Origin of the sequence: Brenneria sp. g21c3 (genome assembly GCF_040240345.1) — a bacterium.
Classification (GTDB): Bacteria; Pseudomonadota; Gammaproteobacteria; order Enterobacterales; family Enterobacteriaceae; genus Brenneria.
Window position 1 is genome coordinate 115344 of the sequence record NZ_JBEIAB010000009.1, and the last position, 57671, is coordinate 173014.

At 47.5% G+C, this 57671-nt stretch carries 56 protein-coding genes and 1 pseudogene (1 of these 57 only partly in view); 33 read left to right on the top strand and 24 right to left on the bottom strand.

Annotated features, from left to right (window positions below; all coding sequences use genetic code 11):
• Nucleotides 1–25 precede the first annotated feature (25 nt).
• The 15 genes from ABRZ28_RS14875 to ABRZ28_RS14945 all read left to right on the top strand — a co-directional run bounded on the left by ABRZ28_RS14875 (nt 26) and on the right by ABRZ28_RS14945 (nt 9228).
• A complete protein-coding gene (locus ABRZ28_RS14875) occupies nt 26–352 on the top strand; it encodes an HMA2 domain-containing protein (RefSeq protein ID WP_330520690.1) in 327 nt (108 codons plus the stop codon).
• A 17-nt stretch (nt 353–369) separates the two neighbouring features.
• Nucleotides 370–1056, top strand: a complete 687-nt coding sequence (locus ABRZ28_RS14880) for a YtxH domain-containing protein (RefSeq protein ID WP_330520691.1) — start codon at nt 370–372, stop codon at nt 1054–1056.
• Nucleotides 1040–1354, top strand: coding sequence for a magnetosome protein MamC family protein (locus ABRZ28_RS14885; RefSeq protein ID WP_319605340.1), 315 nt, complete (start codon nt 1040–1042; stop codon nt 1352–1354). The genes ABRZ28_RS14880 and ABRZ28_RS14885 overlap by 17 nt, the downstream gene beginning before the upstream one ends.
• Nucleotides 1341–1676 (top strand): YtxH domain-containing protein, encoded by a 336-nt coding sequence (locus ABRZ28_RS14890; RefSeq protein ID WP_319605341.1) that lies wholly within the window; start codon nt 1341–1343, stop codon nt 1674–1676. Before ABRZ28_RS14885 ends, ABRZ28_RS14890 begins: the two co-directional genes overlap by 14 nt.
• Nucleotides 1673–3754 (top strand): heavy metal translocating P-type ATPase, encoded by a 2082-nt coding sequence (locus ABRZ28_RS14895; RefSeq protein WP_319605342.1) that lies wholly within the window; start codon nt 1673–1675, stop codon nt 3752–3754. Before ABRZ28_RS14890 ends, ABRZ28_RS14895 begins: the two co-directional genes overlap by 4 nt.
• A 96-nt stretch (nt 3755–3850) precedes the next feature.
• Entirely contained in the window at nt 3851–4414 is a 564-nt protein-coding gene (locus tag ABRZ28_RS14900; protein ID WP_330520693.1) for a GNAT family N-acetyltransferase, read from the top strand.
• Between the two features lie 537 nt (nt 4415–4951).
• On the top strand, nt 4952–5830 hold the full coding sequence (locus ABRZ28_RS14905; RefSeq protein WP_330520694.1) for a DUF6387 family protein: 879 nt from the start codon (nt 4952–4954) through the stop codon (nt 5828–5830).
• A 193-nt stretch (nt 5831–6023) separates the two neighbouring features.
• Entirely contained in the window at nt 6024–6275 is a 252-nt protein-coding gene (locus ABRZ28_RS14910; protein ID WP_330520695.1) for a helix-turn-helix transcriptional regulator, read from the top strand.
• Nucleotides 6276–6306: 31 nt separating this feature from the next.
• On the top strand, nt 6307–6621 hold the full coding sequence (locus ABRZ28_RS14915; RefSeq protein WP_330520696.1) for a hypothetical protein: 315 nt from the start codon (nt 6307–6309) through the stop codon (nt 6619–6621).
• Nucleotides 6622–6701: 80 nt separating this feature from the next.
• Nucleotides 6702–6998: a hypothetical protein gene (locus ABRZ28_RS14920; RefSeq protein WP_330520697.1), complete on the top strand. Its 297-nt coding sequence runs from the start codon at nt 6702–6704 to the stop codon at nt 6996–6998.
• 79 nt (nt 6999–7077) lie between these two features.
• Complete coding sequence (locus ABRZ28_RS14925; RefSeq protein ID WP_275070997.1) at nt 7078–7314, top strand: hypothetical protein; 237 nt, start codon at nt 7078–7080, stop codon at nt 7312–7314.
• A gap of 39 nt (nt 7315–7353) precedes the next feature.
• A complete protein-coding gene (locus ABRZ28_RS14930) occupies nt 7354–7704 on the top strand; it encodes a hypothetical protein (protein ID WP_330520698.1) in 351 nt (116 codons plus the stop codon).
• Between the two features lie 60 nt (nt 7705–7764).
• Nucleotides 7765–7998, top strand: a complete 234-nt coding sequence (locus tag ABRZ28_RS14935; RefSeq protein ID WP_330520699.1) for an H-NS family histone-like protein — start codon at nt 7765–7767, stop codon at nt 7996–7998.
• 101 nt (nt 7999–8099) lie between these two features.
• Nucleotides 8100–8849 (top strand): EcsC family protein, encoded by a 750-nt coding sequence (locus ABRZ28_RS14940; protein ID WP_330520700.1) that lies wholly within the window; start codon nt 8100–8102, stop codon nt 8847–8849.
• Nucleotides 8850–8907: 58 nt separating this feature from the next.
• Nucleotides 8908–9228, top strand: coding sequence for a hypothetical protein (locus ABRZ28_RS14945; protein WP_330520701.1), 321 nt, complete (start codon nt 8908–8910; stop codon nt 9226–9228).
• Between the two features lie 78 nt (nt 9229–9306).
• Here ABRZ28_RS14945 and ABRZ28_RS14950 read toward each other — a convergent pair whose 3' ends face one another.
• The 3 genes from ABRZ28_RS14950 to ABRZ28_RS14960 all read right to left on the bottom strand — a co-directional run bounded on the left by ABRZ28_RS14950 (nt 9307) and on the right by ABRZ28_RS14960 (nt 11486).
• Nucleotides 9307–9789, bottom strand: coding sequence for a DUF4756 family protein (locus ABRZ28_RS14950; RefSeq protein ID WP_330520702.1), 483 nt, complete (start codon nt 9787–9789; stop codon nt 9307–9309).
• A gap of 137 nt (nt 9790–9926) precedes the next feature.
• Nucleotides 9927–10727 carry a hypothetical protein gene (locus tag ABRZ28_RS14955; RefSeq protein ID WP_330520703.1) on the bottom strand — a complete coding sequence of 267 codons (801 nt, stop codon included), beginning with the start codon at nt 10725–10727 and terminating at the stop codon, nt 9927–9929.
• Between the two features lie 24 nt (nt 10728–10751).
• Nucleotides 10752–11486 carry an SEN1990 family winged helix-turn-helix DNA-binding protein gene (locus tag ABRZ28_RS14960; protein WP_330520705.1) on the bottom strand — a complete coding sequence of 245 codons (735 nt, stop codon included), beginning with the start codon at nt 11484–11486 and terminating at the stop codon, nt 10752–10754.
• A gap of 933 nt (nt 11487–12419) precedes the next feature.
• Between ABRZ28_RS14960 and ABRZ28_RS14965 the strand changes: the two genes are divergently transcribed.
• Both ABRZ28_RS14965 and ABRZ28_RS14970 read left to right on the top strand, forming a co-directional pair.
• Nucleotides 12420–13106 (top strand): hypothetical protein, encoded by a 687-nt coding sequence (locus tag ABRZ28_RS14965; RefSeq protein ID WP_330520706.1) that lies wholly within the window; start codon nt 12420–12422, stop codon nt 13104–13106.
• A 112-nt stretch (nt 13107–13218) separates the two neighbouring features.
• Nucleotides 13219–13893, top strand: a complete 675-nt coding sequence (locus ABRZ28_RS14970) for a hypothetical protein (RefSeq protein WP_330520707.1) — start codon at nt 13219–13221, stop codon at nt 13891–13893.
• 82 nt (nt 13894–13975) lie between these two features.
• On the opposite strand, the gene ABRZ28_RS14975 is transcribed toward ABRZ28_RS14970, so the two are convergent.
• Nucleotides 13976–14353 carry an SEN1984 family lipoprotein gene (locus tag ABRZ28_RS14975; RefSeq protein WP_330520709.1) on the bottom strand — a complete coding sequence of 126 codons (378 nt, stop codon included), beginning with the start codon at nt 14351–14353 and terminating at the stop codon, nt 13976–13978.
• Nucleotides 14354–14985: 632 nt separating this feature from the next.
• Here ABRZ28_RS14975 and ABRZ28_RS14980 point away from each other — a divergent pair.
• The 3 genes from ABRZ28_RS14980 to ABRZ28_RS14990 all read left to right on the top strand — a co-directional run bounded on the left by ABRZ28_RS14980 (nt 14986) and on the right by ABRZ28_RS14990 (nt 17820).
• Entirely contained in the window at nt 14986–15543 is a 558-nt protein-coding gene (locus tag ABRZ28_RS14980) for a membrane lipoprotein lipid attachment site-containing protein (protein ID WP_330520711.1), read from the top strand.
• 17 nt (nt 15544–15560) lie between these two features.
• The gene (locus ABRZ28_RS14985) at nt 15561–16220 is read left to right on the top strand and encodes a hypothetical protein (RefSeq protein ID WP_330520712.1); all 660 of its coding nucleotides are present in this window, start codon (nt 15561–15563) and stop codon (nt 16218–16220) included.
• Nucleotides 16221–16581: 361 nt separating this feature from the next.
• Nucleotides 16582–17820, top strand: a complete 1239-nt coding sequence (locus tag ABRZ28_RS14990; protein ID WP_330520713.1) for a hypothetical protein — start codon at nt 16582–16584, stop codon at nt 17818–17820.
• A gap of 359 nt (nt 17821–18179) precedes the next feature.
• Here the strand turns inward: ABRZ28_RS14990 and mobQ are convergent, their stop codons facing one another.
• Both mobQ and ABRZ28_RS15000 read right to left on the bottom strand, forming a co-directional pair.
• Nucleotides 18180–19604 (bottom strand): MobQ family relaxase, encoded by a 1425-nt coding sequence (gene mobQ / locus ABRZ28_RS14995; RefSeq protein WP_330520715.1) that lies wholly within the window; start codon nt 19602–19604, stop codon nt 18180–18182.
• A gap of 952 nt (nt 19605–20556) precedes the next feature.
• A complete protein-coding gene (locus ABRZ28_RS15000) occupies nt 20557–21078 on the bottom strand; it encodes a DUF2778 domain-containing protein (protein WP_330520716.1) in 522 nt (173 codons plus the stop codon).
• A 498-nt stretch (nt 21079–21576) separates the two neighbouring features.
• Between ABRZ28_RS15000 and ABRZ28_RS15005 the strand changes: the two genes are divergently transcribed.
• The gene (locus ABRZ28_RS15005) at nt 21577–21870 is read left to right on the top strand and encodes a hypothetical protein (RefSeq protein ID WP_330520717.1); all 294 of its coding nucleotides are present in this window, start codon (nt 21577–21579) and stop codon (nt 21868–21870) included.
• A gap of 28 nt (nt 21871–21898) precedes the next feature.
• Nucleotides 21899–22183, top strand: a complete 285-nt coding sequence (locus ABRZ28_RS15010) for a conjugal transfer protein TraD (protein ID WP_330520718.1) — start codon at nt 21899–21901, stop codon at nt 22181–22183.
• Between the two features lie 122 nt (nt 22184–22305).
• Here ABRZ28_RS15010 and ABRZ28_RS15015 read toward each other — a convergent pair whose 3' ends face one another.
• A complete protein-coding gene (locus ABRZ28_RS15015) occupies nt 22306–23244 on the bottom strand; it encodes an HNH endonuclease (protein ID WP_330520719.1) in 939 nt (312 codons plus the stop codon).
• Nucleotides 23245–23294: 50 nt separating this feature from the next.
• Complete coding sequence (locus ABRZ28_RS15020) at nt 23295–23702, bottom strand: H-NS family histone-like protein (RefSeq protein ID WP_330520720.1); 408 nt, start codon at nt 23700–23702, stop codon at nt 23295–23297.
• 103 nt (nt 23703–23805) lie between these two features.
• On the opposite strand from ABRZ28_RS15020, the gene ABRZ28_RS15025 reads away from it, so the two are divergent.
• From ABRZ28_RS15025 to ABRZ28_RS15045, 5 genes are all read left to right on the top strand, one after another.
• Nucleotides 23806–23988, top strand: coding sequence for a hypothetical protein (locus tag ABRZ28_RS15025; RefSeq protein WP_330520721.1), 183 nt, complete (start codon nt 23806–23808; stop codon nt 23986–23988).
• Between the two features lie 249 nt (nt 23989–24237).
• On the top strand, nt 24238–24804 hold the full coding sequence (locus ABRZ28_RS15030) for a type 4 pilus major pilin (protein ID WP_150433892.1): 567 nt from the start codon (nt 24238–24240) through the stop codon (nt 24802–24804).
• Nucleotides 24805–24912: 108 nt separating this feature from the next.
• A complete protein-coding gene (gene pilV, locus ABRZ28_RS15035; protein ID WP_330520723.1) occupies nt 24913–26325 on the top strand; it encodes a shufflon system plasmid conjugative transfer pilus tip adhesin PilV in 1413 nt (470 codons plus the stop codon).
• Nucleotides 26326–26441: 116 nt separating this feature from the next.
• Nucleotides 26442–26963: a hypothetical protein gene (locus tag ABRZ28_RS15040; protein WP_330520724.1), complete on the top strand. Its 522-nt coding sequence runs from the start codon at nt 26442–26444 to the stop codon at nt 26961–26963.
• 12 nt (nt 26964–26975) lie between these two features.
• A complete protein-coding gene (locus tag ABRZ28_RS15045; protein WP_330520725.1) occupies nt 26976–28190 on the top strand; it encodes a hypothetical protein in 1215 nt (404 codons plus the stop codon).
• Between the two features lie 831 nt (nt 28191–29021).
• On the opposite strand, the gene ABRZ28_RS15050 is transcribed toward ABRZ28_RS15045, so the two are convergent.
• The 4 genes and pseudogenes from ABRZ28_RS15050 to ABRZ28_RS15065 form a co-directional block, all read right to left on the bottom strand.
• The gene (locus tag ABRZ28_RS15050; RefSeq protein WP_102118743.1) at nt 29022–29930 is read right to left on the bottom strand and encodes an HNH endonuclease; all 909 of its coding nucleotides are present in this window, start codon (nt 29928–29930) and stop codon (nt 29022–29024) included.
• Nucleotides 29931–29948: 18 nt separating this feature from the next.
• Complete coding sequence (locus ABRZ28_RS15055) at nt 29949–31172, bottom strand: ComEC/Rec2 family competence protein (RefSeq protein ID WP_330520729.1); 1224 nt, start codon at nt 31170–31172, stop codon at nt 29949–29951.
• 92 nt (nt 31173–31264) lie between these two features.
• A pseudogene (locus ABRZ28_RS15060) lies at nt 31265–31564 on the bottom strand (tyrosine-type recombinase/integrase); the annotation flags it as partial.
• On the bottom strand, nt 31561–32799 hold the full coding sequence (locus ABRZ28_RS15065) for a tyrosine-type recombinase/integrase (protein WP_419721089.1): 1239 nt from the start codon (nt 32797–32799) through the stop codon (nt 31561–31563). The pseudogene ABRZ28_RS15060 and the gene ABRZ28_RS15065, both read right to left, overlap by 4 nt.
• A gap of 227 nt (nt 32800–33026) precedes the next feature.
• Here ABRZ28_RS15065 and thiM point away from each other — a divergent pair, with 227 nt between their 5' ends.
• Both thiM and thiD read left to right on the top strand, forming a co-directional pair.
• On the top strand, nt 33027–33821 hold the full coding sequence (gene thiM, locus ABRZ28_RS15070) for a hydroxyethylthiazole kinase (RefSeq protein ID WP_330520762.1): 795 nt from the start codon (nt 33027–33029) through the stop codon (nt 33819–33821).
• Complete coding sequence (gene thiD, locus ABRZ28_RS15075; protein ID WP_319605344.1) at nt 33818–34624, top strand: bifunctional hydroxymethylpyrimidine kinase/phosphomethylpyrimidine kinase; 807 nt, start codon at nt 33818–33820, stop codon at nt 34622–34624. Before thiM ends, thiD begins: the two co-directional genes overlap by 4 nt.
• A gap of 73 nt (nt 34625–34697) precedes the next feature.
• Here the strand turns inward: thiD and fbaB are convergent, their stop codons facing one another.
• Nucleotides 34698–35747, bottom strand: coding sequence for a class I fructose-bisphosphate aldolase (fbaB, locus tag ABRZ28_RS15080; RefSeq protein ID WP_319605345.1), 1050 nt, complete (start codon nt 35745–35747; stop codon nt 34698–34700).
• 442 nt (nt 35748–36189) lie between these two features.
• Here fbaB and psiE point away from each other — a divergent pair, with 442 nt between their 5' ends.
• The gene (psiE, locus tag ABRZ28_RS15085; RefSeq protein ID WP_319605346.1) at nt 36190–36597 is read left to right on the top strand and encodes a phosphate-starvation-inducible protein PsiE; all 408 of its coding nucleotides are present in this window, start codon (nt 36190–36192) and stop codon (nt 36595–36597) included.
• A 464-nt stretch (nt 36598–37061) separates the two neighbouring features.
• Here the strand turns inward: psiE and yegS are convergent, their stop codons facing one another.
• The 10 genes from yegS to ABRZ28_RS15135 form a co-directional block, all read right to left on the bottom strand.
• On the bottom strand, nt 37062–37961 hold the full coding sequence (gene yegS / locus ABRZ28_RS15090; RefSeq protein WP_330520731.1) for a lipid kinase YegS: 900 nt from the start codon (nt 37959–37961) through the stop codon (nt 37062–37064).
• A 465-nt stretch (nt 37962–38426) separates the two neighbouring features.
• A complete protein-coding gene (trhP, locus tag ABRZ28_RS15095; RefSeq protein WP_319605348.1) occupies nt 38427–39788 on the bottom strand; it encodes a prephenate-dependent tRNA uridine(34) hydroxylase TrhP in 1362 nt (453 codons plus the stop codon).
• Nucleotides 39789–39934: 146 nt separating this feature from the next.
• A complete protein-coding gene (locus ABRZ28_RS15100) occupies nt 39935–40897 on the bottom strand; it encodes a glutathione S-transferase family protein (RefSeq protein ID WP_319605349.1) in 963 nt (320 codons plus the stop codon).
• Between the two features lie 114 nt (nt 40898–41011).
• Nucleotides 41012–41734 carry an envelope stress response regulator BaeR gene (gene baeR / locus ABRZ28_RS15105; protein ID WP_442878706.1) on the bottom strand — a complete coding sequence of 241 codons (723 nt, stop codon included), beginning with the start codon at nt 41732–41734 and terminating at the stop codon, nt 41012–41014.
• Nucleotides 41735–41757: 23 nt separating this feature from the next.
• Nucleotides 41758–43134 carry an envelope stress sensor histidine kinase BaeS gene (baeS, locus tag ABRZ28_RS15110; RefSeq protein WP_330520733.1) on the bottom strand — a complete coding sequence of 459 codons (1377 nt, stop codon included), beginning with the start codon at nt 43132–43134 and terminating at the stop codon, nt 41758–41760.
• A 7-nt stretch (nt 43135–43141) separates the two neighbouring features.
• Complete coding sequence (locus ABRZ28_RS15115) at nt 43142–44545, bottom strand: MFS transporter (RefSeq protein ID WP_330520735.1); 1404 nt, start codon at nt 44543–44545, stop codon at nt 43142–43144.
• Between the two features lie 59 nt (nt 44546–44604).
• Nucleotides 44605–47685: a multidrug efflux RND transporter permease subunit MdtC gene (gene mdtC, locus ABRZ28_RS15120; RefSeq protein ID WP_330520736.1), complete on the bottom strand. Its 3081-nt coding sequence runs from the start codon at nt 47683–47685 to the stop codon at nt 44605–44607.
• A complete protein-coding gene (locus tag ABRZ28_RS15125) occupies nt 47682–50801 on the bottom strand; it encodes an MdtB/MuxB family multidrug efflux RND transporter permease subunit (protein WP_330520738.1) in 3120 nt (1039 codons plus the stop codon). Before ABRZ28_RS15125 ends, mdtC begins: the two co-directional genes overlap by 4 nt.
• Nucleotides 50801–52024: an MdtA/MuxA family multidrug efflux RND transporter periplasmic adaptor subunit gene (locus tag ABRZ28_RS15130; RefSeq protein ID WP_330520741.1), complete on the bottom strand. Its 1224-nt coding sequence runs from the start codon at nt 52022–52024 to the stop codon at nt 50801–50803. The genes ABRZ28_RS15125 and ABRZ28_RS15130 overlap by 1 nt, the downstream gene beginning before the upstream one ends.
• Nucleotides 52025–52243: 219 nt before the next feature.
• Nucleotides 52244–53434, bottom strand: coding sequence for a NupC/NupG family nucleoside CNT transporter (locus ABRZ28_RS15135; protein ID WP_319605367.1), 1191 nt, complete (start codon nt 53432–53434; stop codon nt 52244–52246).
• 424 nt (nt 53435–53858) lie between these two features.
• Here ABRZ28_RS15135 and dsdA point away from each other — a divergent pair, with 424 nt between their 5' ends.
• Entirely contained in the window at nt 53859–55193 is a 1335-nt protein-coding gene (gene dsdA, locus ABRZ28_RS15140) for a D-serine ammonia-lyase (RefSeq protein WP_330520744.1), read from the top strand.
• Between the two features lie 58 nt (nt 55194–55251).
• Here the strand turns inward: dsdA and galR are convergent, their stop codons facing one another.
• On the bottom strand, nt 55252–56262 hold the full coding sequence (gene galR, locus ABRZ28_RS15145; protein WP_330520747.1) for an HTH-type transcriptional regulator GalR: 1011 nt from the start codon (nt 56260–56262) through the stop codon (nt 55252–55254).
• Nucleotides 56263–56578: 316 nt separating this feature from the next.
• On the opposite strand from galR, the gene galT reads away from it, so the two are divergent.
• Both galT and galK read left to right on the top strand, forming a co-directional pair.
• Nucleotides 56579–57619 carry a galactose-1-phosphate uridylyltransferase gene (galT, locus tag ABRZ28_RS15150; protein WP_330520749.1) on the top strand — a complete coding sequence of 347 codons (1041 nt, stop codon included), beginning with the start codon at nt 56579–56581 and terminating at the stop codon, nt 57617–57619.
• Nucleotides 57620–57628: 9 nt separating this feature from the next.
• A protein-coding gene (gene galK / locus ABRZ28_RS15155) for a galactokinase (RefSeq protein WP_319605358.1) crosses the window boundary here: on the top strand, nt 57629–57671 show its 5' end (the start). It continues 1121 nt past the right edge of the window; 43 of the gene's 1164 nt are visible here — the first part of the coding sequence; its start codon is at nt 57629–57631; its stop codon lies off the right edge, out of view.

The window sequence follows — 57671 nt, forward strand, 5'->3', positions numbered from 1 at the left end:
CACGTTCGCAGATGTAGGAAGCAGTATGGAGTCAGAAGAGTTAAGCGGGCTGATGATGTTACGGCGTTTTGTGACGGTGGAGCATCATATACCGGGACGTATACGTTTGCGTTTCACTAACCGGCTGATTCCCAGTCTTGGTAAGGGAAAGCTGGAAAAACTAGAGGCATTATGCCACCCCGATAGCGTGCTGCGTAGCTATAACCTCAATACGCATACCGGAAGTTTGCTGCTGGAATATGACGCCGGACAAATCAATCCGGCGCTGTTGACGCAGGTTTTCGGCGCGGATGATATCGCGGCCCAGCAAGCGCTGGAACAGTTGATTCAGTCGCTCTCGCCGTCATCCTAATCATTAAGGAATCGAATATGAGCAATGACAATAGCAATCCTGCCAATCAGGGGGGCGCTTATTACCCGCCGTTTGGTTACCCTTACTATCCGCCGACCGCCCCGGCTCCGGAAGCCGCCACGCCGCCGCCACAGCCGGCGATGTACTGGCCGCAGCCCGTGTGGTATCCGCCGCACATGATGCCGGGGTATCCGCCGGCGGGATATCCGCTGCCGCCTCAACCCGGCGTGCCGCCGCAGGCTATGACGCCGCCGCACCATTCCCATCATCATCATGCGCAGTCGGCTTTTGACTGGAACAATCAGGCTCAGAGCATGGTGGAAAACATGATGGGTGAACAAGCCGGGATACTTAAAAGCATTATCGGCACCATCGGTATGGACGATAAGGAATTCTGGAAAGGGGCGATGATCGGCGCGGCGGCTACGCTGTTGTTGACCAATGAAAGCGTGCGCAACTTGCTGCTGCAAACCGTCGCCAGCACCGGCGATTTACTCAAAACCAGCGGCGCAAAAGTAAAAGACGGCGTGAAAAGCGGCGCGGAAACCCTGAAAGAAACCGCTACCACCAGTTCAACGATTTTTCGCGATACGCTGAAAGCGGGGAAAGAGGGCTTCAATGAGTCGGTAGAGCGTCATCGTCAGCAAGCGCAACCTGCAAACGAGCCGGCAAGCGAGGAACCTCAGAATGAGCAACAACCGTGACAGTCTGAGCCCGGTAAGCCGGGCCGTTATCGCCGGGGCATTGGTCGGCACTACGGCGTCCTGCGTCGAGCAGTGGCGACACTATCAAAATGGCGAGAAAACCCTGCATCAGACGGCGGCGACCGTCGTGTGCAATGCGGCGAAAGGCGGACTCGTGGGGGGCGCCGTGATGGCGGTTGCGGATGCGACCGCCGGTCGGCCGGTGTTGACGTTGCTGACATTACTGAGCGCCGGCGCCGCCGGTATTTATCTGATGGATGCGATCGCTAAAAAGGACGTAGATAATGAAACAGCCTGATTATCCTTATGCGTACTACCCGTATTACACGCCATATCCTCCCGTACAACCGTTGTCGCAGACGCCGTATCCTCCGGCGCAGCCGTTGCCGCAAACGCCTTATCGTCAGGCCAACGGCAGAGCGCACCTGATTACCGGCGTGGTTGCCGGGGCCGCAATCGCTTACCTGCTGAGTAATCGTGAAGTTCAACAAGGCATCACGACAACGGCCAGCAAAGCATGGGGTACGGTTCGTGGCGAAGTGGAGGAGTTAAAAGAGCGGTTAGCCGATTTACAGGCTGAACTTGAGTATTATCGTAACCGTGAGCAGGATGCCGAGTGATTGCTAATTTGCCTGACGTCATCACGCTGGTGCATCAGTTACCGGGACGGGTGCGCTTGCGTATTCCGCAGATGCGCCGTTACCCGGAAAGTCTGGTCTGGTTGAAACGGCAGTTGCTGTCTTTCAGCGGCGTGAATGGGGTTCGTTTGCGTCCTGAAGCCTGCTCCGCGGTCATCACCTACGATCGCGAGCAGACCAACGGCAAAACGCTGTTGCGCAAGGCGCTGGCGCTGGACTGGCAGACGAGCGTTGCGGGCGATTATGAGGCTGAATACAGCAATAGCGATAATCTGCTCAATTTTGGCGGCATTGTCCTGACCCAAATGCTGCCGCGCCGCTGGGCCGCGCTGCCCGCTTTACTGCTCACCGCGCCCACGCTGGCCGAAGGCGCGGAAAGCCTCGCTCACGGCCAACTGAAAGTGGAAGCGCTGGACGCCATGGCGCTGGGGCTATCAATGGCGCGGGGCGACCACCGTACCGCGATGATCACGCAGTCGCTGTTGACGCTGGGCGAGTATCTGGAGCAGGAAACCAGCCGCCACTCCGACGCGTTGCTGGCCGACCTGATGCAACCGAGAGAACACCCGGTTTGGGTTGAGCGGCAAGGCGTGCGCGAAGAAATTCAAAGCGGTGAGTTGGTCAACGGCGATTTGATGCTATTGGGGCCGGGAGACAATATCCCCGCCGATGGTTCGGTGCTGCGCGGCGTGGGGCTGATTAACCAGTCCTCGATGACCGGTGAAGGCGTGCCGGTGCGCCGGGAGCGCGGCGCCTGGGTCTACGCCGGCACGCAGGTGCAGGATGGCAATATCGTGGTCCGCGCCGAACGGGTCGGCGATGAGTCTTCCACGGCCAATATCCGACGTTTTATCAGCGAGTCTTTGAGTCAGCGCAGTGAAACGCAACGCGTGACGCAACAAATGGCCGACCGGCGGGTCGCGATCACCATGGGCGTCGGCGCGGCGGTATTCGCCCTAACCCGCGACTGGCAGCGTCTGGCCGCCGTATTCCTGGTGGATTACTCATGCGCGCTGAAGCTGAGTACGCCAATCGCCTTTAAGTCGATCATGAGCCGCGCGGCCCGTCAGGGGCTGTTGCTGAAAGGCGGCAGGGCGATTGAGCGACTGGCCGCCGTCGATACCGTGGTGTTCGATAAAACCGGCACCCTGACGCATGGCGATATGCTGGTAACCGATGTCGTCAGTTTCGATCCGCAAAAGGCCTGGGCCGAGCGTTTGCTGGCCATCGCCGCCTCGGTTGAAGAACACAGCAATCATCCGCTGGCGAAAGCGGTGGTTGCGGCGGCGGCGCACCATGAGCTGCCGCATATCAATCATGGCGAAGTGGAGTATGTCATTGCCCACGGTTTGCAGTCCGAGATGGACGATCACCGCATGGTGGTAGGCAGTCGTCATTTCCTGAGTTGCCATTATGATATTGATTTTTCAGCATTTGAAAATGAAATCGACCGGCTGGAGTCGCAGGGCCGTCACCTGTTGTTCATCGGTCTGGATGAGCGTCTGGTCGGCATGATCGGCCTTCAGGATAACGTGCGCGAAGAGGCGGTCGACGTGATCCGGCGGTTGCGCGAGCTGGGGGTGAAAAACGTCGTCCTGCTGACGGGGGATAAAGCCGAAAAGGCGCAGCAACTGGCGCAGGAATTATCCATCGATCGCTTCTTTGCCCAGGCGACGCCGGAAAGCAAAGTCGATGTCGTGCGCGATTTGCAACAGCAAGGGCATCGCGTGTTATTTATCGGCGACGGCATCAATGATGCGCCGGTGCTGACTCAGGCCGATGTCGGCATGGCGATGAACCAAAGTACCGAGTTGGCGCAGCAGGCCGCCGATGCCGTCCTGTTGCAGGATAATCTGGAGGGCGTGGTGACTGCCTGTGAAATGGCTCAGGAAGCCATGCGCCTGGTTAACAGCAATATCAAACTGACGGAGTGGGTGAACAGCTCGATTATGCTGGCGGCCGCCATGGGCTGGCTGAAACCGACGGCCAGCGCGCTATTGCATAACGGCACCACGCTGGGCGTATTATTGCGCTCGCTGGCGGCCAGGAATCGCAGATAAAAAGTCAGCGCGAAAAGCACATACAGACGGTAACGTGATTTGCATTGCGTTCCCGCCTGTTTCCGCTTTCTTGCGCATAGGAATAGAGGATCGTCGGTGATTATTCGTAATAAGGCGCTCCAGGTAAACGGGCTGATCTATACCATCAGGTCGGCCATCGAAACCGATGCCGAAGAGTTAGTCCAATTGAGGCCGCAGATCGACGGCGAGACGGAAAATCTGGATCGGGAACGCGGTGAAGCCTTTATTGATGTCGCCGGATTTGAGCGGTTAATCAGGTCGGATTCGCACAGTCCGGTAAACTTATTTCTGCTGGCTGTCGTCAATCGACGTATTGTCGGTTTTTCGCGCTGTGAGGGTTCTCATCTCAAGCGGCTGGCGCATACAGTCGAATTTGGCGTGTGCGTGCTGAAAGACTTTTGGGGATATGGTATCGGGAAACATCTGCTAACTGCGTCTATCGCTTGGGCTGACGCCAACGGCATCAAAAAGATGGCGCTGAGCGCCCTGGAAACCAACGTAAGAGCGATTAACTTGTATCAACGTTTTGGTTTTGAAATTGAAGGGATATTAAAAAACGATAAAATCCTTTGCGACGGAAAATACTACAACACGGTGGTAATGGGGCGATGGCATGACGATGAAAATACACACTGTTGAGAATCGGCGGCGCGAATAATCGGGCGCAGACCGCTATGGCGACTGTTCGGCAAAAGGTTCGGCGCCGGATACTAAATCAAGGACAGCGCAGCGTAGGCGGATGATACAAGGGAAGGCGCGAAGCGGGATACCCTGTGAATAAGGGATACCGGGCGGGCGAACTTGCTTTAGCCTGCCACTTCCCCTAAGCTGGCAAAAAGTAAAGAGAAACAATCTCAATGACTCGGGGTGCCCTTCGTGGTGAAGGCTGAGAGATACCCGTTGACCTGATCTGGATAATATAATTATATTATTTATCATGGTGTTATGAATTGTTTTCCCTATTCACTTCCCTAACCATTCCCAATCTTAGGGAAGTGAGGTGGTACCTATCTCGCTCAATCCCCTGAAATACTCTGCAACAAAAAACCAGAAACTGTGCTTTTCGTTTCCTGTCTTCCATCTGTGAGATAGCGTTGTTGCTATTGCTTGGCATAAGATAACGCTCAGATAAATCGGGCATAAAAAATCGTTCGGTATCAGAACAGGATAATAAGAATGAAGTCAGGTGAGGTTATCAAAGCTGCGAAGCAATGGTTCAGGCTGAGCAACTATGATGTTTTACAGGAAATCACGTTAAACGACCTAAGTGACGAGCTGAGTCGCCGGGCAGTTTTGTTCCGTTATGATTCCACCAATGAACAAAGTCCACGCTATCAGCGCTATCTAGAAGAAGAAGCCAAGATACTGGCTGGCACTCCGCTATTAATCAGCTCAACCAAAACTATTCCCCCATCATCCAAAAAGAAAAACCCTCTGGCTGATGCCACATTACATGTTCAGCATATCACCGTTGGGGATATTAGCCGCTATGAGGCAGACTTACGGAAACTCAATTTACTCCAACGTAGCGATGTTTCGCCTGATGCACCATCAGTACCAGTATCAAGAGAACAGGGTAAACAGCGATTAACGGACATCGATCGTCTGAATGATGATCACCCCTTGTATCTGTGGCTAAACATCAAACGTCTGACTGATGATGAAGTTATCGAACATATCAAAATCATGCTCCCACAATGGCGTAAGGAGTATGGCATAACGGAACCAGAGATCGGTTTATTTCGCTTTGGTCTGAGCACGATTAAGAAAGTGATCTCCCTGAGAACTATCCCTATGCTGGATCTGATGTTATGGGCTAATCATCGAGGGGTAAAAATCTCTAATGAGCAAATGTCACGTTTACTCTATCCGAATGATTCAGAGGTGATTAGAGGAGGGGCGCAAATTAAGGATACCGATAAACCTTTTGCGGAAAAAGCACGGACCCGTGAGTTTGCGCGTTTGTTTAACCTCTATCTGAGCAAAGACAGCTACATGATGGATGTCAGAGTGGCTGATGCCATGAAGATGAACGAAAAAGAAGAAGAAAACTAACCTTTCCCACTATCTCCGGGAGCCTGCCATCAAGACAGGTTCCCTTATGCAAAACTAGCGACATTCGCACATTTTCATTTTCCCCAAAATCATATCCCTTCATTGTCTCGAAAGATGTTGTTTACCAACGTCTGCATCTTGTCATTGCCACTTTCCCTAGAATTACTCCTGTCGAAACAAACAGGAGAAGACAATGAAAAATAACAATAAAAATCAACAACGAACAGCGCTCTATGAGCAAAACGAAGTCACACCAAGAAGGCTTATCCGCCTCCCGGAAGTGCTCAAAAGGGTAGGGTTAAGTAGGGCAAGAATGTACGGACTGATCAATGCTGGTCTCTTTCCTAAACAGGTCAGGATTGGTCTGAGATCGGTTGCCTTTATCGAAAGTGAGATAGAAGCGTGGATGGATAGTGTTATTGCTGCCCGTAATGAATCTCACTAATAATATTTTAATAACAACAAGAGGAAATAAAATGAATAATCAAGAAATGAAAAGTATCAAAGAGTCATCTACCAATATTTTTACTGCTATGGCGAAAAATCTTTATATCACAGGAATACGTATATATAAAGAACAAGAAGAACTTGAGGTGTTAGCAGCCATTATGTTGGATAGCGACAGAACCGAATCGTATCTTTCGCATGTTAAAGAGTATCTGGCAAAACGCTTTGATGAGCATATGGAAGAAGTGGGTAAAAGAGAAAGACTGATTTATGTTGATATGGATAAAGTTATGTCTGAAATGAGATATGTACATACTCAAGCATTACTTTTTAGTATGAGCTAACAATACAGTATTTGGCCCCGAAAAGGGGCTAATAAAAAACATAATGAATTAAATAAGCATTTAACTATGAGGATATAAATATGTCTAAAGAGAAGATAGGTGTTAATAAATCAACTGAACTGTTCTATGACCTTGCCTGTAGATCATTTTTCGCAAGCTGGAATATGTTCATGAAAGTCAATGGTGATGGTGACGCCAATGATTATTTAGATGACCCGGATTTTATGAGTCCATTTATTATCCATGTGATTAATCATATTCAGAACAACTTTGAAAGATTCACTGCCCAAGAAGGAAATCACAGTGATATTAATCAGGTTAACTTTGAACTGGTCGCTGCCATGTTAGTAGGGTATTCAGAAAGCTTTAGAAAGTAAGAACTAATCTTGCCCCGTAAGGGGCTAACAATAGTAATAAAGGAAAATATAAATGGTAAACAACAACGAACAAAGTTCTATGACAAATAAAATATCTGTAGTAGTAAGCATGTTGTGTGACGGAACTCCAGAAGTAATGAATACCATTCAAGAAAGCTTTGATGTGTTTGTTGCCCTTAGTGGGTATTCAGTAGAAGAAATGATAGAGAATAAGGGTTTGATTGATGCCTTAAATCGACATATCAATAACGATTTAGTTGATGAGTTAGATCTGGAATATGGCTCTGTTATCATCAATATCGTTTATAACAACTAATTATTTTTACTAACTACTAACATAATAAAAGGATTAAAGATGAAAGAGATTACATTAAAGAAAAGTGAAAAAGAACTAAACGAACTTATTGCCAACATCTTACAAGAATACTGTGATGAAATATATGCCATTTATGAAAAACATCCTGAAACAGCAATCGATATTTTGAATGATGGGTTCCTTTCAAGCATCACATATGATGTTTTGATAACTCGTGAGATGAAGAAATACTCTATCAAAAATGATGTATCTGATATCAATAGAAGAGATTTAAAAGCCACAATCTTGTATTGGCATCAAGAACACATCATTGAACTGGTTTCGAAAAATATAAATAAGAATGAAAATGGAGATCCTGTTTATTGGAAGTTAAAAATAACACTTATTTAATATTCAGATGTAATGATTATTCCCTCGAAAGAGGGAAATAATAAAACTAAGAGGTTTAAGATGATTGATGAATTCCACGTAATGTATATGTATAGAAAAAACCAAGCAGAAGCGGCTACTACCGACATCAAAACACTGGAACAGTTTTTGAAGAAGTTCCGCCAAGTTGTTGCGGAGCGTCGTGAGGAGTATTATCAGGAGATTGGCGAGAAGAAGGCGCGTAAGCTGAGGATGAAGAGGCTCCTCAAGTTGGTGGGGCGGGATAGGGTATCACCAGAGGATCTTATAGGTTAATAATAATTAGCAAGATTAGTGTTATTTTATTTATTAATACTAAAGTTTTAGCTTAGATTACCGATAAAGAATAAGATATTTATATCTCTTCTGAGGTCATTATGGATTCTGACGATAATAAATCAAATAAATTTTCAGGTGCAACGGCTGCTTTTGGGGCATTAGGCAACTTTGGTAAGAAAGTTCTTTCTAAGAAAGATTCTGCCCAAAGTGAGGGGAGCGAAATCACTGAATCGAAAGTTATGCAGGTTCTTGACTGGGCTTATGATAAAGCCTGTAATGGTGTTGTCGGCTTGGATTCTGCACAAGAACTTGCTGAACCATATTTGAATGGTGAGGGAGAGCTTGTTGATAAGGTTAATGCGCTAATACGGTGGCAAAATACAAAAGCGGGAACATCTGGGTTTATAACAGGCCTTGGTGGAATAATTACTCTTCCGGTTGCTATCCCAGCTAACATATCTAGCGTCATATTTATACAAGTTCGCATGATCGCAGCAATTGCTCATATGGGAGGATACGATTTAAAAGATGATCGCGTTAAAACACTTGTATATACCTGTTTAACAGGAAACGCTGCAAAAGATATAGTTAAAAATATAGGTATTACAATTAGTACAAAAATGACTAATACCTTAATAAAAAACATTTCTGGTGAAACAATAAAAGCTATAAATAAAGCAGTAGGATTTAGACTTATAACTAAATTCGGACAGAAAGGTGCTATTAACCTTGGTAAAGCAATACCGCTAGTTGGTGGTGTTGTTGGTGCTACATTTGATAGCGTGTCAACAAATACTATTGGGAACATATCTCGTAATATCTTCATTGAAGAAAAAATCCCTGAATGATTTTTTGTGATAATAATCCCTAATTCTAAATTTTTACTATTTACAAACAGGCCGTAAAATGAAATCTTTAGACCGCGATTTAGCAAGGAAATTAATAAGAGCTGTTGGTGAGGAATATGAATATCAGGTGTCTGGTAATCCTCAAGATGCAGTTTTTGATGTTTACTTTGCAAGAGAAAAACATGGCATCGCTTTTCAAGTCAGACATTCAACGCATCCATCAGCACAAGACGGAGGATGGCTGCAAGTCCATCACTATGAAGGTGAACCTGCTGATTGGGGGCCTGCCCTACACTCACTCAGAACAATTGGTGATGTTGTCGCATTTTGCCAAACGTTGATAACGTTTTCTCAAATTAAATCCAAAAGACAAGCCTAAATAAATTACTCCGATCTTTATCTGGCATATATTGAGTTAATACTTGGTAAGTGCCAGATTAATCCTGAGCTAATGCATTCAAACGGCCATTTTCCTACGTTTTGTATTCGATATTCCAAAATCTGATGAAATAACAGAAAGCTGTTCAAGACTCTCCTCAACAGAACGTTGAAACTCAAGTGCTGCTTCAGTTCGTTGTTTTACCACTAGAGCAACTATTTCTTCATCACCTTTTTCTACAATCGCTTTTCCATAAAGTCTACGTTCATAAAACTTATCAAGATTCCCTGATGATTTTGCAGATGTGTTAGCTGTTGAAAAACTTATTGGATTGAGTTCACCGATGAAACTGTCCATAAGAGATTTTCTCTTTCTATCCAACCTGCGTAGTTCCGTATGGGCTGAGTAATATTCTTTTAGTTTATATTGTGGCTCAGAGTCATCTTCACGCAGTCTGAAATACTCTTCTCGATATTCCTGTATTGATGGTTGTTCTTTAAGTTTTTCAATAGTATCAAAATATGCTAATAAATCGCTGTTATCAACTTTTACTTTTCTCATAAATACCTCGTCAATAATATTTGTTATATTTATATGCTAAGGTATATAGAGAAAGTGTCAAATTCGGCTAAGAATTAAATTAATGTATTTTTATCTTTTGTGCTCTTGGTGAAAAACATTAAAAACTGATTTTTATTTTAAACAAGCAGAAGTGTTTTATATTGCTCGAAAATCAGTTCACCAGAATCAGTATAAATCTCAACCTTGCCGACTTTTCCGTCAGATCTTTTGATTGAATAGCGAATCAATCTAACATTGTAATATTTATCTAACAGGTCTTGGCGATCAGCAAAGTATTTTGACTTTGTTGTATGATCTATTAGATAGTTATAGCTTGAACAAATATGTTTTTTGAAGTCCCTTTCAGACAAGCCACTTTCTCTAATTTTTGTGTTAATAAAATATTTTAGTGGTCGCTCATATACTTCTTTCTCTCTGGCTTTACGGACCTGTTCTTCCTTTTTACGTTGTTGTTCGATGAGATAAAGCCTATCTTTCTCTGCCTGTTGGCGATTTTTTTCATTTTGAATGATCCTATTAACCTGCGAAGCTGTAATAATCTGAATGTCCTTAGACCAGTATCGGTAAGGATTATTCGCCTGAATATTTTCAACTGTAGTGAGTATTTTATCTGCATCAAGTTTTTTATCAAAAGAAATGATACGGTTATTACCATCTTTTGAGATTAATTTAGCTGTATTCTCTAAATTATCCTGACTTCTTAAATTAAATGAGCCTATAACAGTATTTCGACCTTTGTGATATAAAGCTTGTTTTTGATTTTCACGATAACATTCAAGATAAGAATAGAGTTTGAACTCTTCAATGCCAAATGTTTCCTCAAGCATAGTCATTTGTTCTGCTAAGATATTCAGGATATCATTTTTGGATAGTTTTTCATGAAGTTTTATTTCAAGTGAACCGGGTAGTTTTTTCATTTTTACTCCTTATTATTATGTTTTTCAGGATACTGCTTTCAAATGGTTGGCGATATCGGCTAGGTCTTTTCTTTCTGCTTCATTTTCCTTTGTTCGTCTGTATACTTTTCGCGGTTTATCGATCTGGATACTGTTTTTAGCATTAGGAACAGCGTTATTCTTTTTCTTCTTACTAAAAACAAAGGCATCGGTATAGATCTCTTTAGTTTCAGTTTCTAAAGCTAAGCTTCGTCTTTCTTGTTTTGAGTAATCGGTATAGTTTTCTGGATATTGTTCAATCTCAGCATTAAGGCTTCTGGCATTACTTAAATGCTCTTTACGTTTCTCATCAAGTTGGTGACTCATACCCTTGGCGAAAATATTCGAGTTAATATACAGGTGTCCATGATGCTCAACGAGGATGCCTTTCTTTTTTAGTTTTTTGAATATGTTTGACATATTTCCTGATGCAATATTCAGCGCCTTACAGAGTGATGACTGAGAAAGGTTTATAAGGTTTCCGAACTCCATGTATTCTAAGATGTAAGTTAATACACGGAATTCATTCTTAGATATATCCAGATCAGAAAAAACACGAAAGTTAGATGTAAAAGCAAAAACATAGGGCTGTGCAAATGATATTGCTTTATCTTCTTCTGTTGCAATAACGGTAGTTGATTTTATATCTTTGTTTTGCAACAAGTGTCTTGCGATATCAATCTTTTGTTCAGTAGTTAATGTTTCAAATAAACGAAGTAGTTCAGTGTCATTAGTATTCATATTATTCTCTCTTATAGTTTTTATTCTGTTATTTTTAATACTATGCAGAAAAATAAAAGTCAATAGTTAAACTATAAATAAAATAGTACTTTTATTATTATGATATTGCTATATGTTAAAAAACCTATGTTCGAACATAGATCTTGCTATGTTCGAACATAGGACGGATCTATGTGCGCACATAGGTATCTGCTATGTTTGAACATAGCAAAAAAAGGTGTGAAGCCTTGATTCTATTGGGCTGGGACAGTGCTTATAATTAAATAATTAGTAAGAAGTTAAGAGAGTAAAGTTTTCCTTTTGTTTTATGCTGGTGCGGTTTTACTGAGGTACATGTGCTTTTCTTAATATTTATTTTCAGCGAAGTGATTGTTTCATACAATCACAAAGCGCTGCTTTCTGTGACTAAATTTATAGCCATAGTATTGCTATAGGGGAGGAGATTTTCTCTTAACTTTATTAGCGGCTATCGCCGCAATTCTCTATGGATAAATCCATCATTAACAGGGGCAAGCCCTGTTTCAGCAATGTGATTGTTTTGGACAATCACTAAGTGCTGCTTCTTTGAATATAGTTTTCCTATACGTTTAAGAGCAAATGCTATATGTTATCGCGGTAATGCTATGTTCAAAAATAGGATCAATTTTTTATTTTATGATGGAATGATCTGGAAAAGATCTTTCCTCTTTTTATTATCAATATTGAAAAGTTACCTCATCAAGATGAAAATACATATTTCAGAGTTAGGGCGTAGCCATGCTCATGAAAACAGGTTCATCGTTTTCGACAGCACATGAGCGTTAGCTCATAAGATAAATATCTTTTCAAAAGAAGATTAAAACATTACGGAAAACGTTATTATCCAAAAGTTAAATTTGATTTTCCTGAAATAAATATGGTATTAAAAAATAAAACAAAAAGGAAAATAAAAGAATGAAAAATATTAAGATTATTACACTCTTTCACGCCCATGAAAAAATTCCATTTCTGACCTGCATAGTAAAAGACATGGAAGAAAATGAACAAGGAATAAATCTTTCCCTTGAAAACGGTAATAACATTTATGTGAAAGATTACGATTCTTACTTCTTATCAGAATCTGCAAACGCCTGTGATAGTGAGCGAATGGTAAATGTTTATGGGAGATTAATTTCTGAACTCAGCCAAGTCAGCGAAGAAACAATAAGATCGCTGATGTCAGAAACTGAAACCTATAACAGCCAGCATCCCAACACGCCCGTTAGCAAACTGGATGATTATTATTACTGTGGCAGAATGAAAGCTAATGGCCCGGATGAACCCAAACTGATGAACGTGCTCGGCTTGCAGGATCTGCGTGAAGCCCTACACCAAGACAGCTTCTTGTCCGAGCTGGAAGCCGAAGGTGATATCGTTATCCACGACGACATGAGCTATCCAGTGGCTGAGTATTTACATTCTGGCATCAGCATTGGCATAGAGCCTGTAAACCCCATCCGCCAGCGAGATCTGACAGGCGGCTATGTGGTGGTGTTCAGGAACGGTGAGTTCACGAATGAGATTGAGGGCGATCTCTATGAGGCGCTATCACAGGCTGTTGATAGGCTTAAGAGCGCTGTTGTGTTGTGTAAAAATAATTAGTATTATATTTAGAATATCTGTATGTCATCTATCTATTTTAAGTAACTATTAAATTACATAAAATAATTTTTTGTGAACAGCTATATATGAAATTTTTTATTAAGGGTATGTCATGAAGAAAATACTTATTGCTATATCTGTGTTAACGTCTTTAACTGGTTGTGCTGTGAATAGCAATATTCCTAAAATATCATCGGAAGAGTATGTAAACCCATCTATAGGCTCAGCAAACACTGCATATATGGGAGACCCAATAATAAGGTCAGCGACTGGATATAAAACTGAGCTGTTAAAATTGGGTAGTGCAACAGGAGCTATGTCAAATATTAAGGAGGGAACATATTGTCATGTTGGTAATAATGTGTATTCTAATCCAAAAGATAAATCATCAGTTGAATTAAAAAATTTGTATGGACAGGTTGTTAGCTCTGTTAATTATGTGACATATGACAAGAAATCAAATGCGGTGTCACCTCCTAATGGAACATCTTATGAGCCAAATGAAATTTCCATCCAGTATATACCTGAAGGTCTGTGCCTTGTAAGTAACTCCTTAGTGAAGACGATAGAATATAATGGTAAGTCAGCAAGTGTATTAAAATTTACATATAGAGAATTCTCTAATGATATGGCAAGAGCTGCTTATACCACGGATTTTACAGCTGATTTAACTGATGTAAGCAATGTTGTTGCATATAAGGGCGCTAAATTTAAAGTCACGAAAGCAGATAACGCATCCATTTCATATACAATCATTAGTGGCTTTGATAAGGTAAATTCCTTTTAAATAAAATGCTAAATATAGTGGCTTGATTATTATTCTCGCCGTCATAGTATATGACGGCACACTAATATATTAGATATTATGTTTAATCCAACAATCCACGCGAAACCTTACTCACCGTCTGACTGAAATTATATCGGTCAACAACATTCCCTTTGAACCAAATATCCAATGATTTCATATGGGCTGTGCTGCTGTTCTTCAGTAGAGCCAGACCGGGAATGTAGTTAGATATCTGGTTCTCACCTGACATGCTGGAATAGGACCACATCTCTTGGCCGTCATTGGTTGCCCGCGTTTGTGGCTCACCGAAAGCATTAATAATATCCTGCTGGGTAGTTTTTCCTTTAACTATCTTAGTTTTTACTGTTTGCTGGGTTTCATCTTTCAGGGATTTGTTGCCATAGGTAGTGCAAGCGGTAAGAGGCAGGATCACCAAAGCAGCGATAAACAGTTTTTTCATGTTAACTCCATATAAACAGTAAACGTAAAATCAGGCATAAAGAAGCCGGGGCCAGCGTTGTACCGCATCTGGCTATTCAAAAATTTGTGTTAATCAATGACGTAAAAAGCCGCATCAGAAGCCTATGAGTCTTTTTATCTAATCAGCTAGCGGCATCCTTCACTGCTGTTTTCCCTGATGTTGCATTAATAAAAGCTACGCTAAGGTCGTAAAACAGTGCTGGCTGTTGGTCATAGGGTTTGACGTTCTATCCCTATGAACCAAAGCGTAAATGCTCCTGTAGTTCTTCTGCTCACTTTATCCAGTAACGATTCATCTAGCAAGAAAATGATCGGTATAACAGATCGATAATTATATATTGATAGGTAATGACGATTAAAAATCGTTTATCGATCGGTGTTTTAATTAGTTTAATCGATCGAATAACTAGTTATGATAGATGATATCTATCATTATTTTGTTTTTGATCGTTATAAACGATATGACGACAGGGAAAAATAATTAAATTATATCAATTGGTTAAACAGGTTGTTTTGTTGGACTATGCCTTTCAAAGCTTGATGATGTCTCTACTGGCGTAGGCAAAACACCTAAGAACACGCATTGGTAATCATTCAGAAAGGGATGGAAAGATGAAGAAGATTTTACTCGTTGCTGGCACAGCTCTGGTTTTGGCGGGATGTGGTGAGAAAGGCGACTTTGAAAAAGCGATTAATGAGCAAATCAGCAAAGATGCTGTTTGCTATGGTTTTAGTTCAAAAGAAAGTAATAACAGCGCTTTTGAAAGATTTAATAATAAAGCCGTAGTAAGAGTAAATATCCGTAGCGGGGGAGAAGATCCGATCTTAACTGGTCTTAAAAATACTGGTCTATTAGATATTTCATACGAACAGGAGATGTTTAAACAAGTAGCAGTTTTATCTGCTACAGAGAAAGGACGTAAAGCGAAGTTTTGGGATAGTGGTAATGGTGCCTGTGTTGGTCATCGGGCTGTTGCAGAGGTTAAAAGCTGGACTGAACCCAGTGAGGGTAATGGCGTTAAAATGACGCAAGTGACCTATACGTGGAAACTAGACGGTATTCCGGGATGGGTTGATAAAGATGCCTTCTCAGGTGTGAAAGGTATGACTGAACCAGAAGAGGCCAAAATCGTTCTGGTGAAAACCAATAACGGCTGGGCCGCTCGGTAATTACAGGAAAAGATGCTATGAACACTATCTATTGGGCGTTTTTCATTGGGCTGCTGATGAACATACCATCATTGGCACCCGTGCTGTTTCTACATAAGATATCAAAGAAGGTTAAGGTATCGATGGCATTGAGGCTTTTTCTACTTAACGCCTTCTTGGTGCTATCGCTGGTGACGTTATCTCAGAATACCACGCAAAAATACGGGCTGTTCCCTGTATGGCTGGTCGTTGTTGCTATTGGGCTGTTTGTGGTCATGCTAATTCCAACCGTAAAATTTACTCGTAAGCATTTAACCGTCGGTAAAAGCCGGGTTGTTATACTTTCATCCTTTCTGATTGTCTACGCTATTAGATTTCATGGCGTGTTTTTAGATGTGAATGGCAGTGGATACACGCTTAATGGATACAATATGGTATGGACATTTTTCTTCTTGTTTGCCTGTCTGCTGGCTTATCTCGGTTGTGCTGGGGATAAAAATTACTCTGGTTCTTCTGCTCCATCATCGGATATACAACCAGATTATTTTAAACCGACCAAAGAGTACGAGACACAATCACAAATCGATTATGATATTGCTGTGAAGGGGCGAAGTGTTCTATCTGATCCAAATTTGAATATTGTTGAGCAACAGCGTTATCGGGAATTTATTGAAAAGCGAAATAATGATAACTGGTAATGCGACCTTCTCTGACAATTTTTTGTTCAGGCGAAGGATGTAACCATCATCCTCAGATACATACAAACCACATTCTAATGTACAGATGTGGTTTTTTTATAATCGGCAAGGGAATGATTTTATTATATAGTATTGTGATAATGTTGATATGTAGAAGGAGTTTAATATCTAGGTGGTTGTTGTAATGGAATCAGGCCGCATGAGGATTTTATCTTTATAGAATAAATACAACAAAAGTAATTACTATACTTGACTAAATGATTTTTGTTAATTACATATGTAATTATTAAATTAAATGTGATAAGATTTTCCCATTACTATATTAAGGCGCATTTATTCGTAAATATATAAGAGGTATTGTGTGAACATTTTTCATGTTTCTAAAGACAAACCACAGCATAAAAAATTCTTGATGTTGAAAGATGAAATTTACTATTCTAATGCCAAAGAAAAATTTAAATCACTTGCCGATGGTTTTTATGATAGAGATAAAAAATTCCAGATCGAATTTCAAACAACATTTCACTCATCCTTTTGGGAGGTTTTTATTCATGCTTTATTAAAAGAGCAAGGATTTACGATTAAAGAAAAATATGCAAGACCAGATTTTATTGTGGAGTCACCAGAAGAGATATACATAGAGGCTGTAGTCTCTAATATAAAAAATGATGGTGAAAAAGAGGATGGGAGAACTTTAAATGATGTTTTTAATAATTTAAAACGTTTTGAAAGTGATGATGAATTTTCAAAATTTATAGATGAATCAATTATCCGAAATTCTAATGCGATAGATATAAAGCTTAATAAATATAAAAACGAATATATAAAATGTGATTGGGTAGATGAAGATGTACCTTTTGTTATAGCACTATCGTCATATAATCAAATTAATTATGGTAAAGAATCTATTTTTTCGATGTTTGCTTTGTTATATGGATTTTATTTTTCTCCAGAAAACGATATCTATGTTATCAAAAAATCTATCATCAAAAAGAAAAGTAATGGTGAGGAAGTCGATATCCCATTAGGGATTTTTAATAATGAGAAGTTTTCTGATATTTCAGCCATTATATTTTCTCCGACAACAACACTCGGTAAATTGTCTGCTTTAAGCAAGTCCGATGGTTATGATCCTGCTTTTGTTATGAATGTTAGATATAATCACGAAGGAAAATACCTAATCCACAATGTATCGCCTGAGCATCCGGAATCCATTTATGATGGAATATATATATTTCATAATCCGTTAGCAAAAAATAAAATTAAAAATCAAAATATATTTAATGAAAAAATAATACAATTTAATCTAAATAAAAATAATCCTCGCGATCTTTTTCAAAACAACACATTAAATCTTCCTATAATGGCAAGGTTTTGTTATCCAGAGTGTCTTCTTACAGAAAATGATAAAGCATATCTCAATATGAGTGCAGCCGCAAGCTATAATAGGGTTGAGTTATCAGAGGTAATGGATATTCGAGATGTTGAAACAAATAATACAGATTCTAATCTTAGTAATAAAGTGGCAAAGAATAAAAAGAAAAGAAGGAAACTCACCAAAAAAGAAGCTAGAAATAGATTGAAAAATAAGAAAAAATAACCAAGATAAAAAGTGAAGGTGGGCTAGCTCTTTGGGGCTGGTTCATTTTACATGTATAAATCATTATCAAAGATACGCCATTTTTTCAAAGACGCTTCATTAGCTTCGGTTGCTACTCAAGCCAAGAAGTGTGATTTTTATATTTCAGAGAAAACATCTGATGTAATTATTCATTACAGATGGTATGATCTTACAACTAAGGAAAAACCAATAATACTATCTTTTGGTCTGAAATGCCGTAGATTCCCAAAACCAGACAATCACTCAATTATTTAATTTCTCGTGGTGGGCTTATCTGCTTTAACAAACTGATCAAATCCACCACAAATAAGTAGTATTATAATTTTTCAGTTATACTACTATGAATCTCTACCTCGAAATCCCGGCGGCACCAACCTTGAATAGTTGCTATTTCTCACCTGCTCGCGTGGAATAGATGGGGCGAGAATCTGATTCTTATCTGCTTCAGGTTTTTCCTGTTTAAGACGACTTGGAAAGCGTCTGACCTCATTAGGTGTTGGACTATAAGTGTCACTATTAAATCTGGCACGCCTTTCGTACTCAATTCGTGGCACATAGATCCCTTTGACCTCATCAAACACATAGTTTTCGGCAATACGTTTATCGTGGTCAGCATCAACGGAAACAGGAGCGGGTTTCTTCTTGGCCCAGACGAATTTCTCTTTTATATATTCCACCACCAGTAAAGTGAAACGTTTAAAGATACCATCCTGACGCGGTCTAACCTTTTTTACAGGAGCGCGTTTAACCATACTGGCAGTTGAAGATAATGGGGTTTTCAATTTGGTGCGTGTATGAGGCGCAGGGGCAACCAGAACAGGCTTTTGATCTTCTGATGATGCTGACTGTGAACCTGTCTCAGAGAACTCTGTTCGAGGTTGTATTTCAGGTAAGACGATTTCAACAGGTTCAGGAAGCTGCGACACGGTAAAGCTTCTGAGGTCAACAACGATCTGAAGATCCAAATCTTTGAAGACACTATATGTGGCCTGAGCTTCCTGTTTCATCTCATCGCGTACAGCCTGTTCAGCAGCACGTTTTTCCTGAACGCTTCGACTGTTCCATTTGGCACGATGAACACGTTGCATTGCCGGGCGGCTGGTTGCTGTTGCCTTGGCAAGCCATAGCGCCTTTTCTTCTGCATCCATTGTAATAGCAGCGTTTTCCAGTGCTTCACTGTGTTGGACTTCAATAGAACGGTGATCGATACGCTCATTGCTGCCAGCAGCAGTAAGATAGCGATTGGCAATCACTGACCATGATTCACGCCAGAGGATAACGTTTTTCTTGTCATTCCAGCTTCTTTCTTTTTTACCGAAGCCATCACCGGTTATCGGTTTTAATGTCAACATTACATGTGCATGGGGATTTCCACCATTGAGATCATGAAAAGCGATATCGGCAATCATCCCCTTATCAACGAAATTCTTCTGGCAGTATTCAACAACCAGTTTTATCTTGTCTTCATTGTTCAGTTCGCAAGGAATAGCAACATCAAAATAACGGGCTGTTTGACCGTCTTTCTGACGCTCAACCCTTTCAACTTCATTCCATAGGGTTGTTGAGCTTTCAATAATATGTGCAGGTGCGGAAGCTGGCGCTAATATCTGATGATGGAATAAATCTGTTCTGTGGCTGAAATCGTAGGTATTGCCTGTGCGATCATCTGTTATTCTGCAACGTGCATGGTAGGCAGCCTTCCTACAGGAAGACATACCCTCAGAACGTTTAACAATTTTAAACTCCAGATGAAAAATCGCCATATAACAAATACCCTCAAATATAACTATGCTGCTGTTAGTTTTTCGCCCGAAAAACTTTGGGTTGACCTTGATTTTGTTTTCCGTAGGAAAACGGTTTTGGTTTTAGCCTGCGGCAGGCAACCCCCGGTAGGGCCCACACGCTCACGAAGTGAGTGTATAAGTGGGCATTGTTTTTTTGAACAATGTAAAACCCTCTACTTAATTAATACGAAATATATTAATGACTGTAAAACAAAACGCCGAATTAAGCGGCGCAATCTGGATGAAAGGGCGAAGTATTCCGCGATATTACCCTGATGGGTTTTAGATAGCGTCCGAAGGACAAGAGAAGTGTTAATTTATCCCGCCGTAAGGCGGGAAAGACCTAAAACAAGAAAATAGTTGTCATAGCCGATAATTTTCCCTGTTGCACAATTCACAGATTAAAATAAAAAATCAGAATAAAATTTAACAGGTGAAAACAAAAGCACTAATTAACAAAAATAAGTAACGGGGAGAGGTCGGGGTTTTTAGCACCGTGTGATTTTTCATACTCTGTTTGTAAGTTTTATTTTTCATTCATCCTTGTCAGTTTTTTAATATCTGGTCTGATCTGTTTTTCGTAAGTGAGCCTAGTAAAATATATAACTCGGGAATTTTTTCATTATTTGTTCATTGATGTTATTGATATAAGCCATCCTTGGCATTCCTTATCGTTAATAAGATAACGTTAAAATTTATTTATTATGTATTCTAAGCCCACTTCTGATGCAGTAGATTAATATAAAAGAAACAATAGCTGAGATCCCTACTTTAATGAGAAAAACAATAGACTCAAAATTATTCATGGCTTGCTCACCATCGCCACTAATATTAATTTTGTTAATGATAAAATCACTGATGAACTTATCAGGAAGGATAAGTGTGATAGTAATCATCAGTACGATGAATAATAGAATATTGAATATTGTTTTCATTTCACATCACACTTACTGAAATCAGGGATACCCCTTACGTCAATTCTGCCGTAAGCCATTAATCCTTTTCCACCCGGAACTCGTACTTTCTTACGAGCAAGAAGCGATTTGCGTAGGATTTGAAAATCTGATGAGCGGTAAAGAGTGACGCATCCCCACGATACGCCTGTTCCGTCCGTGTTGAGTGGATGAAGCCGGAAACTACCGCGCCGCATACCATTGACAAAAACGTGATCACTCATTGTCTGAGAACTGAACAGCCCAAACCATTCTGAATGGTCACTCTTATAAAAATTAGACAGATCTATTATCTCAGCCCTGATGCGATTTAGTCGACTACCAGCAGGACGATCCACTATCCAATAGGTTCCCGGAGGGATAGCGGCTTTCTCAATATCAGAACAGTTTGGATTGTTGATGTAGTGCTCCACGCCGGACAACACATCAAAAACGCCAACTCCATAGCAGTTTAGTTTAACAACCTTCCCATTATGCGACAGGTTGTTATAGTCCATCATACAGATTTGCATTTGCCAATTATCCCTTTGTTCCCTAATGGGTGAGTCACATAGCTGCTAACAATCTTATGCTATTATAAGATTATGACTTACGCTTTAGGCCAATCAGTATAATCCGAAAATTATCTATGCGTGGCTTTTACCACGATTCATTTGTTCGTGTCTATTCTGATACTGATAAATTAACCATTGGAACAAAGTTTTCACATCAGGCTATACCCCATAACAATCACGAAGTATTTCCTAATTACGATAATTTGCCATTTCAATAAAAATAAAGTAGAGAATAACAGACGTGAAATAAAAGGAGAATAATATGAGGCTTGGTGAGTTGGATGAGACAGTATTAATTTTAATGACAATAAATGCTGTGGTTTGGGGGATAAATATTGGGTTGCTGAGTATGTGGATCATCAGATAAAAATATAATGTTCTATCCTGTTGAAAAATATTCAAAATGTGTTAATTAAATTGCACTGAATATTACAAGGAGAGGATATGCATAAAAATCACGATGAGGCCATTGATTGGGTAGCAAGACGATTAATTGAGGATGGTATCTACACCAATATTGAACAGGCATATGCTAAGGCAACGGATATCATCAACCAAAAGAGAGAAGAAGTTAGAAATAAACAGGAGCGGGATTATTTTCGTTTTCGCATTAGATCTATAAAGAAAAGAATAGCATCTGGATACGAATACGCAAATATTCCATACAAGCCGAAAAAACCGATAGTTAAGAATAAAAATTCAGATTCATTTTGGGATTGGGATACTGATGATAAATAAAACCATAAAAATATAAAGGAGAAAAATTATGACAACAAAAACAATCAAACAACAAATTGCTTCCGCGCAGGAACGCCTATATTTCTTGGAAGCTAAAAAGAAACAACAAACTAAAAAAGAGAATACTCGCCAGAAAATTATTTTCGGCGCAGAGGTTGCCAAAGTTTTAGGATGTGATATTGGTTATGTAGATAAAGAGTTAGTCTTTGGTGTTTTACTTAACATATCTAATCTTCATGAGAGTGATATTGAGGCATACAGAGCACAAGGGCAAGCTTATATCGAAAGTATTTTAAATAAATCCAAGCAGTAAATTTTCTCTTTTCACGTCCGAACGGTGAACCGACTTAAAAACAAGTTTTAAGTCGGTGAACTGTTTATGAATAAATATTTTTCTTCCGTATTATAAGGTATGATTTTTATTTATTCATCTGATTAATCATGCCAGCTTTCCCATCTTTTACGTAAATATTCAACAGATGGTTTTTTGCCATCGCTTCTTTTACGTAATTTTTTACCATTTAGATTCCAATATTCGGTGTTTTTAAGAGAGTCATCTAAAATTATTTTAAAGTTTTCAGGATCTATTTTTAATAGATTTCGGTCAAAAAGAATATGAATGTCTGCTCTTAGTAAAAGAGCATTTTCAGAATGGTTAATTCCGGATTCTGCATGACTAATGATATGTGCCGCTTCTAATACTTCTATGGTCTCGCATCCAGTAATAGAGCAGGATGCGCCGTAGACTTCAAGAAGTTTTCTTTTTAATAAAAGTTGACCTTTCCTCGTGCGCCTACGCTGAATTTCATATTCATTATTATCATTATCAGCTTCTTCACTATAAGAATAGTTATTATTAATTTCTAGGCCAAAAAAATCATGACCTTCAAATACTAAAGAAACTAAATTTAATAATTGTTTGGTTAGAATATCCCATGAAACATTAGATAAAAAGTAGAAACCGTTCTTCGGAGTGTTTATTCCTGATGAAAGTAACTCTTTTTGATTTTTAACTAAATCTATATATTCATGAGATAGTTTTACAGGTTCGTTAAGTTTTTTATTTACTACATCCAGAGTTGTTTTATTTTGTGGTGATTTAAGATGCCAATAATAACATTCATTATTATAAATTAGCATGGACAAATCTAATTCAAAAATATATCTCCCTTTATTATTAAAGAGTATGATGTAAAAAGGCATTGTTCCATCTCGCCATTTAGTATAACGAATTGAACAACCATTCCCTAGTTTTAGATATTGGTAGCAACCATTTTCATTTATATCGTTCAGTTCAGATCCAATAAATGCATCATGCAAATATTGCATAATTTCATAACCAATATTTTTGTGAATAGAGACAGCAGTGTTCATTGAAGCTCCTTATCAAATATTGTATGTGTAGTGCTTTTCAATTAGTAATATTAAAATTCAATCTCAAACTCTTCCAAAGTTTTACCACTTTCAAGCGCGGCAGTTATGGCTTTAGGTGTCCGCCCCTGACCAGTCCACGTTTTTTCATCGCCGTTTTCATCAATATATTTATATTTGGCAGGACGTGGTTCACGTTTAGCTTTTGCAGATTTGCTGGTAGAGACAGAGCCAAGCAGTTCAGCCGGATCGATACCATCTTCCAGTAGCTGGGCGCGTAAAGCTTCGATTTTGGCCTGACGCTCAGCCCGTTCTTTTTGACCACTTGCTTCTTCTTCACGGCGATCTTCAACAATGGCCGTAAGCTTTTCCAGCATTTCTTCCAGTGTTTCCAGATCGATTTCACGCGCCTGAGCACGCAGGGTACGAATATTATTTAATACTTTGAGGGCTTCACTCATTGGGCGTCATCCTGATGGAGAAATAAGTCATGGTTAGGTGGTATGTCAAAATTTGACAATTGGCAACGGAGAATTATATATCAATAGGACTAAGGAGGAAATAATGAAGAAGAAAAAATCAACTCGCAATCCCCTTGAAGACACGGCTATTTTAACGCGTTTGGCACGAAAAGCATCCAGAAAAGCGATTAAAGAGGCTTTTCTGGCTGGTGTGGCAATTCATTATATTGCTAAAGGGAAAATTGTCAGAGAATATCCTGATGGTAAGAAAGAGATTGTCAGTTAAAAATGTTTTATAAAATCATCATTTTTAATTGACTTCATGATAAATAGTGATATTTATGTTGATATAATAAACATTTTTTTAGTTTTTAAATCTCCATAAAAGGCAAAGACATCATCCTTTGCCTTTTTAATTTTATCATTACGTTAACCGTTCATCGGTAAAAAAGCCAAGTATCCGTTTTTTGCTCTTGTTCAATCAGGATTAATTGATTATCTCTTTTTTATCATTTAAATGACAAAGGAGATAAAAATGATCTTGTTGAAGAAAAGAAAAAGTAAAAAAGGGTTTTCCCTGCTTGAACTACTTTTAGTTCTTGGGATTATCGCAGCGTTAGTGGTTGCGGCATTTATTGTTTATCCAAAGGTTCAGTCCTCGCAAAGAGCCACAGCGGAAAGTAATAATATAGCGACAATTCAGGCCGGGGTAAAAGCACTTTATACGGCAGTATCCAGTTATTCCGGGCTAAATGAAACAGTCGCGGTTCAGGCAAAGATTTTTCCTGACAATATGTTAGTCAGCAGTAAGCCAGTTAATGCCTTTAAAGGCAACGTCTTGTTAGGCACATCAACCGATAGTCCTTCCGGCGTGGCTAACTCGGCATTTACCATTACCTATATTGGCGTTCCAGCATCCGAATGCACCAAAATAGTGTCCGGTGTTGGCGCTAACTTTTACAGCGTAGCGATTGGAACGGGCAGCACAGCGTTAACAACAGGAAATATTAGAAAAGCCAGCAGTGATATGAATATGGCGACGGTGGCGTCAACGTGTCAGTCTGGTGGAAACAGCAATACTATTACCTTTACATCATTATAAATAAAAGGGCGTTTGCCCTTTTATCAATTAATCTCTTATAGATATCTTGACCACTTTTTTATTTTTGCTAATTGATTAGTACGTGAAATAAAAAAGGACGATGAAAAAATGATTAAACATAAAAAAGGGTTTTCTTTACTGGAAATTATTCTGGTGTTAGGTATTGGTGCGGCAACGGCTTTCATGAAGTTTCAGGATATGAAAAACGATCAGGAAACAATCATAGCCAATACCGTTGGATCGCAAATGAAACAGATGGGGGAAGCAGTAAACCGTTATATCAGTATCCGCTATGACAAACTTTCAACTCTGTCTTCCAGTAGCAGTCAAACCAGCGATCCGGGACCAAGAACCTGTTCAGCCGCAGGCTGTGAAATCACGTACCAGACGTTGATTAATGAAGGCTTATTACCTGCTGGCAATAAAGGGGTTAACACGCAGAAGTCTTCTTACAAGATTTTGTTAAAGCGCTCTGGCACCTCACCTAACTATGTTGTTAATGGCCTAATCATAACGACATTACCGTGGATTGAGGGAAGCAGAGTTCGCTACGACCTGTTAGGCCGTGCCATGCAGGCCGCAGGGATTGACAGCGGTATGACGCAATCTGCAACTGTTGCATCAGGATCGGGTGGTCAGTGGACGGAAAACCAAAACAGCTACGCAGGGATCAATGCGGCGGGGCTGTTGGCTTATCGTGTTGGTTATGACAGTACGATGTATTCGGTTTACCTGCGTCGTGATGGGACATTGCCAATGACGGGCAATCTCAATATGGGTGGGAATGACATCAATAATGCTGGAGACATTACGGCATCGGGAACCACGACGGCCACAACATTAAAATCCACAGGCGCGACCAGCGTTGGAACCACGTTAACGGTCGCAGGTGCATCCAGTCTTAAAGGTGCAGCATCTTTAGGCTCAACATTAACCGTTGCCGGAGCTTCTACCTATACGGGAGTCATGACGGTTAACAACAATATCAACGCGTCAGGAACAATCACCGCAGGCGGTCAGCTCATTGGACATAACACTAATGGAGATAAATTTTCTATTGGTAGCGGGAATACAAACGCCTATGAATTTCGTCTGGATGCGGCCAAGCCGCTTACTATTTGGCGTAATGGTGGTGAAGCAGCAGAAGAAAGATTACTTGTCTCTGGTTCGCAACGAAATCTTGGAGATTTGAAAATCGTAGCCAGTGGCTCAACTACCGGTTCAATTACATCATCAGGAAATATTACATCCGGTGGCACAGTGGCCGCTCAGTATTTACAACCGACATCAACGGTGGTTGCCGGGGCAGCTTGTTCTGCTACAGGAGCAATTAGTAAAGACTCAACAGGGGCAATCCTTTCGTGTCAGTCAGGGACTTGGAAAGGGTTTTCAAAAACAAATAAGTTACAACCTCTCTATGTGGGAACCGTTCCGAATTGTAATAATAAAGTGGTATCCACTAATCCAACTCATTTGAACTGCTCTACGGAATTTATTGGTTATGCCATACTTCCTGATTAATTTGTTATTTTAAGTCTGCCATCTGTCAGTCATTATTTAAATTGATAGTGTAAAAGTATTGTTTTTATTTTTAATGGAGTTATATGTTTATTATCGTATAACTCTGGAGAGAATAAATGAAAGGTTTTAACTATAAAAAAGGATTGTTGTTATTCACATATTTATCTTACAGTGGTTTTGCTATCTCTGAAGATATGATATTTAAATCACCTGTGGGTAGCCTTTATTCACTTGAATATAACAACGAATACGTAGGCGCTAATGTATTAAAACTAACAATGACACATGTCTCTGATGATGCATGTGCAAAGCTTGCTCCTGAGTTAGCAGGGAAATATTTTGAAGTTCAGGTAAACAATCAATATGTGCCATTGACTCCGCCTGCATCAGGAACAACATGGAACCGAAATTATGTTGTTGCTGATAAGACTGCAGCGTTATGTCAATCAGGGAAAAATAACACCATTGTAGTGAATCATTTTATCTATCCAAAGACATATGCGTTATATAACGAAAATGGCGATATTGTGAACTCAGCAAGCGGTTCATCTGCCAAAGAAAATATTGTTAACAGTAATTATGAAATCTACAGGAAAACTATGCAGACCAGAGAGAACCATCAATTGTCGGTTAAATAAAGGAGCAATCTTATGAAGAATAAAAAAGGATACTCAATATTAGAAATGGTATTAACACTGGCTATCGTGTCCGGTGTGGCCTATGCGGTGTTGAGTTATTATCGCAGTGAAAAGAAAGACAGAGCAATAAGGGAAAACGCCCAACAGATTGAAACGATATTTAAGGCATCGGATTCCTATCTTATTGGTTTAAGATCTGATGGATCCAATCAGGATAGAAACAAGATCTCTATGCAGATCTTGAAAAATATGAATGCGTTGCCGATAAACCTCGGTGCGTTTACCAAACAGGAGATACTGGTTGATACGCTGCCTGCAGCGCAAGCACCAGAACCTGAAACGAATGAGGGTAGTAATCAACCAGAAGAGCCAGAAACCGTACCGGAAACCCCATCCATACGTGAAACCCCGATTGTTGATAACGTCTCTTTCCCTGATGAATGGCTGAAGAGCGATCCTGTGGTTATTGCTGATAACCCGGTTCCTGTTGAGACAATACCTGAGACGCCGGTAGAGACAACACCGGAGCCAAGTATACCAGTAGAGCCTGTTGAGGATGATACGACTACAGGTGCCGTTGAGAAGGAGATAGATGAAGCATTATCAAAAGAAAGCTACTTCCTTTGGAGTGATGGGGGAAAATACGATGGATATCAAATAACAATTGCTATGAAATTAACAGACGGCATTTTATATGTTCTACAAGGAAATGATAATCATAATCTCACTCCATTATTACATTCAGGAACTACCTACTTAAATTATAATGAAAAAATATCAAATATGTTGAAACAAACGCAGGTGGCGGATTTATCATATGGTTCTTCCCTATATACATCGACTACTGATTGTTCAAAACTGTCTAATAGCTATTATGATGAATGTGCGTATACATCTGATTATGCTTATCTAAATTATACTATTTATCATGCATTTAATATCCCTAAAGGATTAACCATAGATAAAGCTGCAAATAATTTAATCAACTATTGGGTAAATAATAACTTATCTTTGCTGAAAGCAGAAGTGAACAGTGGTGGTTATTCATGTAAAGTTCCAAATATAAAAACAAGAAATATTTTAACGGCAAATCCGAATAATGGTCTATGGCTGTCATATGAATTAGCTACAGATGGGATGTTGTATATCGTCTCTACAAGCAGTTCTTATTTGTCTTGTAACTCTAATAGCAATCGAACCATCACTAAAGTGGGTGATTATTGGTGAAATGTTTAAGAATAAATAATGTTGTTAACCAGTTTAATAAAATGATAAACATATTTGACAAACAAAAAATAATATATTATTTAACATGTGTCTTCAAAGATATTCACTTCAATGAAGTGTCTGATTGCTCCATATATGGAGAGTTTATTTACAGCCCAATGGGCTGATATCGTTGCCCCAAATGTGGGGCTAAGTATTCTATCCTATGGATAGTGCCTCAATGAGGCAGTAAAAGGGCTTAACGGCCCTTTTTGCGTTTCAGCTTATAATAAAAAGCTATTCAGAAATTAACTCACATCTTTTGTTTGGTAGGTTCGATATAGAACGTCGAGCCTTTCCTACAACACAAAAGACAGGATCTCTTTGGCTTGGGGATTTTCAATCTCAACAACGGCGTAAATTAATGCCCGGCACTGATCGATGATTTCTTCCAGTTCCAGCGGCGTGTTATCGAACATGATAAGCCTCCGCTGCTGGATGCTGATATGTGGCAAAAAAAGCAGTAGCCAGATGCAGATTTTCAGGAAGTGAATAGGTAAACTGACAGACAGCCATAGCGTTATCCTTCTAACGTTGTGGTTAGCCCCTGTCTGGTATTACCGTACCTTTCTGGGGCGAAACTGGTTTATAGGTAGTCCTGTATACAGGCGTGAACCTTATAGGCTGCAATTTAATCTCAGGTCTGTTACTAGTCAATTCAATTAGTTAACGCGAGATAAGAAAAGCCGCGCTAGGAAAATCTCTGTTCCCTCAAAATACGTATAACTTCAGATCCGTGTGAACCGGCGACTAAGCTAAGTGAGGTCAATAACCTTGCGCTTAGTATTAAATTCAATTTCGACTTTTTCGTTGGTTAATTTTTCTAGACAGTTCATCAAGTGAAATCATTGGTGTTGTTCTATGTATTATTCTATGGCAGTTTGAGCAAACTATCGCAAGATCAGATAGTTTAGTTATGGTAGCCCCATCTGATTTATGTAGCGGTATCAAGTGATGTACTTCGCAAAAACCATATCCATCCTCACCATAAAATTCAAAAAAATCAAAGTTGCATACTTCACACTTCAAATGTCCCTTCTCTGCTAAAATAATTCTTTTTTTCTCTTTAACGATTATTGAGTCTCGTTCTCTTCGTATATGTGATATAAATCGTGGGTTGCCTTCAATTCCCATAATTTCTTGGTCAACATCAGGTGTATGAATATTTTCGTCGGATTCAGAAATTAGCTTTCTTACTTTATTAACATATTTTTCACTTTCAGGGTTATTGGCATACCAAACATTACTTTGTCCTATTCCCCCCTTGACAGCTCTGGGAATTAAAGTGCTTCTATTATCAATATGTAATAAAAACGCATCCTTCCACAGAGCTTTTATTCTAAAAGTAGTTATACCATTTTTTTTATGTTTCGATGAAGGGGATATCAAGTCTTGTGGCTCACGGAATATTGTTGCATTCTTATACCAGCCAACAACAGCAGTACCACCAGAGTCAGGGCCAGCAAGCCAAACGACAGTCACACCATCAATTTTTTCATCACGTTTGTGGGCACCTAGTTTTTCTATTTTTATCTGGCCTGTTGGTTGTACATACCCATATACATATCCATCAGAGTTTGTAAAGTTACAAACTTCATGGCCTATGGATTTTTTGTTGTAGGCTCCACCTCGTTTGATTGAGTCACCATCAATTCCATCATATTTATCCATCCATCCAATATTACAAAATAAAATATTCATTATTTTTCTCCATGTTTATTAAGAACTAAATAAATAATAAGCGTGTACATAAAAAGAATTTTTCAGATCAACTTGAATAGGATTGTATCTATAGAAGTCCATTACAACTTCAGGATCTGGATGATTCCATGATTTAGATTTTCCGTATCTGTCTTTTTTAGATCTTTCGGGATTAGAACTAAACACACTAAAAATGGGGCATATTTCATTTGCAATACCGTGAAACCAGTTATTTTTTGAACCGTGATGCATTATTTGAAAGGATAATATATTATTCATTCTTTTTTCTGTAATTGAATTTTTAAGTGCTTCGAATCTGTGTTGAGTATTTAAATATCCATCACCAGTAAATAGGAATCCTGATTTTGGGTTTGATGAGTACTGGTAAACCATATCGTGATTTTTTACGCATGTGGATGAGCACGAATGGGTATATATTTCTTCGAGACTACTTTTTATATCTGTTGGCCCAGAGTACATAAACAAGGAGATCATATTTCTTTCTTCTTTGTTTGTGTATTTTTCTTCATACTTTTCTTTTATTTTTTTTATTGTTTTTTTGTCTTTATTTATTTCTATACATAATTTTTTTATCTCTTCTATTGTTGTTTTATCGAGACGTCTTTTCATGGCTTCGTCATTATAAAATACAAACTCCCACCTGATAATATCTTTTTCAATCAAAACACCTCCATTCTTCCTTAATTTAACATTAGATGAGTTAAATAAATCACTTTCGTTTTCATGAGGGGGGATGTATTGTGATTCATTGGTGGGGGAGATATTTTCTCCGTTAAAGTCGATCAGTTGTGAATCTATGTACTCTATCTGAATTTCTTTGTTTTCTGATATTCCATTAATATATTGGGTAGGGTTTATATAAAAATCAATATACTTTCCAGTAATACCAACTTTTTGCTCTAATGCTAATAGAATTCTTTTCCAAAGTGGGATGTATGGAAGTATTACTTTATTTACTTTAAATGTTTTGAGTAATGACTCACATCCGTTTATATGATCTCTATCAAAATGAGAAATAACTAGCATATCTATAACGATAGGTTCATTTCTTTGTTTAAATATATTTTTAATTTTCCTCTCTAATAGTAATTTACCTGACTTTGAACTTGATCCACAATCATAAACCCATTTGAAAGATCTTTCATTTGAAGTTATTTCTCCAGAAATAAATAGTCCTTGACCTACACCATGATATGTTACTTCCGATAATAGCAATGTCATTTTATTTTTATTCCATCATGAAAAGTTTGGTAGAAGAGTTAAATTATGCTAACACTAGCTCTTGATTAATCAAGCCATCCTTGGCTGCAAATCTATCCCTTCTGCGCAAACTCAAACGGCCTAACCATCCCGTCGCTGTTAGCATCCAGAAAATCAGCCCACCATTGCAGCATCAGGCGACGCTGTTCAAGATGTTTAGCCTTGTGGGTATAGGCAGCGCGAACGTTGTTCTTTTCCATGTGGCTCATCTGGAGTTCAACCAAATCTTCCGGCCAGATACCCGATTCAATTAAGGCACTGCATGCCAGCGTTCGGAAGCCATGACCACACAAATCGGTTTTGGTGTCATAGCCCATTTTGCGTAGTGCCTTGTTGATGGTGTTCTCACTCATTTACTTGTATCCGCAAGTTTAGGCAGTCCCTCTTGCCATTCCTTTGGCTTCTTGTTGATGATATTTTTCTCAAACCACTGAAACCAAACAGGCCAAGCCTTATCGACCTTTTTCTGAAAGGCTTTTGGTTGGTAAGTTGCCAGAATCTTTGACATTACCATACTGAGGCTATGACCTAACATCAGGTCTACAATAATGGGATCAATTCCCGCCTCGTTGCTCATCATTGATGCCGTACTGCGTCTCAGATCGTGAGTCGTAAAATCATTTCCTACCGTTTCTCGTAGCCTGACAGCGGAATGTGACATCGTGGTATGTCCGATATGTGTCCATATCTGTTTGCTAAGGTTATGCTTTGTCCAAGACCATTCTTCTAACAGACTGATCAGGTAGTCAGGAAGAGGGTATACACGCTCCTGTTTTGTTTTGGTGCGTTCTGCGGGTAAGGTCCATGTTTTAGCCTTTAAATCTATTTCAGGCCATACCAGCTTTGCTGATTCCGACTTGCGAGTACCAAAGACCATAATAAAGCGCATCGCTGCATGAGAAGGGGTGTTACCCAAGGAATGCCAGAGTATGCGGTATTGTTCTGCCTGTAGATGGTTATCACGTATTTTACCTATTACAGCAGCAACTTTTTTTCTGTCATGGATCTCTGACAATTTTTGCGGAACATACACGGGTTGTCCCGGTTGTTGCCCCTGTATGCCATGCACCTGAAAGGCATATAACATCACCATTTTAATTATCTGACACATACGATGAGAAGCGTTGCTGACCCCCATCGCCAAAATATGAGAATAGATATGGTGGTAAGTAAGCTGCTCAGGGTCTACGTTATGCAGGGCTTTACCATGTTTATTCCAGATCGCCCGTCTTCCCGGTTTTGACGGTTTAGCGCATTTTACTTCCAGCCACTCCTGAACCAGACCATCCATAGTGGTGGGTTTTCCGGTGAGTGTTTTGCTGGGTGCAAAGCCTTGTCTGGTTTTTTGTACCTGTTGCAAATGCCATTTTCTGGCATCTTCCAGACTGTAGGCTGGATAGGTGCCTAAAGTAACATCATTGCTACCTACAATATAACGCCAGCTTTTTGTTATCACGCCTGATGGATTTCTTCGGGCAGCAAAGTACAATCCTGTTAATCCGTTGTTGAAGACGATTTCTTTCTTCATTGTCTTACCATCGGGGATGGTGAAACGCTGGATGTCAGTTTTAGTTTTGAGCATTGGCATTATCCGATTTTTTCACGTCCCTAGTATGTACCTAAAATGCACCGAGATGAATAGAAATCTTATGAGACATAATGAACTATTATCTCATTGTTTTATTGCTACTATTTAACTTTGTTAGATGTTCTGAGACACTAGCTTTCTATTTGATCTGGATAATGCCAGCGTAGGGAAGTCTCGGTATGCCAACCAACCGGTTACCGCCTTCTTGAACGCCGGTTGGGGGAATGATGAACACTCGACCTGTCGATTTACCGGCTGCCCGCGCGGCGGCATCGTTAACGCAATTTCATGCGTTGTCTCCTTTAGTACACTGCCTGACCAATGACGTGGTGCAATCGTTTACCGCCAACGTGTTGCTGGCGCTTAACGCGTCGCCGGCGATGGTGGTGGATCCGGAGGAAGCCGCGCAGTTCAGCGCATTAGCCGATGCGCTGCTGATCAATATCGGTACGTTGGAACGCGATAGCGCCGCGGCGATGCGGACGGCGATTAACAGCGCCAATCAGTCTGGCACGCCCTGGGTGCTCGATCCGGTGGCGGTCGGCGGGCTGACTTTTCGTACCGATTTCGCCCGCGAGCTGCTGACATTAAAACCGGCGGCTATCCGGGGCAATGCGTCGGAGATCATGGCGCTGGCCGGGCTGAATGCGCAGGGGCGCGGCGTTGATAGCACCAACGATTCATTGACCGCGCTGCCCGCCGCCCGCGAGCTGGCCGGCCGCCTCTCCACCATCGTCGCGGTGACGGGCGAAGTGGATTATGTAACGGATGGCTCTCATGACTGGGCGGTGAGCGGCGGGGATAAAATCATGACCCGCGTGGTGGGTACCGGTTGTGCGTTATCCGCCGTGGTCGCCGCTTTCTGCGTGCTGGACGGCGATCGCGCGCAACATGTGGCGGCGGCCTGTTATGTCATGGCGCTGGCGGGGAAACGGGCCGCCGCGCAATCTCATGGGCCGGGCAGTTTTACGCCGGCCTTTCTTGACCATCTCTATCGTCTGCGTGCGGAGGATCTGGCATGAAACCACGTATTAATGCATTAACCATCGCCGGCACCGACCCCAGCGGCGGCGCGGGGATCCAGGCCGATTTGAAAACGTTTTCCGCGCTGGGGGCTTACGGCGCCTCGGTGATTACCGCGCTGGTGGCGCAAAATACCCGCGGCGTTCAGTCCGTCTATCAGATTGAACCGGCTTTTGTGGCGGCCCAGTTGGATTCCGTGCTGAGCGACGTGCGTATCGACAGCGCCAAGATTGGCATGCTGGCGCAGGCTGAAATCGTCGAGGCGGTGGCCGAGCGCTTGCGCCACTACGCCATCCCTTATGTGGTGCTGGACACGGTGATGCTGGCGAAAAGCGGCGATCCGCTGTTATCGCCCGATGCGGTGGAGTCGATTCGGCGCTTACTGTTGCCCCATGTTTCGCTGATTACCCCTAATCTACCGGAAGCCGCCGCCTTGCTGGATTGTTCGCCGGCCGCCAACGAACAGGAGATGCGCGATCAGGGACAGGCGCTGTTGGCCCTGGGATGTCAGGCGGTATTGATGAAAGGCGGACATTTAAGCGAGGAGGAAAGCCCGGACTGGTTGTTTAGCCAACAGGCTCAGCCGCTGCGTTTCACCGCGCCGCGCGTCAACACCCGACATACCCACGGCACCGGGTGTACCCTGTCCGCCGCGCTGGCGGCTTTGCGCCCGCGTCATGCTGACTGGGCGGCGACGGTCGCGGCGGCGAAAAATTATCTGCAAAAAGCGCTTGAGCAGGCCGATTCGCTGGAAGTGGGGCAGGGTATTGGGCCGGTGCATCATTTTCATGCCTGGTGGTGATTCGCAATCGGCGAGGTTTTTATCTGATTGTCCGGTCGCGCCCGAATCCGCGCGCCGGACAAGTTCCGGCGGGTTAGGCGATGGTGATGCTCTTATCAAGATAGGTGTCCTGCACGGCGTTGATCAGCGCCACCCCTTCCGGCATGGATTTTTTAAACGCCTTGCGGCCGAGAATTAACCCCATGCCGCCCGCGCGTTTATTGATCACCGCGGTACGCACCGACTCCTGTAAATCGTTATCGCCGGCGGCGCCGCCGGAGTTGATCAGCCCGGCGCGCCCCAGATAGCAGTTGGCCAACTGGTAACGCACCAGATCGATCGGGTGATCGGTGGTGAGTTTGTCATAGACGCGATCGTCGGTATAACCGAATTTGATGGCGCGATAGCCGCCGTTGTTTTCCGCCATTTTCTGCTTCACGATATCCGCGCCGATAGTGGCGGCAAGATGGTTGGCCTGTCCGGTAAGGTCGGCGCTGGCGTGGTAGTCAACCCCGTCCTTCTTGAACGCCGGATTGCGCAAATAAGCCCACAGCACGGTGACCAAACCCAGTTCGTGCGCGCGTTCGAACGCGCTTGAGATCTCTTCGATCTGACGGCGCGACTGCTCGGAGCCGAAATAGATGGTGGCGCCCACCGCGACCGCCCCCAGATTGAACGCCTGCTCGACGCTGGCGTACAGCGTTTGATCGTACTGGGTCGGGTAGCTCAGGGTTTCATTGTGATTGAGTTTGACCAGAAACGGGATCTTGTGCGCATAGCGGCGCGAAACCGCGGCCAGCACGCCGTAGGTGGACGCCACGCAGTTGCAGCCCGCTTCGATCGCCAGTTCGACGATATTTTTCGGATCGAAATAGAGCGGGTTGGCGGCGAAAGAGGCGCCGGCGGAGTGCTCAACGCCCTGATCGACCGGTAAGATCGACAGATAGCCGGTGCCGGCCAGTCGGCCGTGGTTGAACAGCGTCTGCATTGAACGCAGCACGCTGTTGGGGCGATTATTATCGATCATCACCCGATCGACGAAGTCGGCGCCCGGTAAGTAGAGATTTTCAGCAGGGATGGTGGTACAGCGGTGTTGCAACAGATCTTCCGCTTCCTTACCTAATAACTGCGCAATATCAGTCATGGTTAACTCCTGGTTTGGCTTTTCCTTATCGCCGTCTCAGGTGATTGAGCTTGTTATTCTGGGGGCGAGACCGTTAAGAGTCCTACATCTTGCCCCAGGATGACCGGTGAAAAATGGCTACGGCGTAATGAAAAGCGACGATTGAACTGCCGTTAAAGCAGGGTGGATGAAATCCTGACGATCAGAAGAAACAATAGTTGCAATCGTCGATAATTGCCATTTTACGCGGCAAATTTAGCGCGCTATTTCCATCGCGGGTGACGAACGGGAAAAACAGGCCGATAAACAGGAGGGCAAAAAGGCCACAAGCCGATTTCCCGCGGTAATTTTGCTTACAAATAAGTAGCTTGTCTCCCTGATGCAGGATAAGGATGCTAACCTGTGGGGATAAAGTAATGGCGGTCGGCCTGACCGGCCGTTTATCAGGTATGAGGAAGTAAGCATGGCGGGTTCGACACGCAGCATCATAGTTTCAAAAGGACTCCAGACGATACTCAATATCGGATTGCTGATATTGGCTATCATTCTGGTGATTTTTCTGGGGAAAGAGACCTACCATCTGGCGCAGGTATTGTTGATTACCAATGAGAAAGACTCATCTTATCAATTGATTGAAAGTATTGTGATCTACTTTCTGTATTTCGAATTTATCGCGTTGATCGTGAAGTATTTCCAGTCGGGATATCACTTTCCGCTGCGTTATTTTGTTTATATCGGCATCACGGCGATCATCCGGCTGATTATCGTCGATCATAAAAACCCGATTGATACGCTGATTTACGCCGCCGCTATTTTGCTGCTGGTGATTACGCTCTACCTGGCGAACAGCAATCGCCTGAAGCGTGAATAATCTTCCCGGCCCCTCCTGCCGTAGGAGGTTGTTTCTTAGTCACATTTTTATGCGGACGCAGAGGCAGTTTCGTGCGCCACAATGCCGTCATTCCCATGCTACGTCGTAGCACGCGCCCGACATAGGGGGCTCAAACGCCAGCCCCCTATGAACCCGGGCTTGCGGCTAAATTATGCCGCTGCGCGGTGCCTTCTTCGGTATCAGGCTTAACGGACCGCTTGCGACACGGAATACTCGTCTCATCCCTGAGACTCGCCCTGGCGGGCCAGCGCAAGCGCTGTTCAAAAACGCTCCCGGCGTTTTTGTCCGACGTGGCGCAAGCTTTCGCCGCGTCCATGCGGCTCATCCTAAGCCTGCTATCTCCTCAGCATAATTTTTTACGCCGCGTAACAGCCACCTCCGTCAGCGCTCCCTGCATTTGTGTATAAGAGACTGCGCAGGATGAGGCGGCAACGTCGGGCGCGCTAGCCGAGTAATGGACACTGCGGCGGCAGGCGGCAATGAATCGCCGCCGGAATCACCTCGATACGAAAATGTTTTGCGTTAAAGGGTTCGCCATCCAGATTAAAGGTCATCTCATTCGGCGCGGTAATCTCCAGCCAGGGCAGGGAGGCCGAAATCATATTGGGGTTCTCTTCGCCGGTAAACCAGGCTTGCAGCATATTGGGCAATAGCTCCCGTGCCGACAGGATCCTTAATTCCAACTGACCGTCATTCAACAAGCCATCCGGACAAAGTTGCTGACCGCCGCCGGCCTGGCGCCCATTGCCGATCGCCACCACCCAGGTATCGCCCGACCAGTTAAAATCCGGGCCGCGGATTTCACAGCGCTCGGATTGCAGCATATCCATGCGCAGCAGCGCGTTGAGGATATAGGATACGCCGCCCAGCGCCGCTTTCATTTTTGCCGGGGTTTCCGTGGTAATGCGGGTCGCGAACCCGCCCGTCGCCATGTTGATGAAGTAGTGCTCGTCATTCACTTTGGCCAGATCAATGGCGGTCGCCCGGCCCTTGATCGCCAGCGCCAGCGCGTTATGCACGTCAATCGGGATCTGACAGCTGGTGGCGAAGTCGTTGGCGGTACCCAGCGGAATGATCCCCATGCAGGGGCGGATTGCCGCCGGTTGACCCGCCAGCGCGCCGGCGACTTCATTGATCGTGCCGTCGCCGCCGGCGGCGATGACGTTTTCGACTTTCAACTGGACGGCTTCCTCCACGTAGCGACGCGCGTCGCCGGCTTCCCAGGTCACTCTGACATGCAAGGTATTGCCATCCTTACGCCACTCGCCGATGGACTGACGAAGCTGATCATTATCGGTATTTTTCCCATTCAGAATGAGCAGCGTGGCAGGGGATTGATCCATGGAGTTCTCCAGATTCGGTGTTTCAATTTAGATAAAGATAATGATAAACCCACGACGGCTGGCGAGAAATATCGGCTCTTCGACAAGCACAAACGACGCGATATCCGCGTTCGGTTAAGCGCCGCAGCGGCCTGCCCTCTAATAATAGTCAGTAAATACAATTAGTCAGCAAAAACACAGGTTGAAACCGGATGGTGCGGCTGTGGGGGCAGGATTACGCTTACGGCAAAAAAAGAAAAGCCAGCTCAAGGGAGATTGAGCTGGCCAAGGAGGTGGTTCCTAGTAGTATCACTACGCTTATTTTTCGTTCTACATTTTCTCAGCGAGACAATACTAACTATTAGGTTCAGCAATTGATGTGATCTGATTCTAATATTTGTTTAAAGTCCCAATCTTTGTGTCTGTATCCCGTTTTTTTCCGTCGCAGGCATTGGCCCTGCGACGGGAAAACAAGGGCGGCGGGCGTTATTTCGCGTTTGGATTGCGGGTCGTCGTACCCGGCAGGTTGCGTAATAACAGCGCATATTCCAGCGCAATGTCCTCCGGCACCGGCAGATAGACGATATGTCCGTTGCCCGGCGCGACGTCGGTCGCTTGCCCTTTGGCGTTTTGCATGGCTTCGATGGTGAATTGAACGTTGCCTTTAGGCGTCATCATTTCCACGCTGTCGCCGCAGGAGAATTTATTTTTCACCGCGACTTCCGCCAGCCCGTCGCGACGAACGCCGGTGAACTCGCCGACAAACTGCTGACGATCGGACACCGAATAGCCATACTCGTAGTTCTGATAATCCTCATGCACGTGGCGACGCAGGAATCCCTCGGTATAGCCGCGGTGAGCCAGACCTTCCAGCGTTTCCAGCAGGCTCGGATCAAAGGGTTTTCCGGCCGCGGCGTCGTCAATCGCGCGGCGATAGACCTGCGCGGTGCGGGCGCAGTAGTAAAACGATTTGGTGCGGCCTTCGATTTTCAGCGAATGAACCTGCATTTGCGTCAGTCGCTCCACGTGCTGAATGGCGCGCAAATCGCGCGAATTCATGATATAGGTGCCGTGTTCGTCCTCAAAGGCGCTCATGTATTCGCCGGGACGCTGACTCTCTTCCAGCATAAAGACTTTATCGGTCGGTTCGCCAATGCCCAGCGCCGGCTCGACATTTTTCACCGCAATCGGCTCGTGCTGATGAACGATATTGCCGACTTCATCTTCCTTTCCTTCCTGCACCTTGTATTCCCAACGACAGGCGTTGGTGCAGGTTCCCTGATTGGGGTCGCGTTTATTGATGTAGCCGGACAGCAGGCAGCGGCCGGAATAGGCCATGCAGAGCGCGCCGTGAACAAAGATTTCCAGTTCCATCTCCGGCACCTGGCTGCGGATTTCGGCAATCTCTTCCAGCGACAGCTCGCGCGAGAGAATAACGCGGCTCAGCCCCATCTGTTGCCAGAATTTCACCGTCGCCCAGTTGACGGCGTTAGCCTGAACGGACAGGTGGACCGGCATCTGCGGGAAGTTTTCCCGCACCAGCATAATCAGTCCCGGATCGGACATGATCAGCGCATCCGGCCCCATTTCAATGACCGGTTGCAGGTCGCGCAGGAAGGTTTTCAGTTTGGCGTTATGCGGCGCGATATTGACCACCACATAGAATTTCTTACCCAGTTCATGGGCTTCATTGATGGCCTGCGCCAGCGTCTGATGGTTGAATTCGTTATTGCGCACCCGCAGGCTGTAACGCGGTTGACCGGCGTAAATCGCATCCGCGCCATAGGCGAAGGCGTAACGCATATTTTTCAGCGTGCCGGCCGGAGAAAGCAGTTCCGGTTTAAACATGATGTCTCTCGATTTCTGATCACAAGTCAGGCTGCTCCCGGCTGGGAGCAGTAAAGGCGGGGATTCTAGCGCTTATCAGGGAAAAAAGCAGCAGACGGCCCACAAAAAGTAGGCCTATTGACGCGGTTATCGGCGAGCGATCCGGCTCAACCCTTGAGCGCCACCCGGGATGCGCCCAAGCGTTCACGGTCATGGGGGCGGGAAAAATCGACCAACGGGCCTAATGGCACGATACCGGTCGGGTTCAGCCATCTGATGCCGTAATAGCCGGCTTTGATATGCGCGATATTGACGGTCTCTTGCACGCCCGGCCATTGGTAAAGTTCGCGCAGGTAGTTCGACAGATTGGGATAATCCTCAATGCGGCGGAAATTGCATTTGAACGCGCCATGATAGGCGACGTCGAAACGGATCAGCGTGACGAACAGGCGCCAGTCGGCTTCCGTCAGGGTGTCGCCGGCAATATAACGGTTTGTCGCCAGATGCGCCTCGACCTCGTCCAGCGTCGAGAACAGGGTCGTGACCGCCTGGTTATAGCTCTCCTGCGTTTTGGCAAAGCCTGTTTTGTAGACGCCGTTATTGATGCCGTGATAAATCGTCGTATTCCAGCGGTCGATATCGGCGCGCAGCGCGGGCGGATAGAAATCAAGCGTGTTGCCGGTCAGTGGGTCAAAGCCATCGTTGAGGATACGGATGATATCCGCCGATTCGTTGTTGACGATGCGCCCTTCCTGCCGATCCCATAGCACCGGAACCGATACTTTTCCGCTGTAGCCTTTGTCCGTCGCGGTATACAGTTGATGCAGAAAACGGACCGGGCCAATGTGTTCGCCCGCATCCTGCGGCGTGCTGAATTCCCAGCCGTTGTCCCCGATGCAGGGCTCGGCGATGGAAAGCCGGACGACGTTTTCCAACCCTTTCAGCTTACGGAAGAGCAAGGTACGCGAGGCCCACGGACAGAGATAAGAGACAAACAGCTGATAACGATCGGGCTCGGCGACAATGTCGGTCTGCCGGAATGTCGTTTCCTGACGCTGGAACGCCCCGTTCTTGATTTCTTCGGCGGCGACATCGCCGTTAACCCATTTCCCATCCACTAAACCTGACATTACGCCTCTCTACTATTCAATTATGATTACCGTCAGGTATAAGCCTATCAGCCGGCGATAAAGAAAAAATGATAAATATTTCACTAAGTCGGACAGATTTTTTGACCAGGGGGTCTATACCAGTTCGCCAGGTTCGGCCTCCCAGCGGTAGCCCATACCGTAAACCGTACGGATGAACGAGGTTTCCCCATCAAGCTGTTCCAGCTTGCGCCGCAGATTTTTGATATGGCTGTCGATGGTGCGATCGGTCACCACCCGGTAGTCGTCATAGAGTTTATCCAGCAGCGCCTCGCGGGAAAACACCTTGCCCGGCTCGGTGGACAGCGTTTTGAGCAGCCGCAGTTCCGCGGGCGTCAGGTCGAGGTTTTGCCCCAGATAGCTGGCCTGCAAACTGCTTTTATCAATGCGTAACGCGGATTTATCCGCCGGTTTTGGGGCCGCCGACAGCCAGCCGCAGCGGCGCAGCAGGGTGCGTACCCGCACCACCACTTCCCGCGGGCTGAAGGGCTTACAGATATAATCGTCCGCGCCGATTTCCAGTCCCAGCAGGCGATCAATCTCTTCGCTGCGCGCGGTGACCATAATGATGGGGACATTGGAAAACTGGCGGATGGTGCGGCATAGCGTCAGGCCATCGGTACCCGGCAACATCAGGTCCAGCAGGATCAGCGCCGGCGGATTTTGCCTGACCCAGTCGATCACCTCGTCGCCGTTGCAGATCCAGTGAGCCTGATAACCGGCGGTTTGTAGATAATCAACCAGCAGTCGCCCCAGTTTTGGCTCATCTTCAACAATCAGCACCGGTAACGGCGGGGCGGAAATAGGGTCGGTTATCATCATTACGGATTCTGTCATGGACGTTATCTATCTGGCGAATGCAAGGGAAGCTCGATGGTAATCAGCAGACCACCTAACGGCGAATGCTCAGCATACAGTCGTCCGCCATGCGCCTCAACGATATTGTTGGCAATCGCTAATCCCAGTCCTGAGCCGCCGCTGGCGCGATTACGCGAGCTTTCCGCCCGGTAAAAACGTTCAAATATCAGCGTCAGTTGCTCGTCGCTTACCCCGGGGGCGCTGTCCTGCCAGGTGATAAGCAGCCGGTTCCGGCGCGCGGCGGCGCGGATCTCCACTGTCCCCTGTTCGTCGGTGTAACGCAGGCTGTTTTCCAGCAGATTATTAAATAACTGGATTAAACGATCCGGATCGCCGAATGTGCCGGCCTGCTCGGGTAAATCCACCCGCAGCGTAATCTGTTTTTTCAGGTAGCGCGCATGAAAGGCGGCGATGGCGATGTGCAGCAGTTGTCCGACATCCACCGCGCGCATACGGTAGGTCAGCGCGCCCCGATCGGACAGCGACAGTTGGTGCAGGTCGTCCACCAGTTTGGTCAGGGTGGTCACTTCCGTCTGTAATGAATGCAGCGAAGCGGCGTTGGGCTGACGCACGCCGTCCTGTAGCGCTTCCAGCTCGCCGCGCAATACCGCCAGCGGCGTGCGCAGCTCATGGGAAATGTCCGCCATAAACGCGCGGCGCGACTGTTCGTTTTTTTCCAATGCGCCGGCGAGCAGGTTAAAGTCCTGCGCCAGTCGACCCAACTCATCGTGCGAGGTGGCGGTGACGCGGGCGCTGAAATCGCCCGCCGCCAGATGATGTATGCCGCTGACCAGCCGTTTAACCGGCGCCAGCAGGCCGCGCGCGGTCAGCCAGGTGGCCAGAATCGCCAGCAGGGTGGAGAGCGCCACGATCAGCCAACTGGTGCGCTGTTGTTGCAGGTCGAAATTGATATCGGCATTGCGCGTCAGGCGTTCGGCGGGGGGCGCGACCACCCAGCCGACCGTCTGGTTTTGCACCTTAATCGCCTGTCGTATGCCTTCCGTCGGCAGCGCCCGCGGGGGGCCGAACAGGATCGTGTCGTCGGTATCCAGCACCCAGAGGCGAACGCGCCAGCCTTGTAAGGCATTGTTGGCGCCGTCCTCGTTATTCTGCTCCATTGAGTGCAGTATTTTGGCGACCAAACGTTCATTGTTGCGCAAAAACGACCAGTCGCCGTACTGTTGATATTGCTCCGCCAGCGTATCGCGCAACTGCGTCACTCGTTGCTCGTTGCCGCGTTTAATATAGTCGATGAATCCGCGTTCAAAGCTGACGCGCACGCCCCAGTGCATGGTGATCAGCACCAGCATACAGGTGGCGAAAATCGCGAAGAACAATTTAGCGGTGATGCCGAATCTCATAGTGACCTCACAACCGGCGGGAAAGCGTTGACTGTTTAACGGTATCCGGCGGCACGCGGTTAAAGATGAACGCAGGCAAAGCAATAACGATCGCGATGCTGAGATAGGTATAAAGGAACACGCTATGGGTCGCCGCGAGTTCCGTCGTCAGGTGATGGCGGGAAAACATGCCCAGTAATATCCCCGCAATGCTGACGCCCAGGCTGGTGGACAACTGCATGGTCATTGACAGCAGACTGTTGCCGCCGCTGGCGAGAGTATCGGGCAGATCTTTCAGCGTCAGGGTATTCATGGCGGAAAAACGGATGGCGTTCACCGAACCGAGGAAAAACAGCACCACGGGTATCAGCCAGATCCAATTCATCATCGCCACCAGCGCAAATAACAGGGTGATCAGCGCCAGCAGCAGCGTGGAGGCCATCAGCACCCGACGGTAGCCGAAGCGGTTGACGATCTGCACCACCACCCGCTTGATGCCCATATTGCCCAGCACCATGGGGATCATCATCAGCCCGGCATGAAAAGGCGATAATCCGACGCCCAATTGCAGGAAGAGCGGCGTTAGAAAGGGCAGCGTGCCGTTGCCGATCCGCGCCAGAAAACCGCCGCTCAAGCCGACGGAAAAGGTTCGGGTGTTGAACATGCGCAGATTAAACAGCGCCCGGCTATTATCGCGGGCATGCAGCCAGTAGCTCAGCAGCGAAACCAGGCCGACGGCGGTCAGCGCGAAAATCACCCCCGGCGGAATGCCGAGGCTGTTGTGGCCGTCCAGCGCCAGCGTCAGGGTCGCCATGCCGACGGCAAGCCATAAAAATCCCAGAATATCAAAGCGCTGGGTTTGCATGGTGTAATTGGGCATCAGCAGCCAGGTGGCGACCGCGCCGGCGATGCCGACCGGCAAATTGATCAGAAAAATCCAGTGCCAACTGGCGTACTCGACCAGAAAACCGCCAAGCGCCGGCCCCAGCAACGGGCCGATCTGCCCCGGCAGGGTGACGAATGTCATGGCGGCCATGTACTGATCGCGCGGCACGATTTTCATCACCGTCAGGCGGCCGACCGGCACCATCATGGCGCCGCCGATGCCTTGCACCACTCGTGAGATTACCAGCTCATTCAGCGTTTCCGCGCGAGCGCACAGCAGCGAACCCAGGGTGAATAGCAAAATGGCGGAGAAAAAAATGTTTTTGACGCCGAGACGATCCGCCAGCCAGCCGCTGGCGGGCAGCATAATCGCCACCGTCAATACATAGGACACGATCACCGAGTGCATATGCAATGGGTTTTCGTTCAGGCTGACCGCCATCGAGGGCAGGGCGGTATTGACAATCGTGGTGTCCAGCGTCTGCATAAAAAAGCCAAAGGCCACAATCCACAATTGCCAGCGCACGGAGGCGGGCTGAGTCAGCATGTAGCAGGACGCTCCCGAAGGTCAAATTGGTGAACCATATGCGATGTTACCTTCCACTTTTAAGACTGTCGTACTGGCTTTGTCGCCGCGCCGCGTCGCCTAATCCGCAGTCGGTCGAAAAACAGATACACCACCGGCGTGGTATACAGCGTCAGAAGCTGGCTCATCACCAGACCGCCGACGATGGTGATCCCCAGCGGTTGACGCAATTCCGCGCCATCGCCGCTGCCGAGTATCAGCGGCAGCGCGCCGAACAGCGCGGCCAGCGTCGTCATCATGATCGGGCGAAAGCGCAGCAGGCTGGCCTGGAATATGGCGTCTCTGGCGCTGAGTCCGCCGCTGCGTTGCGCCGTCAGCGCGAAGTCCACCATCATAATGGCATTCTTCTTGACGATGCCGATTAATAACATAATCCCAATCAGGGCGATCAGGCTAAACGGCGCGCCGAACCACTCCAGCGCCAGCAGGGCGCCCACCCCGGCGGAGGGCAGGGTAGAGAGAATGGTCAGGGGATGGATATAGCTTTCATACAACACCCCCAGCACGATATACACGGTGATAATCGCGGCCAGAATCAGCATCACCTGCGACGACTGCGACTGCTGGAAAGCCTGCGCGGTGCCGGAGAACTGGCCGCGCACCGACGGCGGCACGCCCAGCGCGGTCATGGTTCTTTCAATCGCCGTGGCGGCTTCGGAAAGCGTCGCGCCTTCCGGCAGGTTAAAGGCGATGGTCGAGGCGGCGGACAACCCCTGATGGTTGACCGACAGCGGCGCATTGACCGGCCGCCAACTTGCGAAATAGGACAGCGGGATCGGTTTGCCTTCGCCGTTGATCACAAACATTTTTCCCAATGCGCTGACATCCTGCGTATAGGCCGCATCCACCTCCATGACCACTTTGTACTGATTTAACGGCTGATAAATGGTCGATATCTGACGCTGGCCGAACGCGTTATTCAACAAGGCATTGACCGCGGAGACGTTGATCCCCAGCCGGGCCAGCGAGTCGCGATCGTAGGTCAGCGCCATCTCCGCGCCTTTATCCTGCTGATCGGAGTTAATGTCGGCCAGTTCGGGCAATTGACTCAGCGCCGCGCGGATTTTTGGCTCCCAGGCGCGCAGTTCGCCGAGGTCGTCCGAAAGCAGGGTGTATTGATAACCGGCGCTGGATTCCCGTCCGCCGATACGGATATCCTGCACCGCCATTAAAAACAGATTCGCGCCGGGCTCCTCCGCCAGTTTTTCGCGTAAACGGCTAATGACCTGCTGGGCGCTGACGTCGCGTTCGGACAGCGGCTTGAGTGAAACAAACATCGATCCGCTATTGGCGCGCGAGCCGCCGGTAAAGCCGGTGACGTTATCCACCGCCGGATCGTTGCGCACGATGGTCATAAAGTTCTGGAGTTTCTGTTTCATCGCCTGAAAGGAGATGCTTTGGTCGGCCTGAATAAATCCCATCAACCTGCCGGTGTCCTGCTCAGGGAAAAAGGTTTTTGGAATACTGATATACAGCCAGACGTTGAGAACGATGGTCGCCAATAACACCACCAGCACCCAGCGGGCGTGGTCGAGCACCCAGCTAAGCGAACGGCCGTAAGCTTGTTGCAACGCGATCAGGACGCGGCCGAAGCCGCGTTTGGGGCGCAGGCTGCGTTTGGGCGCCGCGCGCAACAATCTGGCGCACATCATGGGCGTCAGGGTCAGCGAAACCAGCAGTGAAATCGCAATCGCCGCCGACAGCGTGACGGCGAATTCGCGGAATAACCTGCCCGGCAACCCCTCCATCAGCAGCAGCGGAATAAACACCGCGATCAGCGAGATACTCATCGACAGCACGGTGAAACCGACCTCGCGCACGCCCTGCAACGACGCCTGCAACGGTTTCATCCCGGCTTCAATATGGCGTGAAATATTTTCCAGCACCACGATGGCGTCATCCACCACGAATCCGGTGGCGATGGTCAGCGCCATCAGGGACAGATTATTCAGACTGAAGCCGCACAGATACATGACGGCGAAGGTGCCGATGAGCGAAACCGGCACCGCCGCCGCCGGGATCAACGTCGCCCGTCCTGAACGCAGGAACAGGAACACCACCAGAATGACCAGCGCCACGGCAATGATTAGCGAGCGCTCGACCTCTTCCACCGAAGCGCGGATCGTCGGCGATCGGTCCTGGGCGACATCAAGCTGGATCTCGGCGGGCAGACTGGCGTGCAGTTCGGGCAACGCCGCGCGGATACTGTCCACGGTAGTGATGATATTGGCGTCGGGCGCGCGCCGTATTATGATCAGAACGGCCGGTTTGGCGTTGCTCATTCCGGCATTGCGCGCATCCTGCACCGAATCCGTCACCGTGGCGACGTCGCTCAGCCGCACGGCGCCTCCGTTGCGGTAGTGAATAATCAACGGTCGATAGGCGGCGGCCGTTTTCAATTCATCGTTGGTTTTTATCTGCCAGCGTTGCTGGTGGTTTTCAATGTCGCCCAGCGGACGGCGAATGTTGGCCTGACTAATCGCCTGCCGGACTTCATCCAGCGAAACGCCCTGATTGAACAGCGCCTGCGGATTGAGCGCGACGCGCACGGCGGGCAGCGAGCTTCCGCCGACGGAGACATCGCCCACGCCTTCCATCTGGGCGATTTTCTGCGCCAACTGGGTGGAGGCGTAATCATACAGCCGCCCCTGGTCGTAGGTATCCGATGTCAGCGTCAGGATCATGATCGGCGCATCGGTAGGGTTCGCTTTTCGATAGGTCGGTCGGCTGGCCATGCCCGACGGCAGCAGGTTTTGCGCCGCATTAATGGCCGCCTGCACATCGCGCGCCGCGCCGTTGATATCCCTGTCGAGATTAAACACCAGAATAATACGGGTGCTGCCCAGCGAACTCGATGAGGTCATTTCCGTGACGCCGGCGATGCGGCCCAACGCGCGCTCCAGCGGCGTCGCAACCGACGAGGCCATGGTTTCCGGCGACGCGCCGGGCAGCGAGGCGCTGACCGAAATCACCGGGAATTCCACCTGCGGCAGCGGCGATACCGGCAGCAGGCGGAAACCGAGCGCGCCGCAGATGGCAATCGCCAATGTCAGCAGCGTGGTGGCAACCGGCCGATGGATGAACAGGGCGAAGAACCTCACTCGATCTCTTCCTCCTGACGGGGCGCCGGGCGGACATGCCGCGCCATCCGGTCGAACAGCAGATAAATCACCGGGGTGGTGAACAGCGTCAATATCTGACTCATGATCAGACCGCCCACCATGCAGATCCCCAGCGGCTGGCGCAATTCGGCGCCCACGCCGGTGCTCAGCATCAGCGGCAGGGCGCTAAGCAAGGCGGCCATGGTGGTCATCAGTATCGGACGGAAACGCAGCAGACAGGCCTGATAGATGGCGTCATACGGACTCATGCCCTGTTCGCGCTCCGCCGACAGCGCGAAGTCGATCATCATGATGGCGTTCTTTTTCACGATGCCGATCAGCAAAATGATGCCGATGACGGCAATCACATCCAGCTCGCTGCCGGCGATGATCAGCGCCAGCAACGCGCCGACGCCCGCGGTCGGCAGCGTGGACAGAATGGTCACCGGATGGATGAAACTTTCATACAGTATGCCGAGAACGATGTACATGGCGACAATCGCCGCGATAATCAGCCACACCGTGCTGTCGAGGGCGGACTGGAAAGCCAGCGTCGCGCCCTGAAACCGCGTGGTGATGTCCGCGGGCAGCGCCATCTGCCGTTCCGCCTGCATGATGGCTTCCACCGCTTCGCCCAGCGCATAGTCGCCGTTCACATTGAAGGAAATGACGGCGGCGGGCAACCGATCGATATGGTTGATGGACAGCGGCCCGAGACGCTCCTCGATGGTCGCGATGCCGCTCAGCGGAATGGTTCCGCCGTCGCTGCCGATTAGGCGGATATCGTGCAGCGCGTCCAGCCCGTTATTCCGGCTGGTATCGTGTTCTAGCACCACGCGATACTGGCTGGATTGGGTGTAGATAGTGGAAATCAGCCGCTGGCCGAAAGCGTTATACAGCGCGCTGTCGACCGCCGACATGCTGATCCCCAGGCGGCTGGCGCTGTCGCGGTCGACCTTCACATACGCGACGGGAGCCTGATCCTGCCAGTCGCTGCTGACGTCCTCCAACTGCGGCAGTTTCTGTAGAACGGTCATCAATTTGGGCACCCACAGACTCAGTTCATCCTGCGACAAGGCCTGGAGCGTGAACTGATACTGCGTCCGGCTGAGCTGGGTATCTATGGTGAGATCCTGCACCGGTTGCAGATAAAGCCGCACGCCGGGGATCTGCGCGGTTTCCCGTTGCAGCCGACTGATAATGGCGGGAATGCGCTCGCTGCGTTCGTTAATCGGCTTCAGGCTGATTTGCAGGCGACCGCTGTTGAGCGCGGCATTGGCGCCGTCGACGCCGACGAAAGAGGATACGCTCTGTACCGCCGGATCTTTCATGATGAGGGAAGCGACCTGCCGCTGACGATCGGCCATGTTGCTGAATGAGACCGACTGCGGCGCCTGCACCGTTCCCTGAATAATGCTGTTGTCCTGCACCGGGAAAAACCCTTTCGGGATCCACAGATAGAGCAGGACGGTGAGCAACAGGGTTCCCAGCGCCACGCCCAGCGTCAGCCAGGGATGATGCAGCACTTTGCTCAACCAGACGCCGTAAAGCGCAATCAGCCGGTTAAAGAAACGTTCGCTGGCGCGGGTAAAGCGGTTCTGCTTACGCAGCGATTGATGGCTAAGCAGTCGGGCGCACATCATCGGCGTCAGGGTCAGCGAAATCACGGCGGAAATGAGAATAGACACGGCCAGCGTGATGGCGAACTCACGGAACAGCCGGCCGATGATATCGCCCATGAAAAGCAACGGGATCAGCACGGCGACCAGCGAGAAGGTCAGCGAGATGATGGTGAAACCAATCTCGCCGACGCCCTTCAGCGCGGCGTCGAGCGGCTTTTCCCCTTTTTCTATATAGCGGGAGATGTTCTCAATCACCACGATCGCATCGTCGACCACAAAGCCGGTGGCGATGGTCAGCGCCATCAGCGTCAGGTTATTAATCGAGAAGCCAAGAAAATACATCGCGCAAAAGGTGCCGACCAGCGAGAGCGGCACGGCAATGCTGGGAATGAGCGTCGCGACCGCGTTGCGCAAAAACAGGTAAATCACCATCACCACCAGGGCGATCGCCAGCAGCAATTCGAACTGCACATCCTTTACCGAAGCGCGAATGTTGGTGGTCCGGTCGGTCAATATCGAAACATCGACCGATTTAGGCAGGCTGGCGATGAGCGCGGGCAACATCTGGCGGATGCTGTCCGTCGTGGTAATGACGTTGGCGCCCGGTTGCCGCTGCACGTTGATGATGATGGCCTGCTGACGATTCGCCCAGGCCGCCAGATAGGTATTTTCCGCCGCCTGCGCTATATCGGCGACATCACGCAGGCGTACCGGCGCCTCATTGCGCCAGGCGATGATTAACCGGCGATAATCCTCGATGGATTTCATCTGATCGTTGGCCGATAAGGTCACCGAGCGGGTCGGTCCGTCCAGGCTCCCTTTGGCGGAGTTGACGTTGGCGGCGGTAATGGCGGTGCGGACTTCTTCGCTGGTCAGCCCGTAAGCCGCCAGCGCCGGCGCATTCAGCTTTACCCGAACCGCCGGACGTTGTCCGCCCGCCAGCGAAACCAGCCCGACGCCGGAAACCTGCGAGATCTTCTGCGCGACGCGGTTATCGACCAGGTCGTGCAATTGCGTCATCGGCATGGCGCTGGAGGTGACGGCCAGCGTGATAATCGGCGGATCGGCCGGGTTGACCTTACTGTAGGTCGGCGGATAAGGCAGATCGTCGGGCAGCAGATTGGCGGCGGCGTTGATGGCCGCCTGTACGTCCTGTTCGGCGACATCCAGCGCCAGTTCCAGTTGGAATTGCAGCGTAATCACGGACGCGCCGCCGGCGCTTTGAGTCGACATCTGTTTCAGCCCGGATATCTGCCCGAACTGACGTTCCAGCGGCGCGCTGATGGCCGAGGTCACCACCTCGGGGCTGGCGCCCGGATAAAGCGTGACGACCTGGATCGTCGGGTAGTCGACTTCCGGCAGCGCCGAAACCGGCATGGCGCGGTAGCCGATGATGCCGGCCAGCAATATCGCGACCATAAGCAGCGTGGTGGCGATCGGGCGCAGGATAAAGATCCGCGATGGGCCGCCGCCGACTGGAACGGTATCCTGCATCAGGGTCTCTCCCCGGTGGCGGTCGGCGTTTCCCCGGTCGAGGCGGAAGGGATCACCTCAACCTTCTCCCCTTCGGTCAGGCGGTCGATGCCATCGGTGACCACCCGGACATTTTCCGCCAGCCCGGCGGCGATCACGATGTTCCGACCGTATTGAATACCGGTGGTCACCAGGCGTTTGCTGACTTCATTTTTGTCATTCATGATCCAGACAAAATGACCTTCATTCCCCATCTGCACCGCGGCGGCGGGGGCCACGATCGCGTTTTGCAGCGTATCCACCTTCATACGGATATTGACGAACTGGTTGGGAAATAGCGCGTCATCGCTGTTCTCGAAACGGGCCTTCAGCTTGACGGTGCCGGTGGTGGTATCGATCTGATTATCCATACTCAGCAGACGGCCTTGCGACAGCTTGCGCTGATTGGTTCGATCCCAGGCTTCAGCCACCGGCGGCTGTGCGGCCTTTTGCGCTTTCAGTACGGTGGCGATCTCGCTTTCCGGCAGGGTGAACACCACATCGATAGGCTGGGTCTGAGTGATCACCACGATGCCGTTGGCGTCGCCGCTGGTGATGTAATTCCCTGCATCGACCTGTTTCAATCCCACGCGTCCGCTGATGGGCGCGGTAATTTTGCTATAGGCCAACTGGAGTTCGGCGCTGGCCACCGCGCCTTCGTCGGCCTTGACCGTGCCTTCAGACTGACGCACCAACGACAGCTGCGCGTCCAGTTCCTGTTGCGAGATCAGATTGGTTTTCACCAGTTTCTGATAACGGGCTAGATCCTGCCGGGCGTTGGCGAGCGTCGCCTGATCTTTGGCCAGTTGCCCCTGGGCCTGCGTCAGTTCCACCTGATAGGGGCGGGGGTCGATTTCGGCCAGCAGGTCGCCTGCGTTGACCTGCTGCCCTTCCTGAAAATGCAACGCCATCAGTTCGCCGTTAACCCGGCTGCGCAGGGTCACCGTGTTGGCGGCGGTGACGGTGCCCAACCCGGAAAGATAGTAGGGTACCGATGCCGCCTGCGTGCGCGCGGCCTGCACGGGGGGCGTGGCGTTCATGGCGGCGCGGCGACCGCCGCCGCCGCTGAGACGTGACGGTTGGCCGGCCTGATGCCCGGACTGGCCGGACGGCGATGAAGGTTGAGTGAAATGACGCCAAAGCAACAGCGCGGCGATAACGACAACGATGAGCATCAACAGGCGAGAGAGGCGTTTGGCATTCATAGTAATGGGCTAATTTCTCCAGATTGCTCAGGCGCTGAGCAGGTCCATGGAACAATTTTTTTATCATACAAGTTTAAACAGAAGGTATCGGACAAAAATGGAGGAAATATGGAAGATATGTCAGGGTTTGTTTATGTGGGAAACGCTGATTGCCGGTTACGCGGCGCGTTGGATGTCGTCTTCGCGCCGGCGGGGACGCCGGCGCGGGCATGATGCGCGTTACAGCACCAGTCCGGCGATGGACGCAGACAGAATACTGACCAGCGTGGAACCGTAAACCAGTTTCAGGCCGAAGCGGGAAACCACGTTCCCCTGATGTTCGTTCAGACCTTTAATCGCGCCGGCAATGATGCCGATAGAAGAGAAGTTGGCGAACGAAACCAGGAACACGGACAGGATGCCAACGCTGCGCGGCGACAGTTCTCCCGCCACTTTTTGCAGTTCCAGCATGGCGACGAATTCGTTGGAAACCAGTTTGGTCGCCATGATGCTGCCGACCTGCAAGGCCTCATGCGAAGGGATGCCCATGATCCAGGCAAACGGATAGAACGCATACCCCAGAATTTCCTGGAAGCTGATGCCGAAAATCGCGCTACAGATGGCGTTAATGGCGGCAATCAGCGCGATGAAGCCAATCAGCATGGCGGCAACGATAACCGCGACTTTAAAGCCCGCCAGAATGTATTCGCCCAGCATTTCGAAGAAGCTCTGGTTTTCATGAATATTGCCCAGTTGCAATTCCGGCTCTTCGCCCACTTTGTACGGGTTGATGAGCGACAGCACGATAAAGGTGCTGAACATGTTCAGGATCAGCGCGGCGACGACAAACTTGGAGTCCAGCATTGACATGTAAGCGCCGACAATCGACATGGAAACCGTCGACATCGCCGTCGCCGCCATGGTGTACATGCGCTTTTCAGACATCTTGCCCAGGATATCCTTGTAGGCGATAAAGTTCTCGGATTGACCGAGGATCAGCGAACTGACGGCGTTAAACGATTCCAGTTTCCCCATGCCGTTGATTTTGGAAAGAATGGTGCCAATCAGACGGATGATGATCGGCAACAGCTTGATATATTGCAGGATGCCAATCAGGGCGGAAATGAAGACGATAGGGCAGAGCACTTTAAAGAAGAAAGAGATGAGATTTTTATCGCTGTTGACCATATCGCCAAAGACAAAATCGGTTCCCTGCCCCGCAAACCCCAGCAATTTATCGAACATGGCGGCGAAACCCGTTACCGCGCCCAGTCCGGCATCCGAATAAAGGAAAAAGTAAGCGAGCAGAATTTCAACGACCAGAAGTTGAATGATGAAGCGGATACGGATGTTTTTACGATCGCGGCAAATGAGTAACGACAACGCGGCGACAACAGCTAATGCTAATACAAATTGTGCAATATGCGACAGGGACATGTTTGCTCCAAATATGAGGCAGGCCAAATTTTCCTGTTCATTCTATGTAACGAATTCACTAAAAATGAGAGGAGTAACGCAAAAGCACGAGTATATCTTGGATCATTATGCAAACTAAATGCTGTGTCCCGTTATCAGGGCTTTTTATCCATTCATTATTTTGATACCACCGGAAAATGGCGGTTTTTTCAGCAAAAAGTACATAAAATAGCGCTCCGGCTGAATAATCAGGGGCAAAGGGCCATAACAGATTGTTATGCATTAACGCATTGCGCGCATCAATGATGGGGGCGGCGCGCCGAATTGGGGGGCGAGCGGTTCAGTCGTCCTATGCTTTGGGGGAGGTTTGTCGCCGGCTTCATTTCGTCGGCATCGTCTTCCTGTTCTTGTATGTCGTGAGATTAAGGTGAGAATGCAAATGGACAAGAGTGAAATTGAAAAACTGGTTAAGCGGTATCCCCTGGTGCAACGCCTCATCAATCTGGACGACGTGACCTGGTTTAACCCCCATGTCGCCTCCGCGGCGCAAGGACTGCCTTACGTCGGACTGACGGCGGAGGATGTCGCCGATGCGCAAGCCCGGCTGCAACGCTTTGCGCCTTATCTGTGTCTGGCTTTCCCGGAGACCGCCGACGCGCAAGGCATCATTGAATCGGATGTGGTGGCGATTCCGGCGATGCGGCAGGCGATGGCGCAGCGCTACCAGCAACCGATTGCCGGTCAAATGTGGCTGAAAAAAGACAGCCATTTGCCTATTTCCGGCTCCATCAAGGCGCGCGGCGGTATCTATGAAGTGCTGGCTCATGCCGAGAAGTTGGCGCTGTCGGCCGGTTTGCTGAGTCTGGAGGATGATTACCGTATCCTCTATACCGATACATTCCGGCGGTTCTTCAGCCAGTACCGTATCGCCGTCGGCTCGACCGGCAATCTGGGCATGTCGATCGGCATTATCAGCGCCAAATTGGGGTTTAACGTCAGCGTGCATATGTCCGCCGATGCGCGCGCCTGGAAGAAGCAAACGTTGCGTGATAACGGCGTGAACGTGGTGGAGTACGCGCAGGATTACGGCGTCGCCGTGGCTCAGGGGCGTAAAGAAGCGGCGTCGGATCCCCGCTGCTTTTTCATCGACGATGAGAACTCCCGCACGCTGTTTCTGGGGTATGCGGTGGCCGGCGGCCGTTTGCGTCAACAGTTCGCGCAAATGAATCAGCCCGTCGATGAACGGCATCCGCTGTTTGTGTATCTTCCCTGCGGCGTGGGCGGCGGCCCCGGCGGGGTGGCGTTCGGGCTGAAGCTGGCGTTTGGCGACCATGTACACTGCATTTTCGCTGAACCGACCCATTCTCCCTGTATGTTGCTGGGCGTCCATACCGGATTGCACGACGCTATCGCGGTACAGGATATCGGCATCGACAATTTGACCGCCGCCGACGGTCTGGCGGTGGGGCGGCCCTCAGGCTTTGTCGGACGGGCGATGGAGCGACTGCTGGACGGGTTTTATACCCTGAGCGACCGGGAAATGTATCAATTGCTTGGCATGCTCCACCGCAGCGAAAACCTTCAGTTGGAGCCGTCCGCGCTGGCGGGCATGGCGGGGCCGATGCGGGTGTGCGGGGATACCGACTATCTGCGGGCGCGGGGGATTGATGGCGAAACCCTGCAACGGGCGACGCATCTGGTTTGGGCTACCGGCGGCGGGATGGTGCCCGCGCACGAAATGGCGAACTATCTGGCGATGGCCGAGTCGCCATAAGCGCCATCATCTTTCCGTCATGCCCGCGATACGAGTGTAACCGTTTTCATAAAAATCGTTATTTCCCGTGGGACGGCGGGCTGACGGAGTGGCGGCGAACCAGCGTCGGGCTGAACATGTTGGTCGTTTCCTTCAGCGGTTTCCCCTGATGCAGGGCGATAGCCAGCTCGGCGGCTTGCGTCGCCATCGCGGAAATGGGGTAATGCACCGTGGTCAGGCGGGGACGGAGATAGCGCGCGATCAGCACGTCGTCAAATCCCACGACGGACATATCCTGAGGAACGTTGATGCTGTTATCGCTGAGCACGGACAGCGCGCCGGCGGCCATGGGGTCGTTGTAACACACCACGGCGGTCATCTTCCCGCCGCGGCTCAGCAGCTCGGTCATGGCGGATTCTCCGCCCATTTCATCAGGCGCGGCGCGGGCTATCAGCCGTTCATCTACCGTCACGTCATGTTCATTCAGCGCGTCGATATAGCCCTGTAACCGATCGAATGAATCGGAAATCTGGTGGTTCGAACAGAGAAAACCAATCTTGCGGTGGCCTTCCTGAATCAGGTGGCGGGTAGCCAGCCAGGCGCCGTAGCGGTCGTCCAGCGCCACGCAGCGGTTTTCATAGCCCGGCAGCGTACGGTTGATCAGCACCATATCGGGAATATGGCTCATCAGGGTCGCCAGTTCCTGATCCGCAATCATTTTGGCGTGTACCACCAGTCCGGCGCAGCGGTGACGAATCAGTTGTTCTATCGCTTTCTTCTCTTGTTCGGCATTGTGGTAACCATTGCCGATAAGTAAAAAATTGCCCGTCGCCTGCGCGATTTGCTCCACCGATTTCACCATGGTGCCGAAAAAAGGATCGGAAACATCCGCCACCACCAGACCCAGCGTTTCCGCGCTTTGATGCGCAAGGGCTCTGGCATTGGCGTTAGGATGATACTGCAATTCAGCCATCGCCTTATGCACCGCCTTGCGCGAAGCGTCGCTGGCTTTGGGCGAGTCGTTGATGACGCGTGAAACCGTTGCAACTGATACCCCTGCCAGGCGAGCGACATCTTTGATTGTGGCCATGTAAGATTCCCGAACAATAGGTTGCCGAATATACCGATGTTACCGGCAGATGCTCCCCTCTGCGGCAGACAAAAAACGCTTATGTGATCGACGTCACGACCAGAGTAACTCCCCGCTTTTCAAACCTCATCCTGAGGTTTAAATTTAGGGTAAACGGTTACACTAAAGTGGTGAACGAGGACGTGCCGTTTATTCTCATGGTGATTATGCCCGTTATTTCGCAGACAAAAAACGGGCGTGCGTATTAAGCCTCGCCTGCTGCCGGTCAATATCGCGGCGGTGAAAAGGGGCAGTCGTGTTTTAAGGAGCGTCTTTTATGTTATTTGAACCCACCGAGCACCCGCACCGCCGCTTCAATCCGTTGAAAGGGGAGTGGATCCTGGTCTCGCCTCATCGGGCTAAGCGCCCGTGGCAAGGGCAGCAGGATGAACCCGATCGCCGTACGCCGCCGCCGCATGACCCAACCTGCTATTTGTGTGCAGGGAATAAGCGCATCACCGGCGATGTGAATCCGCAATATCAGGGTACGTTTGTTTTCACCAATGACTTTTCCGCCCTGATGGAAGATACCCCGGCGGTTTCGTCCGGCGACGATCCGCTATTTCGGATACAAAGCGCCCGGGGCGTCAGCCGCGTGATCTGTTTCTCGCCCGATCACAGCAAAAGCCTGCCTGAATTACCGTTGTCAGCCCTGAAAAGGATCATCGACACCTGGAGCGAACAGACGTCGGAACTGGGACAACGTTATCCCTGGGTACAAGTGTTTGAAAATAAAGGTTCGATGATGGGCTGCTCGAACCCGCATCCGCACGGGCAGGTCTGGGCCAACGATTTTTTACCTAATGAAGCGGCGCGCGAAGATCGGCAGCAGCGGGCTTATTTTACAGACTACGGCTCGCCGCTCCTGCTTGACTATGCGCAGCGCGAGTTGGCTGACGGCAGCCGGCTGGTGGTGGAAACCGAATTCTGGCTGGCGGTGGTGCCTTACTGGGCGTCCTGGCCGTTTGAAACCCTGTTGCTGCCCAGGTTCGCCGTACGGCGGCTGCCGCAGCTAAGCGAACCGCAGCGTGCAGATCTCGCCGTAGCGCTGAAAAAATTGACCAGCCGCTACGATAACCTGTTTCAGTGTTCATTCCCGTACTCCATGGGGTGGCACGGCGCGCCATTCAACGGGGAAGAGAATGCCCACTGGCAACTGCACGCCCATTTCTATCCGCCGTTATTACGTTCGGCCAGCGTGCGCAAGTTTATGGTCGGTTACGAAATGCTGGCGGAAGCCCAGCGCGACCTGACGGCGGAACAGGCCGCCGAACGTCTGCGGGCCGTCAGCGATATCCATTTTCGTGAGCAAATTTGAGGGCATTTTATGAACCGTATCGATTCTTTGCGTCAGTCGGCCAGGTCGACGT

What these genes read in the sequence shown, in the direction of transcription:
- ABRZ28_RS14875 (WP_330520690.1), top strand. Translation starts at nt 26, where the DNA reads ATGGAGTCAGAAGAGTTAAGCGGGCTGATGATGTTACGGCGTTTTGTG.
- ABRZ28_RS14880 (WP_330520691.1), top strand. Translation starts at nt 370, where the DNA reads ATGAGCAATGACAATAGCAATCCTGCCAATCAGGGGGGCGCTTATTAC.
- ABRZ28_RS14885 (WP_319605340.1), top strand. Translation starts at nt 1,040, where the DNA reads ATGAGCAACAACCGTGACAGTCTGAGCCCGGTAAGCCGGGCCGTTATC.
- ABRZ28_RS14890 (WP_319605341.1), top strand. Translation starts at nt 1,341, where the DNA reads ATGAAACAGCCTGATTATCCTTATGCGTACTACCCGTATTACACGCCA.
- ABRZ28_RS14905 (WP_330520694.1), top strand. Translation starts at nt 4,952, where the DNA reads ATGAAGTCAGGTGAGGTTATCAAAGCTGCGAAGCAATGGTTCAGGCTG.
- ABRZ28_RS14910 (WP_330520695.1), top strand. Translation starts at nt 6,024, where the DNA reads ATGAAAAATAACAATAAAAATCAACAACGAACAGCGCTCTATGAGCAA.
- ABRZ28_RS14915 (WP_330520696.1), top strand. Translation starts at nt 6,307, where the DNA reads ATGAATAATCAAGAAATGAAAAGTATCAAAGAGTCATCTACCAATATT.
- ABRZ28_RS14920 (WP_330520697.1), top strand. Translation starts at nt 6,702, where the DNA reads ATGTCTAAAGAGAAGATAGGTGTTAATAAATCAACTGAACTGTTCTAT.
- ABRZ28_RS14925 (WP_275070997.1), top strand. Translation starts at nt 7,078, where the DNA reads ATGACAAATAAAATATCTGTAGTAGTAAGCATGTTGTGTGACGGAACT.
- ABRZ28_RS14930 (WP_330520698.1), top strand. Translation starts at nt 7,354, where the DNA reads ATGAAAGAGATTACATTAAAGAAAAGTGAAAAAGAACTAAACGAACTT.
- ABRZ28_RS14935 (WP_330520699.1), top strand. Translation starts at nt 7,765, where the DNA reads ATGATTGATGAATTCCACGTAATGTATATGTATAGAAAAAACCAAGCA.
- ABRZ28_RS14940 (WP_330520700.1), top strand. Translation starts at nt 8,100, where the DNA reads ATGGATTCTGACGATAATAAATCAAATAAATTTTCAGGTGCAACGGCT.
- ABRZ28_RS14945 (WP_330520701.1), top strand. Translation starts at nt 8,908, where the DNA reads ATGAAATCTTTAGACCGCGATTTAGCAAGGAAATTAATAAGAGCTGTT.
- ABRZ28_RS14950 (WP_330520702.1), bottom strand. Translation starts at nt 9,789, where the DNA reads ATGAGAAAAGTAAAAGTTGATAACAGCGATTTATTAGCATATTTTGAT.
- ABRZ28_RS14955 (WP_330520703.1), bottom strand. Translation starts at nt 10,727, where the DNA reads ATGAAAAAACTACCCGGTTCACTTGAAATAAAACTTCATGAAAAACTA.
- ABRZ28_RS14960 (WP_330520705.1), bottom strand. Translation starts at nt 11,486, where the DNA reads ATGAATACTAATGACACTGAACTACTTCGTTTATTTGAAACATTAACT.
- ABRZ28_RS14965 (WP_330520706.1), top strand. Translation starts at nt 12,420, where the DNA reads ATGAAAAATATTAAGATTATTACACTCTTTCACGCCCATGAAAAAATT.
- ABRZ28_RS14970 (WP_330520707.1), top strand. Translation starts at nt 13,219, where the DNA reads ATGAAGAAAATACTTATTGCTATATCTGTGTTAACGTCTTTAACTGGT.
- ABRZ28_RS14975 (WP_330520709.1), bottom strand. Translation starts at nt 14,353, where the DNA reads ATGAAAAAACTGTTTATCGCTGCTTTGGTGATCCTGCCTCTTACCGCT.
- ABRZ28_RS14980 (WP_330520711.1), top strand. Translation starts at nt 14,986, where the DNA reads ATGAAGAAGATTTTACTCGTTGCTGGCACAGCTCTGGTTTTGGCGGGA.
- ABRZ28_RS14985 (WP_330520712.1), top strand. Translation starts at nt 15,561, where the DNA reads ATGAACACTATCTATTGGGCGTTTTTCATTGGGCTGCTGATGAACATA.
- mobQ (WP_330520715.1), bottom strand. Translation starts at nt 19,604, where the DNA reads ATGGCGATTTTTCATCTGGAGTTTAAAATTGTTAAACGTTCTGAGGGT.
- ABRZ28_RS15000 (WP_330520716.1), bottom strand. Translation starts at nt 21,078, where the DNA reads ATGATGGACTATAACAACCTGTCGCATAATGGGAAGGTTGTTAAACTA.
- ABRZ28_RS15005 (WP_330520717.1), top strand. Translation starts at nt 21,577, where the DNA reads ATGCATAAAAATCACGATGAGGCCATTGATTGGGTAGCAAGACGATTA.
- ABRZ28_RS15010 (WP_330520718.1), top strand. Translation starts at nt 21,899, where the DNA reads ATGACAACAAAAACAATCAAACAACAAATTGCTTCCGCGCAGGAACGC.
- ABRZ28_RS15015 (WP_330520719.1), bottom strand. Translation starts at nt 23,244, where the DNA reads ATGAACACTGCTGTCTCTATTCACAAAAATATTGGTTATGAAATTATG.
- ABRZ28_RS15020 (WP_330520720.1), bottom strand. Translation starts at nt 23,702, where the DNA reads ATGAGTGAAGCCCTCAAAGTATTAAATAATATTCGTACCCTGCGTGCT.
- ABRZ28_RS15025 (WP_330520721.1), top strand. Translation starts at nt 23,806, where the DNA reads ATGAAGAAGAAAAAATCAACTCGCAATCCCCTTGAAGACACGGCTATT.
- ABRZ28_RS15030 (WP_150433892.1), top strand. Translation starts at nt 24,238, where the DNA reads ATGATCTTGTTGAAGAAAAGAAAAAGTAAAAAAGGGTTTTCCCTGCTT.
- pilV (WP_330520723.1), top strand. Translation starts at nt 24,913, where the DNA reads ATGATTAAACATAAAAAAGGGTTTTCTTTACTGGAAATTATTCTGGTG.
- ABRZ28_RS15040 (WP_330520724.1), top strand. Translation starts at nt 26,442, where the DNA reads ATGAAAGGTTTTAACTATAAAAAAGGATTGTTGTTATTCACATATTTA.
- ABRZ28_RS15045 (WP_330520725.1), top strand. Translation starts at nt 26,976, where the DNA reads ATGAAGAATAAAAAAGGATACTCAATATTAGAAATGGTATTAACACTG.
- ABRZ28_RS15050 (WP_102118743.1), bottom strand. Translation starts at nt 29,930, where the DNA reads ATGAATATTTTATTTTGTAATATTGGATGGATGGATAAATATGATGGA.
- ABRZ28_RS15055 (WP_330520729.1), bottom strand. Translation starts at nt 31,172, where the DNA reads ATGACATTGCTATTATCGGAAGTAACATATCATGGTGTAGGTCAAGGA.
- ABRZ28_RS15065 (WP_419721089.1), bottom strand. Translation starts at nt 32,799, where the DNA reads ATGCCAATGCTCAAAACTAAAACTGACATCCAGCGTTTCACCATCCCC.
- thiM (WP_330520762.1), top strand. Translation starts at nt 33,027, where the DNA reads ATGAACACTCGACCTGTCGATTTACCGGCTGCCCGCGCGGCGGCATCG.
- thiD (WP_319605344.1), top strand. Translation starts at nt 33,818, where the DNA reads ATGAAACCACGTATTAATGCATTAACCATCGCCGGCACCGACCCCAGC.
- fbaB (WP_319605345.1), bottom strand. Translation starts at nt 35,747, where the DNA reads ATGACTGATATTGCGCAGTTATTAGGTAAGGAAGCGGAAGATCTGTTG.
- psiE (WP_319605346.1), top strand. Translation starts at nt 36,190, where the DNA reads ATGGCGGGTTCGACACGCAGCATCATAGTTTCAAAAGGACTCCAGACG.
- yegS (WP_330520731.1), bottom strand. Translation starts at nt 37,961, where the DNA reads ATGGATCAATCCCCTGCCACGCTGCTCATTCTGAATGGGAAAAATACC.
- trhP (WP_319605348.1), bottom strand. Translation starts at nt 39,788, where the DNA reads ATGTTTAAACCGGAACTGCTTTCTCCGGCCGGCACGCTGAAAAATATG.
- ABRZ28_RS15100 (WP_319605349.1), bottom strand. Translation starts at nt 40,897, where the DNA reads ATGTCAGGTTTAGTGGATGGGAAATGGGTTAACGGCGATGTCGCCGCC.
- baeR (WP_442878706.1), bottom strand. Translation starts at nt 41,734, where the DNA reads ATGATAACCGACCCTATTTCCGCCCCGCCGTTACCGGTGCTGATTGTT.
- baeS (WP_330520733.1), bottom strand. Translation starts at nt 43,134, where the DNA reads ATGAGATTCGGCATCACCGCTAAATTGTTCTTCGCGATTTTCGCCACC.
- ABRZ28_RS15115 (WP_330520735.1), bottom strand. Translation starts at nt 44,545, where the DNA reads ATGCTGACTCAGCCCGCCTCCGTGCGCTGGCAATTGTGGATTGTGGCC.
- ABRZ28_RS15125 (WP_330520738.1), bottom strand. Translation starts at nt 50,801, where the DNA reads ATGCAGGATACCGTTCCAGTCGGCGGCGGCCCATCGCGGATCTTTATC.
- ABRZ28_RS15130 (WP_330520741.1), bottom strand. Translation starts at nt 52,024, where the DNA reads ATGAATGCCAAACGCCTCTCTCGCCTGTTGATGCTCATCGTTGTCGTT.
- dsdA (WP_330520744.1), top strand. Translation starts at nt 53,859, where the DNA reads ATGGACAAGAGTGAAATTGAAAAACTGGTTAAGCGGTATCCCCTGGTG.
- galR (WP_330520747.1), bottom strand. Translation starts at nt 56,262, where the DNA reads ATGGCCACAATCAAAGATGTCGCTCGCCTGGCAGGGGTATCAGTTGCA.
- galT (WP_330520749.1), top strand. Translation starts at nt 56,579, where the DNA reads ATGTTATTTGAACCCACCGAGCACCCGCACCGCCGCTTCAATCCGTTG.